The organism is Ruegeria sp. CDSA221 (assembly GCF_059611825.1).
Genome location: NZ_JBXWPK010000020.1, coordinates 1 through 54,835, shown reverse-complemented (window position 1 = coordinate 54,835; position 54,835 = coordinate 1). Strand labels below are relative to the sequence as shown.

At 55.2% G+C, this 54,835-nt stretch carries 49 protein-coding genes; 32 read left to right on the top strand and 17 right to left on the bottom strand.

The features are described 5' to 3' along the window. Both AC2FJ5_RS20265 and AC2FJ5_RS20260 read right to left on the bottom strand, forming a co-directional pair. On the bottom strand, window positions 1–2,062 hold a 2,062-nt coding region (locus AC2FJ5_RS20265; RefSeq protein ID WP_496794420.1), incomplete at its 3' end, for a TRAP transporter permease. 80 nt (window positions 2,063–2,142) lie between these two features. Continuing rightward, window positions 2,143–3,150 (bottom strand): TAXI family TRAP transporter solute-binding subunit, encoded by a 1,008-nt coding sequence (locus tag AC2FJ5_RS20260; RefSeq protein ID WP_496702867.1) that lies wholly within the window; start codon window positions 3,148–3,150, stop codon window positions 2,143–2,145. A gap of 129 nt (window positions 3,151–3,279) precedes the next feature. Between AC2FJ5_RS20260 and AC2FJ5_RS20255 the strand changes: the two genes are divergently transcribed. The 3 genes from AC2FJ5_RS20255 (at window position 3,280) to AC2FJ5_RS20245 (ending at window position 6,656) form a co-directional block, all read left to right on the top strand. Continuing rightward, complete coding sequence (locus tag AC2FJ5_RS20255; protein ID WP_496697300.1) at window positions 3,280–4,257, top strand: LysR family transcriptional regulator; 978 nt, start codon at window positions 3,280–3,282, stop codon at window positions 4,255–4,257. Between the two features lie 559 nt (window positions 4,258–4,816). Further along, entirely contained in the window at window positions 4,817–5,899 is a 1,083-nt protein-coding gene (rsgA, locus tag AC2FJ5_RS20250) for a ribosome small subunit-dependent GTPase A (protein ID WP_496794419.1), read from the top strand. Window positions 5,900–5,903: 4 nt separating this feature from the next. Beyond that, on the top strand, window positions 5,904–6,656 hold the full coding sequence (locus AC2FJ5_RS20245) for a VOC family protein (protein WP_496703632.1): 753 nt from the start codon (window positions 5,904–5,906) through the stop codon (window positions 6,654–6,656). A gap of 792 nt (window positions 6,657–7,448) precedes the next feature. Here the strand turns inward: AC2FJ5_RS20245 and AC2FJ5_RS20240 are convergent. Then, a complete protein-coding gene (locus tag AC2FJ5_RS20240) occupies window positions 7,449–7,955 on the bottom strand; it encodes a hypothetical protein (RefSeq protein WP_496794418.1) in 507 nt (168 codons plus the stop codon). After that, window positions 7,952–10,216 carry a hypothetical protein gene (locus AC2FJ5_RS20235; RefSeq protein WP_496794417.1) on the bottom strand — a complete coding sequence of 755 codons (2,265 nt, stop codon included), beginning with the start codon at window positions 10,214–10,216 and terminating at the stop codon, window positions 7,952–7,954. The genes AC2FJ5_RS20240 and AC2FJ5_RS20235 overlap by 4 nt, the downstream gene beginning before the upstream one ends. Before the next feature lie 21 nt (window positions 10,217–10,237). On the opposite strand from AC2FJ5_RS20235, the gene AC2FJ5_RS20230 reads away from it, so the two are divergent. Further along, window positions 10,238–10,765, top strand: coding sequence for a hypothetical protein (locus AC2FJ5_RS20230; RefSeq protein ID WP_496702858.1), 528 nt, complete (start codon window positions 10,238–10,240; stop codon window positions 10,763–10,765). 612 nt (window positions 10,766–11,377) lie between these two features. Beyond that, on the top strand, window positions 11,378–12,010 hold the full coding sequence (locus AC2FJ5_RS20225) for a tyrosine-type recombinase/integrase (protein ID WP_496794416.1): 633 nt from the start codon (window positions 11,378–11,380) through the stop codon (window positions 12,008–12,010). Between the two features lie 211 nt (window positions 12,011–12,221). On the opposite strand, the gene AC2FJ5_RS20220 is transcribed toward AC2FJ5_RS20225, so the two are convergent. Next, window positions 12,222–13,136: a LysR family transcriptional regulator gene (locus AC2FJ5_RS20220; RefSeq protein ID WP_496794415.1), complete on the bottom strand. Its 915-nt coding sequence runs from the start codon at window positions 13,134–13,136 to the stop codon at window positions 12,222–12,224. Window positions 13,137–13,325: 189 nt separating this feature from the next. Here AC2FJ5_RS20220 and AC2FJ5_RS20215 point away from each other — a divergent pair, with 189 nt between their 5' ends. From AC2FJ5_RS20215 to AC2FJ5_RS20190, 6 genes are all read left to right on the top strand, one after another. Then, window positions 13,326–13,946: a class I SAM-dependent DNA methyltransferase gene (locus tag AC2FJ5_RS20215; protein WP_496794414.1), complete on the top strand. Its 621-nt coding sequence runs from the start codon at window positions 13,326–13,328 to the stop codon at window positions 13,944–13,946. 34 nt (window positions 13,947–13,980) lie between these two features. Further along, window positions 13,981–14,637: a DUF2306 domain-containing protein gene (locus AC2FJ5_RS20210; RefSeq protein ID WP_496698890.1), complete on the top strand. Its 657-nt coding sequence runs from the start codon at window positions 13,981–13,983 to the stop codon at window positions 14,635–14,637. A gap of 62 nt (window positions 14,638–14,699) precedes the next feature. Beyond that, window positions 14,700–15,119, top strand: coding sequence for a DUF6326 family protein (locus AC2FJ5_RS20205; protein WP_496698888.1), 420 nt, complete (start codon window positions 14,700–14,702; stop codon window positions 15,117–15,119). A gap of 50 nt (window positions 15,120–15,169) precedes the next feature. Further along, window positions 15,170–15,664 (top strand): methyltransferase domain-containing protein, encoded by a 495-nt coding sequence (locus AC2FJ5_RS20200; protein WP_496794413.1) that lies wholly within the window; start codon window positions 15,170–15,172, stop codon window positions 15,662–15,664. A gap of 210 nt (window positions 15,665–15,874) precedes the next feature. Continuing rightward, window positions 15,875–16,246 (top strand): VOC family protein, encoded by a 372-nt coding sequence (locus AC2FJ5_RS20195; RefSeq protein ID WP_281973981.1) that lies wholly within the window; start codon window positions 15,875–15,877, stop codon window positions 16,244–16,246. Window positions 16,247–16,322: 76 nt separating this feature from the next. After that, window positions 16,323–16,796: a GNAT family N-acetyltransferase gene (locus tag AC2FJ5_RS20190; protein ID WP_010443838.1), complete on the top strand. Its 474-nt coding sequence runs from the start codon at window positions 16,323–16,325 to the stop codon at window positions 16,794–16,796. Window positions 16,797–17,673: 877 nt separating this feature from the next. On the opposite strand, the gene AC2FJ5_RS20185 is transcribed toward AC2FJ5_RS20190, so the two are convergent. Together AC2FJ5_RS20185 and AC2FJ5_RS20180 are read right to left on the bottom strand one after the other, a co-directional pair. Beyond that, window positions 17,674–18,912, bottom strand: coding sequence for an adenylate/guanylate cyclase domain-containing protein (locus AC2FJ5_RS20185; protein WP_282022217.1), 1,239 nt, complete (start codon window positions 18,910–18,912; stop codon window positions 17,674–17,676). A gap of 61 nt (window positions 18,913–18,973) precedes the next feature. After that, complete coding sequence (locus tag AC2FJ5_RS20180; RefSeq protein ID WP_496794412.1) at window positions 18,974–19,426, bottom strand: MarR family winged helix-turn-helix transcriptional regulator; 453 nt, start codon at window positions 19,424–19,426, stop codon at window positions 18,974–18,976. Window positions 19,427–19,484: 58 nt separating this feature from the next. On the opposite strand from AC2FJ5_RS20180, the gene hmgA reads away from it, so the two are divergent. From hmgA to AC2FJ5_RS20145, 7 genes are all read left to right on the top strand, one after another. Then, window positions 19,485–20,840, top strand: a complete 1,356-nt coding sequence (gene hmgA / locus AC2FJ5_RS20175) for a homogentisate 1,2-dioxygenase (RefSeq protein ID WP_496794411.1) — start codon at window positions 19,485–19,487, stop codon at window positions 20,838–20,840. Between the two features lie 65 nt (window positions 20,841–20,905). Next, window positions 20,906–22,162 carry a fumarylacetoacetase gene (gene fahA, locus AC2FJ5_RS20170; protein ID WP_496794410.1) on the top strand — a complete coding sequence of 419 codons (1,257 nt, stop codon included), beginning with the start codon at window positions 20,906–20,908 and terminating at the stop codon, window positions 22,160–22,162. Between the two features lie 10 nt (window positions 22,163–22,172). Beyond that, complete coding sequence (locus AC2FJ5_RS20165; RefSeq protein ID WP_496794409.1) at window positions 22,173–23,123, top strand: MBL fold metallo-hydrolase; 951 nt, start codon at window positions 22,173–22,175, stop codon at window positions 23,121–23,123. A 127-nt stretch (window positions 23,124–23,250) separates the two neighbouring features. Further along, complete coding sequence (locus AC2FJ5_RS20160; protein ID WP_496692093.1) at window positions 23,251–24,861, top strand: FAD-dependent oxidoreductase; 1,611 nt, start codon at window positions 23,251–23,253, stop codon at window positions 24,859–24,861. Window positions 24,862–24,866: 5 nt separating this feature from the next. Next, on the top strand, window positions 24,867–25,064 hold the full coding sequence (locus AC2FJ5_RS20155) for a DUF2783 domain-containing protein (protein WP_271951493.1): 198 nt from the start codon (window positions 24,867–24,869) through the stop codon (window positions 25,062–25,064). Window positions 25,065–25,083: 19 nt separating this feature from the next. Next, entirely contained in the window at window positions 25,084–25,722 is a 639-nt protein-coding gene (maiA, locus tag AC2FJ5_RS20150; RefSeq protein WP_496794408.1) for a maleylacetoacetate isomerase, read from the top strand. An 88-nt stretch (window positions 25,723–25,810) separates the two neighbouring features. Then, window positions 25,811–26,146, top strand: coding sequence for a DOPA 4,5-dioxygenase family protein (locus AC2FJ5_RS20145; protein WP_496794407.1), 336 nt, complete (start codon window positions 25,811–25,813; stop codon window positions 26,144–26,146). Here AC2FJ5_RS20145 and AC2FJ5_RS20140 read toward each other — a convergent pair. Next, entirely contained in the window at window positions 26,143–27,771 is a 1,629-nt protein-coding gene (locus AC2FJ5_RS20140) for an acyl-CoA synthetase (RefSeq protein ID WP_496794406.1), read from the bottom strand. The two genes, AC2FJ5_RS20145 and AC2FJ5_RS20140, sit on opposite strands and share 4 nt — an antisense overlap. Before the next feature lie 243 nt (window positions 27,772–28,014). On the opposite strand from AC2FJ5_RS20140, the gene AC2FJ5_RS20135 reads away from it, so the two are divergent. Continuing rightward, window positions 28,015–29,406, top strand: coding sequence for an aminotransferase family protein (locus tag AC2FJ5_RS20135; RefSeq protein ID WP_496794405.1), 1,392 nt, complete (start codon window positions 28,015–28,017; stop codon window positions 29,404–29,406). Between the two features lie 647 nt (window positions 29,407–30,053). Then, window positions 30,054–30,407, top strand: coding sequence for an IS66 family insertion sequence element accessory protein TnpB (tnpB, locus tag AC2FJ5_RS20130; RefSeq protein ID WP_496794404.1), 354 nt, complete (start codon window positions 30,054–30,056; stop codon window positions 30,405–30,407). A gap of 106 nt (window positions 30,408–30,513) precedes the next feature. On the opposite strand, the gene AC2FJ5_RS20125 is transcribed toward tnpB, so the two are convergent. The 7 genes from AC2FJ5_RS20125 to AC2FJ5_RS20095 all read right to left on the bottom strand — a co-directional run bounded on the left by AC2FJ5_RS20125 (window position 30,514) and on the right by AC2FJ5_RS20095 (window position 39,760). Beyond that, entirely contained in the window at window positions 30,514–32,091 is a 1,578-nt protein-coding gene (locus tag AC2FJ5_RS20125) for an arylsulfatase (RefSeq protein ID WP_496692090.1), read from the bottom strand. A gap of 71 nt (window positions 32,092–32,162) precedes the next feature. Next, complete coding sequence (locus AC2FJ5_RS20120; protein WP_496794403.1) at window positions 32,163–33,023, bottom strand: DUF302 domain-containing protein; 861 nt, start codon at window positions 33,021–33,023, stop codon at window positions 32,163–32,165. A gap of 14 nt (window positions 33,024–33,037) precedes the next feature. Continuing rightward, the gene (locus AC2FJ5_RS20115) at window positions 33,038–33,418 is read right to left on the bottom strand and encodes a DUF4345 domain-containing protein (protein WP_496692088.1); all 381 of its coding nucleotides are present in this window, start codon (window positions 33,416–33,418) and stop codon (window positions 33,038–33,040) included. 596 nt (window positions 33,419–34,014) lie between these two features. Continuing rightward, a complete protein-coding gene (locus AC2FJ5_RS20110; protein WP_496794402.1) occupies window positions 34,015–34,446 on the bottom strand; it encodes a glyoxalase superfamily protein in 432 nt (143 codons plus the stop codon). Further along, a complete protein-coding gene (locus AC2FJ5_RS20105; RefSeq protein ID WP_496707103.1) occupies window positions 34,443–35,834 on the bottom strand; it encodes an MATE family efflux transporter in 1,392 nt (463 codons plus the stop codon). Before AC2FJ5_RS20105 ends, AC2FJ5_RS20110 begins: the two co-directional genes overlap by 4 nt. 333 nt (window positions 35,835–36,167) lie before the next feature. Then, window positions 36,168–38,543 (bottom strand): thiamine pyrophosphate-binding protein, encoded by a 2,376-nt coding sequence (locus AC2FJ5_RS20100; RefSeq protein ID WP_496794401.1) that lies wholly within the window; start codon window positions 38,541–38,543, stop codon window positions 36,168–36,170. Between the two features lie 11 nt (window positions 38,544–38,554). Further along, the gene (locus AC2FJ5_RS20095) at window positions 38,555–39,760 is read right to left on the bottom strand and encodes a methionine gamma-lyase (protein WP_496794400.1); all 1,206 of its coding nucleotides are present in this window, start codon (window positions 39,758–39,760) and stop codon (window positions 38,555–38,557) included. Window positions 39,761–39,873: 113 nt separating this feature from the next. Between AC2FJ5_RS20095 and AC2FJ5_RS20090 the strand changes: the two genes are divergently transcribed. From AC2FJ5_RS20090 to AC2FJ5_RS20075, 4 genes are all read left to right on the top strand, one after another. After that, on the top strand, window positions 39,874–40,332 hold the full coding sequence (locus AC2FJ5_RS20090) for an Lrp/AsnC family transcriptional regulator (protein WP_281973936.1): 459 nt from the start codon (window positions 39,874–39,876) through the stop codon (window positions 40,330–40,332). Between the two features lie 168 nt (window positions 40,333–40,500). Beyond that, the gene (locus AC2FJ5_RS20085) at window positions 40,501–40,944 is read left to right on the top strand and encodes a MarR family winged helix-turn-helix transcriptional regulator (RefSeq protein WP_271952659.1); all 444 of its coding nucleotides are present in this window, start codon (window positions 40,501–40,503) and stop codon (window positions 40,942–40,944) included. Window positions 40,945–40,955: 11 nt separating this feature from the next. Then, on the top strand, window positions 40,956–41,333 hold the full coding sequence (locus tag AC2FJ5_RS20080) for a hypothetical protein (RefSeq protein ID WP_271952662.1): 378 nt from the start codon (window positions 40,956–40,958) through the stop codon (window positions 41,331–41,333). A gap of 30 nt (window positions 41,334–41,363) precedes the next feature. After that, window positions 41,364–41,678 (top strand): monooxygenase, encoded by a 315-nt coding sequence (locus AC2FJ5_RS20075; RefSeq protein ID WP_496794399.1) that lies wholly within the window; start codon window positions 41,364–41,366, stop codon window positions 41,676–41,678. A gap of 709 nt (window positions 41,679–42,387) precedes the next feature. On the opposite strand, the gene AC2FJ5_RS20070 is transcribed toward AC2FJ5_RS20075, so the two are convergent. Together AC2FJ5_RS20070 and AC2FJ5_RS20065 are read right to left on the bottom strand one after the other, a co-directional pair. Next, window positions 42,388–43,338, bottom strand: a complete 951-nt coding sequence (locus AC2FJ5_RS20070; protein WP_496794398.1) for a proline racemase family protein — start codon at window positions 43,336–43,338, stop codon at window positions 42,388–42,390. Window positions 43,339–43,784: 446 nt separating this feature from the next. After that, the gene (locus AC2FJ5_RS20065) at window positions 43,785–44,438 is read right to left on the bottom strand and encodes a TetR family transcriptional regulator C-terminal domain-containing protein (RefSeq protein ID WP_271952668.1); all 654 of its coding nucleotides are present in this window, start codon (window positions 44,436–44,438) and stop codon (window positions 43,785–43,787) included. Window positions 44,439–44,547: 109 nt separating this feature from the next. On the opposite strand from AC2FJ5_RS20065, the gene AC2FJ5_RS20060 reads away from it, so the two are divergent. The 8 genes from AC2FJ5_RS20060 to AC2FJ5_RS20025 all read left to right on the top strand — a co-directional run bounded on the left by AC2FJ5_RS20060 (window position 44,548) and on the right by AC2FJ5_RS20025 (window position 54,641). Beyond that, on the top strand, window positions 44,548–45,417 hold the full coding sequence (locus AC2FJ5_RS20060; protein WP_496794397.1) for an ABC transporter permease: 870 nt from the start codon (window positions 44,548–44,550) through the stop codon (window positions 45,415–45,417). Next, window positions 45,414–46,202: an ABC transporter permease gene (locus tag AC2FJ5_RS20055; protein ID WP_496690593.1), complete on the top strand. Its 789-nt coding sequence runs from the start codon at window positions 45,414–45,416 to the stop codon at window positions 46,200–46,202. Before AC2FJ5_RS20060 ends, AC2FJ5_RS20055 begins: the two co-directional genes overlap by 4 nt. Continuing rightward, window positions 46,199–47,296 (top strand): ABC transporter ATP-binding protein, encoded by a 1,098-nt coding sequence (locus AC2FJ5_RS20050; RefSeq protein WP_496692077.1) that lies wholly within the window; start codon window positions 46,199–46,201, stop codon window positions 47,294–47,296. The genes AC2FJ5_RS20055 and AC2FJ5_RS20050 overlap by 4 nt, the downstream gene beginning before the upstream one ends. A 17-nt stretch (window positions 47,297–47,313) precedes the next feature. Further along, window positions 47,314–48,375, top strand: coding sequence for an extracellular solute-binding protein (locus tag AC2FJ5_RS20045; protein WP_281973932.1), 1,062 nt, complete (start codon window positions 47,314–47,316; stop codon window positions 48,373–48,375). Between the two features lie 61 nt (window positions 48,376–48,436). Further along, window positions 48,437–50,497, top strand: a complete 2,061-nt coding sequence (locus AC2FJ5_RS20040; protein ID WP_496794421.1) for an oxidoreductase — start codon at window positions 48,437–48,439, stop codon at window positions 50,495–50,497. After that, window positions 50,497–51,729, top strand: a complete 1,233-nt coding sequence (locus AC2FJ5_RS20035; protein ID WP_496794396.1) for an aromatic ring-hydroxylating oxygenase subunit alpha — start codon at window positions 50,497–50,499, stop codon at window positions 51,727–51,729. Before AC2FJ5_RS20040 ends, AC2FJ5_RS20035 begins: the two co-directional genes overlap by 1 nt. Further along, complete coding sequence (locus AC2FJ5_RS20030) at window positions 51,722–53,284, top strand: trimethylamine methyltransferase family protein (RefSeq protein WP_271952679.1); 1,563 nt, start codon at window positions 51,722–51,724, stop codon at window positions 53,282–53,284. Before AC2FJ5_RS20035 ends, AC2FJ5_RS20030 begins: the two co-directional genes overlap by 8 nt. Continuing rightward, the gene (locus tag AC2FJ5_RS20025) at window positions 53,277–54,641 is read left to right on the top strand and encodes an aminotransferase (protein WP_496794395.1); all 1,365 of its coding nucleotides are present in this window, start codon (window positions 53,277–53,279) and stop codon (window positions 54,639–54,641) included. The genes AC2FJ5_RS20030 and AC2FJ5_RS20025 overlap by 8 nt, the downstream gene beginning before the upstream one ends. Window positions 54,642–54,835 lie beyond the last annotated feature (194 nt).

Sequence of the window (54,835 nt, the reverse complement as noted above, 5' to 3'; positions counted from 1 at the left end):
GACTCAACCAATACCCAACCACAGCCGCCGACAGGGCAATAACCCCGGCGATGCAACTGGTCGCGGTATAGGTGAACTCCCACAGGTTAAACCCGGTTGAGGACACGAATAGCAGCACCGGCGCATAAACAAAGGCCATAGGCGCTATCACTTTGCCCAATCCAAGGGTGAAGGCAGAAAGACCAGTTCGGAACGGGTTCGAGTTCGCAATGGCAGCCGCGGCATAGGCTGAAGTACAGACCGGTGGTGTAATTTCGGACACCACACCATAGTAGAGTACGAAAAGGTGGCTGGCGATGGGTGGAACACCCAGTTGCGCCAGCGCAGGCTGCGCCACTGACACCAGCATGATATACAGCGCAGTTGTAGGGATGCCCGCGCCCATCAGAATGCAAACGATGGCAATGAAAACCAGCGAGATGAACAATTGAAGATCTTCCATGGCAAAAAACTGGAAGCTGCCGAACGAGATCATGTTGTACAGATCCGATGCCAGGTTGCCTGCGCCCTGTGTAACCATGAAACCGATGCGGAACCCGATGCCAGTGGTGTTGATCACGCCTACCACGATACCGACCGCAGCAGCGGCGGCGCCCACGGCTAGCGAGTATTTCACACCCAATTCTACCGCCTGTAGCATCTCGGGCACTTCGATGCGTTTCTGAGGGTTCATAGTTGCGACCACCGTCAATCCGCACAGGATTGTTGTCATGGTCAGGTCAAAGCCGCCGTCTGAGAACTTCCACAGTACAAAGCTGAGGAACGCTGCCGCGTAGATCAATGTCGGCGGTTGCCTCAAGCGCGACATGCCCGCGATTACCGCAAGTGATATGCCGCAGAAGGCCGACATGAAGGGCGTGTAACCCGTGAACAGAACCACTAGCAGGCCGATCAGGGGCACTATGTTGGCCCAGCCTTCGGCCCAGACGGCTTTGAGCTGCGGCAGTTGCTCTTTGGTCAGACCTTTGAGATTCAGCTTGCGTGCCATCAGGTGCACGACAGCAAAGACGCCAACATAGTGCAGAAGCGCAGGAAAGATCGCTGCAATCACGATCGTGGTATATGGAACCTCGAGGAATTCGGCCATGATGAAGGCGGCTGCCCCCATGATTGGCGGCGTGATCTGTCCCCCAGCCGAAGATGCGGCCTCGACACCGCCCGCAAAGTGGCCGGGGTATCCTAGACGCTTCATGTTGGGAATTGTCAGCGCGCCGGTTGATACGGTGTTGGCCACCGAAGAACCTGAGATCGTGCCGAAGAAGGCCGAGGATACCACCGACACTTTTGCCGGACCGCCGGTATAGCGGCCCGCCAAAATAGTAGCATTGTCGATGAAAAGCTGCCCCAATCCCGTGCGTTGCGCGATCACGCCAAACAGCACGAAATGGAACACGATGGTCGAAACAACCCAAAGGGTGACGCCATAGATGCCTTCCTGCGGGAAATACATCGACGACACGAAGGTTTTAAAGTTCACGCCGGGATGTTGCAGCAATCCGGGGAAGTACGGCCCAAGCAGGGCGTATGAAATAAAGACGCAGATGATCAGCGGCAACACCCAACCCAAAGTGCGGCGCGCGATGTCCAGAACCAGCAGGATGATGATCACGCCCAATACCACATCAAATGTGTTGGGGTTACCCATGCGGAACGTCTGTTCCTCGATACCCAGTAACGGAATGCCGCGCCAGGCGACGCCAACATACAGCGCTGCAATGATCCCCAGCACCATGAAGACTAAGTCGTACAGTGGGATGTTGCCTATGCGAAACCGACTTATTTTAAGCGCATAAAGGCTTCTGGCCCCGATAATCGGGATTGTCGCGTAGACCAGAATGAACAGCAGGGCCAGATAAATGCCCATGTGCCAGTGATCGGCAGGCAGGCCAAACCCGGCTGTGAAAAATTCGTAGAATGCAAAGATCAGGGCGACGACGCGCAGAACAATTCCGGTTGTCGGAGTTACCTGCCGGACGGCGGCGCCTTCGTCGAATTGTTCTTCGATTGCAGCCAGTTCCTCGGCTGTCAGCTCGTGGTCATCAAGCTTTTGTGTCTCGGACATGATGGCCCCCTGATTGCGCGTATTTTGAGTACCCGGTGCTCAGATCTGAGCACCGGACAATTAAGTTTCGTGAGATAGAATTACTGAAGAAGCCCGGCTTCTTTGTAGAACTTCTCGGCACCCGGATGTAGCGGAACACCCAACGCCTCGACGCCGTCCAACGCCGTGTCCGGCGTGATCTGCTTGCCCTTGGCATGGCCGTTATCCAGCAGCTTGCGAGTGTTGTCATTCCAAAGAGCTTTGGTCATCTGATAGACCAGATCATCGGACAGGTCCGAGGATACAACCAGCATCGCGCTTACCGCGGGTGTCTTCGTATCCGCATCAATACCTTCATAGACGCCGCCAGGGATGGCCGAAGGGATATAGGCGGGAATGATCTCATTGATTTTGGCCAGATCCTCATCGCTGAACGAGTGCAGGTTCATGCCTTTGGTCGAAGATAGTTGCACCATCGCAGCAACCGGCCAGCCCGCAGCGTAGAAATAGGCGTCGAGCTGACCATCGGCCAGCCGCTCGGCGCTCTGGCTGTTGTTAAGCTCGGCTTCGTCCATGTTGTCACGATTGACACCCCAGGCATCGAGCATCTGCAAAACGGCTACCTGCGTGCCAGAACCAGCTTGCGCGATACCAACGCGTTTGCCTTCCAGATCGCTCAGATCGTTGATCGTCGACCCGGCCGGCAGAACAAGGTGCAGGTCTTCGGGGAACAGGTTGGCCACGATGCGCAGCTTGGGATGCGGTTTGCCTTCGAATTTGCCTTCGCCCATATACATCGAACGCGTGACGTCAGCTGCAGCAAGACCCGCCTCAAGCTCACCGTTTTCAACGGCAGCGTTGTTGAAGACCGATGCAGTGGTGGATTGCGCAATTGCGATCAGCCCCGGAACACCGCACTGGCCACCTTCTTCACACGGGCGTGAGCCCGGAGGCGCTGAGATACCATTGGCGATGGTGCCACCGATGGGAAAGTAGGTGCCGCCAGCACCACCGGTGCCGATACGGAAAAAGGTCGGATCCTGCGCCAGCGCAGGTGCGGCCAGCGCGCCCGCCAATGCTAGACCAGTCAAGCATTTTACAATTTTCATTGTCATCTCCCTTGTTGGAATTTCGGTTTCGGTTTTCCCAAACTTCGATCCTGCAAGCGTAGAGACAAATTGCATAAATACAAATTTGTTATATTTCACTAAACTAAATTTTTACTTATACTTAAATATATGAACCTGACCCAGCTAACTGTATTTCGTGAGGTGATGGAGACCGGCTCCATCTCTCAAACAGCCAAGAAACTGAATCGGACGCAGCCTGCAATCAGTCTTGCGTTGAAAAACCTTGAAAAATCTCTGGGCCTGATGCTGTTCGAACGTAAAGGACGGCGTTTGGTGCCGGTTCCCGAAGCGCATTATCTTTTGGCAGAAACGACAGGCATTCTTGACCGCCTCGCGTCGATCTCCAACACCATGGAAGGTCTCATCAAAGGGCATGCCGGAAGCTTGAATATTGCAACGATGCCTGGTCCATCTGCCTTTTTGTTCCCGCGTTTCATAAGCCAGTCAGTTGGCGAAAACCCCGAAATTCGCATAACACTTTCCACTCGCAGCTCACCTCAGATTATGGAGCTTGCGGGATCACAAAACATCGACTTCGGCTTTGCTGACTTCGAGCATTCAACCGGTAAAGAACCCCAATACTCCGCCGAGCTTATCCAGGCAGATTGCTTCTGTGCCCTTGATCGCGATCATCCGCTATCATCGCGCCAGAGCTTGGCCTTATCAGACCTGGATAGAACGCCAATGGGCGGCCTGCATCCTTCACACCCGTTTCAACGAAAAATCCGGCAGGAGTTTGAAAATGTTGCCGCTGAATACAACCCAACGGTAACTTGCCAGTACTTTCTGCCATTAATCCCCTTTGTGAGTTCAGGACAGTGTTGCAGCATCGTAGATCCGCTGACAGTTGCGACTGAGCGTGAACTTAACTTCTCGAATGGCAAAGTGGTTTTCTTACCCTTCACGAAACCGCTCAGATATGAGTATGCCATCCTCGAACCAAACCACCGACCACCGTCCCAATTGGCATTACAGACCAAAGCAGGATGGAAGGCAGAAGTGTTGAGGATGTTGGATGGTGTGAAGGCAAACCCCCTTTCCTTTTGGGTAGATGAAGCAGGGACAGAACATAATAGATCACAATAGACCTTACGATCTGAAAACCAATTTTTGTGTTTGGCTACTGTGTGACCAAAAGCCGGCATTCATGCATGTTGCAGCATTCATGACTTTGGGCTCACTACGGACCTCGGAGACAGCGCAGCATCCATGCGATAAACGACCTGGGCACGGTCAGTCCGGCCCAAACCGGACACCCAGCAGGCGTTCTTGATGCTGCAGTCGCAGCCCGCTTTGCGGTCATTCGCCGCATAAGCAACATCAGGGCAAGATCAAACTCACGCTCTGTGGACGGATCTGACATACCCCTATTCCCTTTGAACGACCGCTACAGATATCTGAAGAAGAGTTCCAAGTCAGCCGTCAACGGTTGCGTTTTGCGTCTATTCTTCCTATCTCCACGTCACCTGTAATGGAGATTTCATGTCCCGGTAAGGAAGGGAGGCAGCGCGCCTCCCGGAGCACATGCAACACCTGAAATATTGCCGTCGCTTTGTAGCTGACGGACAATCTTGATGTGCTCACTCGTTTCCTACCATCAGTGCCCAAATTTGATCTAGGCCAGAGACATGAAAGTGCACACCCTATGACAAGAGATTACTCGGACTTCCTTCCGCGTAGCGCGCGCGACGCCCAATCACACCCCAAACTCAGCCCTCTTCAGGCACTGGGATGGCAACCCTTCTTCGCCCAGCAAATCAGCGTGGGCGAGCTAACATCGACACCTCCCGTTCGCGTTGTCGAAGTGCATCGCAGTGGGCTGCACGCCCTTGGAGACAACATTGATGTTGTACTTCCTCCCAGAGCGGATGTGACCGTCGGGGACTGGCTGATGCTGGATCCTTCGCACCCGCGATCCAGTCGGGTTCTCGAGCGCACGAGCCTCATCAAGCGGCGTGCGCCCGGCACCGACAGGCAGGAACAGCTGATTGCGGCGAACATTGATACGGCCTTTATCGTCACGTCCTGCAATCAGGACTTCAAGGTGGCACGGTTGGAACGCTGTGCCGCTCTGGCGTTTGAGGCACGGATCACGCCTGTCATCGTCATCACAAAGACGGACCTTGTGCCGGACCCGAAAAGCTACATTGACGCGGCGCGCGCGGTGTCGGACATGATCGACGTGGTTGCGCTTGACGCCCGTGGAGACGCGCCCCGGACAGAGCTGACCCCATGGTGCAAGCCCGGCAAGACGGTGGCGTTCCTCGGCTCGTCCGGTGTTGGGAAATCGACGCTGGCCAATGCGTTGCTTGAGAGCCAATCCATCGAGACCCAGACCCTTCGCGAGGACGACGCGAAGGGTCGGCATACGACGACGCGGCGTGAGCTTCATGCGATGCCCAATGGCTGTCTGATCCTTGACACGCCCGGCATGCGGGAATTGCAGCTCACCGATGCGGCGGACGGGATCAATGATCTCTTTGCTGACATTCAGGAGTTGGCCGCGCGCTGTCGATTCAACGACTGTCAGCACGAAACCGAGCCGGGATGCGCTGTTCTGGAGGCTGTTGATGAGGGTATTCTCGATGCCCATCGGCTTGGCAGATGGCGCAAGCTCATGGCGGAGGACGCGTTCAACTCGGCGAGCCTTGCGGAACGCAGGTCGCGCGACAAGGCGTTCGGAAAAATGGTGCGCGGCGTCAAGAAAATCAAAGTTGTCAGGAGGTAAGACGATGACGCAGTCGAAAGCGGGTCAAATCGTATGGCACGACCTTTTCACATCGGTCAGGGCGTGTTCGATGGCATTTTACCAGCACGTCGCCAACTGGACGTATGAAGTCGAGCGGGCGACGGATTTTGCCTGGGGAGGCGGTGCGCAGGATTTCGTCCTCGCACTCTCCGGGGACGAAGCGGGTGCGGGGTTGGCCGAGACGCCTGCCGGGCAGGAAAATGGCTGGATCGCTTACATCGAGGTTCCCGACGTGGCCGCGGCGGTCAGGCGCGTCGCCACGCTCGGAGGCAAGATCATTCGGGAGCCATTCGAGGTACCGGGTGTCGGTCGCAATGCACTGCTGCGCGATCCGCTCGGTGCTCTGGTCGGGATTTCGCTGACCCGGCACAGCTTCCCTGTTCCGCGTCGGCAGTTCGGCCCAGACGTGTACGTCGGCAATGGGACTGACTTCCCGCTGGCGTTCTATGCAGACCTTTTTGGATGGCAGGTCTCTCCCGAGCAGGACACGGATTGTCTCGCACTCCTCAGGCCTGGGGGCGATCTTGTTGCACGCCAACATGCCGCGACCTGGCCAACCGGTTCAAATGCAGCTTGGGTCCCGTGCATCAAGGTTGCTTCAGTCTCCCATGCCTGCCGTGCTGCAGAAGCCAAAGGGGCGCGTCCGGCTTCTGTAGATTTGAATGAAACCGTTCAAGCCCATAACCCCATCCTGTGTGATCCAGACGGCGCGCCGTTTGCTTTTGGCATCGAATAGACGACCACTTTCTAACAGGTCGCCAATTCTTCACAGGAACTGCAGAGCGGATATTTGTTCGTTCTGCAGCATGCGTGACTCAGGGCTCAGAGCTTCCATCGGAGCAACCGCAGCATCTTGCTGACAGGCACGCCAGCTCAGATGAGGACGGCCCAAAGCCGACATCCGACCCAGTCTCTCGATGCTGCGGTCGCAGTCCGCATTGCCGACATTCGCCGTAAGAGCATAACCTGATGTGGGTCGAACTCACAGATCGCGGACTTTCCGGTCATTCGGTTTTCGAAAGTCGCTGAAGCAGCAACCCTTCGCGGGTGCAGCGTGGCTCTTGCGCCGGCGCAGCAGTTTTCCGTTTCCGGTTATTCGGAAGCGCGTGTGGAGCAGGATATCAAATCAACCACTCACTGCGCGCCTGCTGGAGAAGCAAGACTCGGACAGAGCGTTCATTTACTGCGGTCCAAAATTGATATGCTCGTCCGAAGTCAACGGACGAGCATATGGGAAATCACGCAAGAACTGCAACAGTTCCTTCGAGTGTGCGCTGTAGTTTGCAATAGGTCAAACCGGTGACTTAACACCGATAGTTTCCAAGTTTGGCTTTAGGCGTTTCTTTGCTTCGGTTATGAGTGTCGCTGAGGTCCCGAAATCCGAAAACGGAGTAAAGTGGCAGTTCTCCTTCAAGCGTCTACTCATTCCCGCCACCATTTTCTGCGATGTGCCCAAGCGCACTTCTGAACGCTTTTGGCCAATATTTTTTGAAAACCGCTCGTGTCGAGCGCCTAGGATTGCGTGTACTTATACTTGCAGCTCGTATTCTCCATCGACGGTCACTTCACCGTTTGCCGCAAAAGCGCAGGCTTCTTCGAGAGACGACGTCACCGTGCCGGATACCGAAAACTCTTGTTGAATCGCGATTTTCTTCATGAGGTATTGGCGTGCGCCGATTTTGATTTCGAGGTCCAGTCGTGCCACGGCAAGGTCAATCAGGGATTTGATATAGGTGCTGATCTTTTCCATGACCGCGTTCACGACGACATTCGCCCGTTCGCCAAGCGCTGAGGTCATTTCCGAAATCTTTTCCCGGGTCCGCTCGATAATCGGACCGGCGGCGTCCATACCTGATTGGACCGCGGACCGGATAGCGCCTTCGGCGAAGTCCCAGATCCGACGGATCCAGGTGTCTTCGTCGGTGTCCACAACCGTGTTGAGGACACCGACAGAGTATTTCATGCTATCACCAAAGTGGGTGGCACGCGATAGTGCCTCGTCGTGCAAGTCTTCTGTCAGCGTCAACGGTATCATGTTTTGTCCTCAAATCTGGGCGTCGCCGGGATGATGTCCCATAGGCCCGCACGTTCTTGAAATAAGCCAGTCACTCCTGTCACAATACGCATTTTCGCAGTCTCAAGCCATGTCGAAGCAGCTGGTGCGATGCCTGTCCGGAAAAACGCTTCGATTACCTCTTCGCGTTGATAAGTGACATCGCTGGTCATATCGTCAAAGCCGCCCTTTGCGACGGCGCGGGACCGGTTTTCATCGCAGAGCAACGCTTGCAACAAGTCTGCCGCGCAGTCTCGCTGCCGGTTCAACCGCGCAGTCTTTTGCGCGTCGTCATCCAGCAAGCCGGTGGCCTTTGCTGCCACACGGTCTGTCCATGTTATGAGTGGCACGGCTACCGGTTGATCGCCCAAAACCCACTCGTCCTGGTTTTGCACCCAAGCCAGGGTACGACGGGCGCCTTCATGTCCGCGTGCGACAACTTCGATCTCTGACTGTCGGGCAGGATGGTTCAAAACCCGTTCTCGCACCCAATCTTTCCGAACCGGATGCTCCGCCAGGCTGGATTGCAACAGCTGGTCGAGGAACTGGTTGGCGCCCGTGACAAAAAACCAATCCCCATATTGCAGCGTGAGAAAGTGCATGCCGGCCATTTCGGGACTGCCGTAGACCATGCCATTGATGTCCACGATGCGCCGCACTTTCAGCCGCGGCACGCCGGTTTCATCCCAATGGCGTCTGATCTCATCGAGGTCCCTGGCGGAGATTAACCTGGCGAAGGAATTGTAACTCGACCGGCCGGTTTCCACGTGAACCTCGGTTGTGCGCAAGCTAAGCCCGAGCATGATATCGCTGGTGTAAGGATCGACGTTGATGTGAAAGAGCGCATCCGTTTGGCCAATAGGCAAAAGAAATCCGCGGGACATGACAGCAAAGTCATCGATCACATCGCTTTCGGGATCAGAATGCAAGGCGTGCAGTGTTTTGACACCTTCTGTGGCGACGGCCACAACATGCTGGACATCGGGCGGGTCTTCGACCTGCTCGCGGCGCTCAGTCATAAGTGACATCTGAGCTTCTCGCCGCTGCCGTCGCCCCAGTTCAAGAAACAACTCCATATCACGGGCCGGCGTTGTATCGCTGGGTTGGATCCGCCCTTTCCGGTACCGGGTCGTTGGCTCACGCTTGTCGGGATCGGGCGGCTTGAAGAAATATGCGAGGTCCTCAGGCGGCAGGCCGGCGAGACCACAGACCCAGCGCTTCATCATGTGTTGCGCCGCAACGTGAAACTCCTCGGTCGGCAAGGACAAATCCGGGATGGCATCTTCATATGTCCCAAATCGAGCAGTGTGCTGCAGCAGATTGAACGCCATAGATCCGGATATCTCGGCGGAATGCGTTTGGCGCCAGGCGCTTACGACGGATCGCACGGCAATGTAGCCGGCAAAGTAGACTGCCTTCTCTGTCCGCAACACCGCTGCGAGGTGGGACTTGGCCTCTTGCTGCAGTGTTTCGGCAGTGGCCGCGTCAAAGTCCTCGACAAAAGCGCCATGGGATTGCGCCAGGGATTCCGAGGTGAATGTCTCGCCGGGATTGAAATCCACCAGATTTCGCAGGCATCGTGTCAGAATAGTATCGGTGTGCCGGTCGCGCTGCGGGTCAGCCGCCGTTTCGGCATAAACCGCAATACCTTCAAGCCAGGGCGTCCAGACATCCTGCAGGATCTGCGCTTTTGCCGCTAATTCGAGGCAGATTTCCGCCTGCCGCAGTGCCAGAGAGCTAGTCCCGCGCCGGGGCGCCAACCCCTTTTGCGCAACAAACGCCCCCATGAAATCGCCTTGTGTGATGTCTACGCCATCCAAGCCCCAAAGCCCCATTTCGGCGCGGTACAACGCGGTGCGCAAGGCTGTCAGCGCCCACCCTAAACCACCGTTCAAGGTGATCGCATGGGTCACTTCATGCGAGAGCTGCAATAGTTGCTTGCCAAAGGACCGGTCGCGCAAGAACGATCGATTGTGCGGAACACACCGGAAGATCGCCGGGTGCTGTATCGTGCGGGTGATCCAATCCGCCGAGACCGATGTCTTCAGCTCGTCAGCCGTCAGATCGAACCAGCGATCATCCACGAGCGAGAGGAAATTCAATTCGGCAGGCAGCCTGTCTTTCCATGTTTGGGTCGCTTCGTCCTCAAATCGCGACAGCGCGTAGATTTCGGTGACATCCGCATTCGGCGGCATCAACCCTACCCGTTCTTCTTCCGAATAGAACCGAAGCAGCGTGAGCAAGAGCGGCCGAAGGTCAGAAAAATGGTCGAACAAGCGCCACAATTGATCGAGGCAATTTCTCAGAAAAGGCTCTTCCACGCCTTCAAGACGACTGACGGCGATTTCGCTCAGTGCAAAGGCTTCGGCTCTCCGCATTGGGTTTTTGACCGCAGCATTTCTCACGGCATGCGCAAGGAAAAACGCGCAGGTGGCAATCTGGTGCATGCGTTGCGCCTTTTCCGCCAAGGCGAGCGCAAATCTGCCGACCGGCTCTCCGAAATCCGGTGCGTTTCGCAAGATATCCATGGCCATAGACGCGAGGTTGTAGGCAAGGTCAGCCTCGCCGAGATCCAACAGGACTCTGGCATGATGAAAGCAGGCGTTTCCAAGCGCCAGTTCTTCGGGTCTGTCCGAGAAATCGATCTCTGTTTCCGACAGGCGAACGGCGACCGACACGGCGCTGTCAAGCAGCGGCGTGAAGCGACAGACACTCTCCTGCGCGGCTATCCGGTAAACCGTGACGGCTCGTGCAGCATCGGAGGAAAAATGATCAATTTTTCCAATGAATAAACGCAGAAAATTGGCCCAGTACCCAGCTGTGGGCGGCGTCGAAGATTGAATGACTTCGATAAAGTACTTTTCAAAAAGAGTCGCGTACACCGGGCGATCGTCACTTAAGGCGGCTTCCATCGCGACCGTGTCTTCCGCCGAAATTGGTATCAAAGCTAAGGATCGGTCGATTTCCTTAATGAACAACTCCCTATAGCCTTGGATTGCCATTTGTGTCGCTTCCTGGTTTGCGCTACTCGGTACGTATCGTTACAGCCTTCCTTGGATTGAGCAAGTTGCTTCAAGGAGCGGCCAGAAATTCTCGAAAAAGATCTCTTCAGAGAATTGGAAACGCGCAAGGTATTCGAAGGGCCGCCCTTCCTCGACCTGCAAATTGCTGTCCAAGTCCTCGCTGCGCCAAGGTCGAATGGCGGCTATCTCTTTGGACTTGCATCGCTGCAATTCGAGCAGCTGCAGCGATTTTCATGTTGTGAGCGCGCGCAGCGAAAATCCAAGACTTCCGCTTTGGGCTCTATCGCGGACCTTGGAGGCAGCGCGGCATGCTGTGATAAAATTTTCCAGTCAACGTCGGGTTGTCGTTGTGGGCGGGCATGGCGGATCGGAGGATCAACCATGGAAACACCAAACTTACCTGCCATTCGTGCTCTTCGCCCAGCCTGGAACAAAGGACGCATCGTCGGCCAGAAGCGACCGCTGAAACCAAAACATGTCTGGGCAATCCGAGTTCGCCTCGAGCTTGCCGAAAATCATCGCGATCTTGCGCTCTTCAACATGGCAATCGACAGTAAGCTTCGCGGCTGCGATCTGGTGAAGATGAAGGTCGCCGATGTCATGTCATCGGGTCAGATTAAGGAACGGGCTTCGGTCCTTCAAAGCAAGACGCAGAAACCCGTGCGCTTTGAGATATCAGAGGGCACACGTGCCTCTGTTGAGAAGTGGATGGAAGATGAGCTGATGGTCGGTTCGGAGTACCTTTGGCCCGGCCGGTTTCATGAACGCCTGTACATCTCGACACGCCAATATGCACGGATTGTCCGCGATTGGGTCACGTCGATCGGCCTCGAAGCAAGCGCCTACGGCACCCATTCCATGAGGAGAACCAAGGTCACTCAGATCTACAAGAAGACCGGAAACCTACGCGCTGCTCAGCTTCTGCTTGGCCATACTAAGATGGACAGTACAGTCCGGTATCTCGGCGTCGAACTCGAGGATGCCCTAGCAATCGCCGAAGCGATAGAGATCTAAAGTCAACGGGCCGCTCTCGCGGGCGGCCCAAACCAGCCGTTCATCGCGAGATAAGTTGCCGCATTGCAGCTTCCCCAAAGCGGAAGTTGATCGATTGCGCAGCATTTCCAACATTAACGTACACTCATCGGACAAAACGAACTCGTGCAAGCGCAGCTTCAACTATTGCCACGCGACCTTACTTGCTCCGGGTTCGGCGCTTTTGCACCTGTTAATCGCCACCACTTCGGCGCTTCGCAACGTCTGACAGACCCCGGGCCAGCAGGTCGAATACGATCCGGATACGACGGCTGGTCTGTAACTCCCGATGGGTGACCAGCCAGATTGGAAACTCAAGCGAAGGGAAATCCGGCAAGACCTTCTCTATGCCAGATTCAGCCTCGCCCAACGTTTCGGGCTGCATAGAGACGCCGTAGCCCGCTTTCACCAATTCCCATGCGACGACACCGCTCTCGCTCGACATCACGAAGCTCTCTGCGCGAACGGGCACGCCCATGTTGTGCAGTGGGGCCATTAGCCTCTCTGGGTCGGCATTGCCGACGAAATCGAGTGCAGCCACATCGCGCGGAGTCCGTGGGCGGCTTGCACGATCGAGATAGTCGGTCGCGGCATAGAGAGTGGCGCGAAAGTCGCCCAAGTGCCGTGCGATCAGGTCCGGCTGATCTGGGCGGACGTGGCGTATCGCGATGTCTGCCTCGCGCTGCGTCAAATTCTGCATCTCACTCGACGCGAGAATGCGGACGCGGATGCCCGGCGCCATCTGTCTCAACGGCTTGAGCACGCCCGGCAGGATCGCTGCTGACAAGAGGTCCGTTCCCGTGACCGTGACCTCTCCGGTGACATCCTGAGATTTACCGTCGGCCACCATCGAGATGAGCGTCGCAGCCTCGCCCATCGTGCGCATGTGATCAATCAGTTCGCGCCCTGCTTCCGTCAAGGTAAGACCACGGACGCTGCGTTCTACCAACGTGACGCCAAGTGCCTCCTCCAACGCACCGATCTGCCGCCCTATCGTCGGCTGCGTTGTCTTCAGCACGCGCGCCGCGCCGCTGAACGAGCCTTCCTCCGCTGTCGCGAGGAAGGCTCGTACCTGGTTCCAATCGAAGGAAACGGCCTGCCAGTTCATTCATGAGCGTATAGCAGGTGGACGAATTTAAGCAATCGACCTTTTATGAGCGCATGGATGATACCGGATGCGAAACGAGATCGGCCCGGTCTCTGCAATCGAAAGCGACACAATGCATTCCGCAGTTTCTTACGACTGGCGCATCCGCGCCGCTTCAAACCTGAAGTGCAACGCGCAAAGGAAACCGACATGACTGCCCAAGCCTTCTGGGACCGGCATGCGCCCAAGTACGCCAAGAAACCTATTGCCGATGTCACCGCCTACGAAGAAAAGCTGGAATGCGTCACTGCGCTTCTTCGATCGACCGATCGCGTTCTTGAAATCGGCTGCGGCACAGGCGGCACAGCCAGGAAGATCGCGCCTGTCGTCGCTCATGTGACCGCAACCGACCTCTCTGCCGAGATGATCCGGATCGCCCGGTCACGATCAGGTTGCGATGCCGCGGGAACACCAGAATTTCTTCAGGCGGAGGCGGCGCAACACATTCCTGGCCAACCGTTCGACGCCATTTGCGCGTTCAGCTTGCTTCACCTGGTGGACGACATACCCACCGTACTGGATGCAGCATTCCACCAAATGAAACCCGGCGGTCACTTCATATCAAAGACGGTTTCTCTGAAGGACGCGCCGCGCTGGATGCGAGCCATGGTTCGCGTGCTCATGGCCGCGCGGATCGCGCCTAATGTGATCATCTTGAGTCGCGCTGAATTGACCCGACACCTGATCCGCGCCGGGTTCGAAATCGAGCAGACGCGGTACTTCGGAAAGAACCGACTGAGCCCCTTTATCGTCGCGCGCAAGCCCGCCTGAGGCAGACCGACGCCTTATTCTGAGAGACCGAAGCATGCACTTTATCAGCCGTCGCGAATGGGCGTTCCTTGCCCTCGTGTTCCTCTACTCTTTCATTCCGGCAGTCGTAGGACTGGTCCGGCTTCCGGAACTTCTCGGCGCTCGGGCGATCATCCCGCCGAACCCGCGTGCGGTGTTCGATCCCCTCCCGATCACATTGCATATCCTCGGCAGTTCAGTTTTCTGCCTTGTGGGGGCTGTGCAATTCCTCCCGAGCCTGAGGCGCTACCGCCCGGCCCTGCACAGGACCCTCGGGCGGATTGTGGCGGCAGCGGGATGCATCAGCGCACTAACCGGGCTCTGGATGACCGTGTCCTACGCATTTCCCGATGCCCTGCAGGGACCAGTACTTTACGGGGCAAGGGTCACGCTCGGCCTCGCGATGGTCACCCTCATCGCATGGGCCATCGTCGCGATTCGGTCGCGAAACGTCGCCGCGCACCGCGCCGCGATGCTGCGCGCCTATGCCATCGGCCAAGGGGCCTCAACGCAAACCGCGCTCTTTCTGGTCGCAATGGCCCTCTTTGACACCGAACTGCAGGGGTTTTCGCGAGACCTCCTGATGGTTGGGGCGTGGGCCATCAACCTTGCGATTGCGGAACTCCTAATCCGCCGCGCCTTTGCAACGCGCACATCCGGCGCGGTGATCTGAACCCGGTCGTGCTCCCGACCTGATACCGGCAAACTCCAGAAACACAGAAAGAAGACACCAAAATGAGACGGCTCGATCCCCGTATTCTTCTGTCGGCCCTGTGGCTGTTCATACTGCTCAACATCATCTTTCGCGATATTCACCAGTTTGTCCTCGCGTCCCATATCGAGATGCTGCTGACAGGCCATTACAACGGCATCGAGATCACCGAAGGGCTGATGCTTTTGGGCGGTTTCCTCGTCCAAGTGCCGATTGCGATGGTGCTCTATTCGCTCCTGCTAACCCGCAGGATTGGTCGCCCTGTCACCTTTCTTGCAGCGATCGTCACAACCGGTACGCTCCTTTCCTCGGCCCCCACCGACATGGATGACACCTTCCACCTCGTCATCGAGATCGTGGCTCTAATCGCAATTCTCTGGACCGCATGGACGTGGCCCGAGGACGAACACACCGCGCCGCAATCCGACGCAAGTTCTCCGTAAAAAACGTGCGCGCACCGCGGACACGATGAATGAATAATAGGACCAAATAGATGTTGGAAGAAACGCCTTTAGACGATGCGTTTGATATTTATGACAAGCTCGCACCTCGCTACGACAAACTTCATCATCGCTGGCTGCGTCATGCAGGCGGCGAGGCGCAGGCCGCCCTGGAAGGTCTGGTGCGTGCACTTGCGACGCCGAATTCGAGGCTTTTGGATGCTGGCTGCGGCACCGGCAACCTGGCACGTAGACTGATCGCCGAGGGCATGCCGCCGAATTTGATGACCCTTCTCGACCCGTCCGCAGCGATGCTTGCACGCTGTGCCGACATTCCTGTGCCGAAGATACAAGGACGGTTGGAGTCCCTGCCGTTTGAAGATGGCACGTTCGATCTTGTGACGTGTGCTTGGGCTTTGGAAACCGTCCCCGATCCCCACCTGGCTTTGAGTGAGCTTTGCAGGGTTGTTCGAGCCGGCGGCGCGCTTTGTCTCGCGTTTTGCGCGGATGAGCCTGCCCGTGGTCTTGCCGGCAGCCTCATGCGCTAGGCGCTTTTGTTTCGCGGGACCGGCCGATTTATGTCCCGCTCCCGATTGATGCAGGCAATCGAGCGTTTCGAAAATTTTGAAGTGCGGGCAATTCCGAGCCATGGTCCGGCCTCGACCTTACTTGCTAGGCGGTCTGGCGCAGCAACACAGGGGTCTTTGTAGCCGGGCCTAAAGTTGAAAATGACGACCACAGAATTACGGAGATCAAGCATGATTGGATATGTTACCCTCGGAACCAACAACTTCGAGGCCGCGCTGAAATTCTACGACGCCTTGTTTTCGAGCGTGGGCGCAAACCGTCTTTGGAAACACGGCGATATGGCCGCATGGGGCCGCTCAAGGGCCGAGCCTGCGTTATGCCTTGCTTGTCCATTCAATGGGGCACCGGCAAGCGTTGGAAACGGGGTGATGGTCGCTTTGAAAATGACCAACAGAAAAGCCGTCGATACGCTTCACGCCAAGTGCCTCGAACTTGGCGGAACAGATGAGGGACCCCCCGGCACACGCGGAGATCATGGTTTCTACGGAGGGTATTTCCGGGATCTGGATGGCAACAAACTGAATGCGTATGTCCCAGCGTGACAGCAGGCAAAGAGTTGGCTGTTGAAATATCGCGTCCAGCGGACAATGAGAGACGAGCACATCGAAAGACGCCGCAATGAGATCTGAAATAAAATTTGTCCGATTGTCGGAAATCGACCCAACCGAAATCTTAGCGCACATGTCCGACCCTCGTGTCGCCGAGCATATGCCGCTTCTGAGATTTACTTGGAATGCCGAGACAGTGGCGCGGTTTGTCGCCAAAAAGGAAGAGTGTTGGCACCGTGACGGACTTGGACATTGGGCATTCTTGTCCGATGACCGATATGTCGGCTGGGGTGGATTTCAAAAAGAAGGAGCCGAGTGGGATTTCGGACTGGTCTTGCGGCCCGACACGTTTGGCCTCGGGCCGCGCATCTCGCGAAAGGCGATCGACTTTGCAATTTCCGATGAACGCATCCCGTATGTGACCTTCCTTTTACCACCGTCACGCACGAACCTGCGGGCACTCGACAGACTTGGTGCTTGGCGGGTTGGCGAAGTCGACTATGACGGGGCGACCTTCCTCAAATTTCAACTTGCGACAGAGTGACAGCATTGTCCGATTTCTGGTACATCGGCAGCTCCAGAGTGTGTTGTAACTCGCAGCCCTAACTGGTCATTGCAGTGGTCCTATAGTTCAGCGATGTTAAGGCTTGTTCATCTCAAAGCCAGGCAAAAGCTGTGACGCAAAAATTAAAAACTAAAGAGCCGCGGGGTTCATACAGTTGGCTGTGTGCAACAAACTTTGCTATCTGGTTATCAATCGTAGCCGCTTCGGTTAGTCCAAGTTTCGCAGACCAAGCGTCAGAAAATGCTGGCAATCCGTGTGAAGATTCGTGGCAAGAAGTCGTCGAACAACTTCATTCGCAAGTGCAATCTGCTAGAGGGCACAAGCAAATTATCCTATTTGTCGGAGACGACGGTAGTGCTTTCAATTGTCTAAAAATGGATGTTCCAGAAGGAACCATAAAAGCAGTGACATTCGTAGAGGCCCAACTGGTGCAGCTCGAGAACAACGTTGATCAGAATTCGCGATTCCGAACGAGGTATTGTAGCTCGGGTCGCGGTTTTATCGGAAAATTTGACGTTACCAGACTACATCTGCCTTATAATTCGGACGAGCTTGCTTCTGATGCTTGTGTTGCGCGGCTCCAATCAACACTCAAAATGTTGGGTGGCCTGTGACATCCGCCAAAGATGTTATCCGCTTATGCCGGGCTAGAATGCAAACACAATTGGGCCTAATGGCAATGGCAGTTTTGTCCGCAACCTGTAAATCTGGGAAGTAAATCTCGCAGCGGCATGCTTGAATGGCCGGTTTTCACACCGCGCAGCGGCGCTGAGAATGATGCGGTCGCGGAGATTTTCGTGCTGCGAGCGCACGCAGCGAGAAAACCGAATTCACAGAATGGGCTCAAACCGGACGCTCAAACGCCTGATTGCGTTCCGGCAACATTATAAACCGTAAACAGCTCTTTCGGCTCGGCCACACCGCGCAGCATATAGCGCCCGACCGAGATCAGATCCTGATCGCAGGGCTGCGCCGCGCGGGCTACGTCATCCGAGATCAGTATCCGTTGCCCCAAGGACCGATGCATGCCAGCGATACGCGCGGCCTGATTCACCGCTGGGCCGATCACCGTGAAATCCAAACGTGTCTCAGAACCGATATTGCCATACAGAATTTCGCCCGCATGCAAGGCCAGTGTGAAGTTGGCCACCGGCAGTCCAGCGGATTCGCGCTGCGCATTCAGTTCGGCGATCCGGTCCTGCAACATGGGAACCGCCTGCAGGGCCGCCTGCACGTCCTCTTCAATCTCGCCGACATTGAACATAGCCATCAGTCCATCGCCCATGAACTTCAGAATATTGCCGCCATTATCGTGCACGACGCCAACGGCAACCGCCAGATAGTCGTTCAACATATCGATGATCTCGATTCCGGGCAGATTCTCGGAGAGGCTGGTAAAGCCCTCAAGGTCGAAATTCCATATCACGGCGTCGATCTGCTGTAGGGATCCGCGACGAATTTCACCCGACAAAACACGCCGTCCAGCATCCCGACCTAAGTAGACGCGCATCAGATCTTTGGATATCCGCGCGTTCGAGGCTGACTTTAGTGCCAGGCCCAAATGGGGCAGAGCCGTATTGATAAGGTCAAGATCCTGTTCCCGAAACCCATCCGGCGCGTTCGAAGCCCACGACAACAGGACTCCATCTACGGCTTTTTTTGAGGTCTGCGACCGCGGATCGAAATTCACACCTTTAGCGTAATACTCCGTCGCACCAGCCTCGCGTAATTCATTGATCAATGGATAGCGGCTGGGCTCGTTCTGATCGACCATGCGTTCATGGACGCCGTCAAGATCGTGATGTAATATCGCATATAGAGGACTGCTCATCCAGTCTTCTCTGGTCTCTTCTGAATACTCGAATTTCTGATAGTCACCGCCGGTGTCTTGATACCAGCTGTATCCGGTGCCGCCATATACCGGGTGCAGCGCCGATTGCGCCGCATGAAATCGCATCAGGGGCACACCAAGTTCAATCAGACGGGTACAATAGCCATCCAGCAATTCTTCTTTTTCGGCACCTTCAAGGCCCCGCGTCACCAGCCAGTTGATCAGATCATTTGATTTTGCCGCGTTTTGGTTCGGGGCTGTCATTTCACATTCCTGTGTCCGCTCTGGCTTCCATCTGGGAGCGAAAGGTTCGAATTACCAGAGGTCAATTCATATCAGCCAGCTTTCGCAACATTTTGCGCAACGAGGTAGCCTCGTTTTCTGTGAACATTGCGGCAAGCTGAGCATCATATTGCTGCGCAATACCGCGCAATTCGCGATAAACCGACCGTCCGGCCGTGGTCAATGCAAGATGTTCAACGCGGCGATCCGTCTGGCTGACGGTTCTGACAAGAAATCGGCGCTGCTCAAGCCTGCTGACCGCGCGGCTTATCTTTGTTTTGTGAATCCGGGCGCGTTGACCGATTTCTTTCGCGCTCAATTCTCCGTAATTGCCCAGATGAAACAACACTCTCCATTCCGTGCGCAGCATCCCATAGCGGTCTTTGTATACACGCTGAAATTCCAGTGCGCTTTCCTCGGCTGCCCGGTTCAGCAGATAGGGCAGGAAATCCAGCAGATCAAACCCGTCTCTTTCGGTACTTTCTGTCTTTGTCATGCTTGTTAGTTACAAAATCAACTATTATCTCACAAGCAGAAAACAGCAGGAGCCAAGGATGAACCATCCGACAGACCCGCATAAAATGATCCAGGCCAGTACGCCCGCTGGCACCCATCCGGGCTATATGCCCGGCTTTGGCAATGATTTCGAAACCGAGGCCCTACCCGGTGCGCTGCCGCAGGGCATGAACAGCCCGCAACGCTGCAACTATGGGCTATACGGCGAACAACTGAGCGGCACTGCCTTTACCGCCAACCCACCCGAGCGCACCTGGTGCTATCGTATCCGCCCTTCGGTGAAGCATTCGCATCGCTACGATAAGATCGACCTGCCCTATTGGAAATCGGCACCTTGTGTTGACCCAGATGTTACCAGCCTGGGCCAGTATCGCTGGGACCCCGTCGCTCATACCCAAGATGGGCTGACATGGCTGACAGGCATGCGCACGATGACCACAGCAGGGGATGTGAATACGCAGGTCGGGATGGCCAGCCACATCTATCTGGTCACCGAATCGATGGTGAATGACTATTTCTTCTCGGCCGATTCCGAATTGCTGGTGGTGCCTCAAGAAGGCCGCCTGCGCTTTGCGACCGAGTTGGGGATCATCGACCTTGAGCCCAAGGAAATCGCCATTCTGCCGCGCGGGTTGGTTTATCGGGTTGAGGTTCTTGAGGGCCCTGCCCGCGGCTTTGTCTGCGAGAATTACGGGCAAAAATTCGAACTGCCCGGACGCGGCCCGATCGGCGCCAACTGTATGGCTAACCCACGAGATTTCAAGGCACCTATCGCGACCTATGAAGACCGTGAGGTACCATCGAGCGTCACTGTCAAATGGTGCGGGCAGTTCCACACCACAAAGATTGGGCAAAGCCCGTTGGATGTAGTCGCCTGGCACGGCAATTATGCCCCGTACAAATACGACCTGCGCACATATTGCCCGGTGGGTGCGATCCTGTTTGACCACCCTGACCCGTCGATCTTCACCGTACTCACAGCGCCGTCCGGACAGCCGGGCACGGCCAATATCGACTTTGTCCTGTTCCGCGAACGCTGGATGGTGGCCGAAGATACATTCCGCCCCCCTTGGTATCACAAGAACATCATGTCCGAGCTGATGGGGAACATCTACGGCCAGTATGACGCCAAACCACAGGGCTTTGTTCCCGGCGGCATGAGTCTGCACAACATGATGTTGCCGCACGGACCTGACCAGGATGCCTTTGACAACGCGTCGAATTCGAACCTTGGACCGGATAAGTTGGATAATACGATGTCCTTCATGATCGAAACCCGGTTCCCGCAGCATCTGACATCATTTGCAGCGACCGAGGCCCCGCTGCAGGATGATTACATTGACTGCTGGACGTCGCTTGAGAAAAAGTTCGACGGTACACCGGGCAAGAAATAATACCGATTGAGGTCGCAGATTTTTCGACGAAAAATCTTGGCCCCTGACAGAGGTTTGGAGACAAAATGCCATTGAAGAAATCCTGGGTGAGCTCGGCCAATTCTGCCGATCACCCTTTTCCTTTGAACAACCTGCCTTATGGCGTGTTTTCGACAGGCGGCGAAGACCCGCATTGTGGTGTTGCAATCGGCGATATGATCCTTGATGTCACAGCTGCCGAGGCCGAGGGCCTGGTCGTTCTGGACGACGAACCGCTGTTCGACCTGCCTTTCTGGAACCCGCTGATGGAGCAAGGCCCCGCCGTTTGGGCCGCCCTGCGCAACCGTCTGATGGATCTGCTGGCCGAAGGCAGCGCGGCACAAGAGGACGTCGCGCCTTTGCTTGTGGCGCAGGCAGATGCCGAGCTGCACATGCCTTTTGCCGTCAGCGAATATACCGATTTCTACGCCGGTCGGCACCACGCCCAAAATGTCGGCACCATGTTCCGTGGACCAGAGAATGCATTGCCCCCTAACTGGCTGCATATTCCCATCGGGTATAATGGCCGGGCGTCTTCAGTCGTGGTGTCGGGAACAGATATCCGCCGCCCCTGGGGTCAGTTGAAATCCCCCGATCAGGACCTTCCGGCCTTCCTTCCCAGCCGTCGTTTCGACATCGAGCTTGAGATGGGCGCCATCGTGGGCACGCCCTCTGACGGACCAATTTCCGTACAAGAGGCAGACGACAATATCTTTGGCTATGTCCTTCTGAATGACTGGTCCGCCCGCGATATTCAGGCGTGGGAGTATCAGCCGCTTGGGCCGTTTCAGGCCAAGGCCACCGCCACGTCGATCAGCCCATGGATCGTGACCAAGGCGGCGCTGGAACCTTTCCGCTGTGACACGCCCGAGCGGGATTTTGAGTTGCTGGATCACCTCAAAGAGACCGGCCCGATGCTGTATGACATTGATCTGTCGATCACGATGGCTCCGGACGGCAACGCCGCAACCACAATCGCGCGAACAAACTATAGTCAGATGTACTATTCCGCCGCACAGCAGTTGGCCCATCACACGACGTCGGGCTGCCCGATGAACACAGGTGATCTGCTGGGGTCCGGCACGATCTCTGGCCCGACAAAGCCCGAGCGCGGTTCGTTGCTGGAGCTCAGCTGGGGCGGGAAAGAGCCGCTAACGCTGGAGACCGGCGAAAGCCGCAGCTTTATCGAGGATGGCGACACGCTGACCCTGACAGGGGCGGCCAAGGGGAAAGGGTACACGATCGGATTTGGCGAATGTGCCGGAACCGTGCTGCCCGCTCTCGAAAACCCATATTCGCGATAAGGAACCAGAAATGGCCAAGGCATTTGCGTCCCAAGGGGACATGTCGGAAAAGAAAATCTCGTTCACCGAGGTAGGAGACGGGCTTTATGCCTTTACCGCCGAAGGGGATCCGAATTCGGGCATCATCATCGGTGATGACAGTGTCATGATTGTCGAGGCACAGGCGACGCCCCGTTTGGCCAACAAGGTAATCGAATGCGTGCGCTCGGTCACCGACAAGCCGATCACGCATGTGGCGCTGACCCATTATCACGCCGTCCGTGTTCTGGGTGCCAGCGCCTTTGGGGCGCAGCAGATCATGATGTCAGACATGGCCCGCGCGATGGTGGTGGAACGGGGACAGGAAGATTGGGACAGTGAGTTCCAGCGTTTCCCGCGCCTGTTCGAAGGGCACGAAAGCATTCCCGGTCTGACCTGGCCCACGACCACGTTCAGCGACACCATGACGGTGTATCTGGGCAAACGTCGGATTGACCTGATGCATCTGGGCCGCGCACATACAGCAGGCGATATCGTGATCCATGTACCCGATCAGAATGTGATGTTTACCGGTGACATCGTCGAGTATCACTCGGCCTGTTACTGCGGCGATGGGCATTTCGGCGACTGGGGCGATACACTGGATGAGATCAAGTGGTTTGATGTCGACGCCATTGCGCCAGGCCGTGGCGATGCCCTGGTCGGCAAGGACATGGTCAATGCAGCCATCGAAAACACCCGCGATTTTGTCGACAGCACCTATCGTCCGGCAGCCAAGGTTGCGGCGCGCGGAGGAAGCCTGAAAGAAGCATGGGACGCGGTGCGCGCCGAATGCGACCCGAAATTCGCCGATTACGCGATCTATGAACACTGCCTGCCCTTCAACGTCGCCCGTGCCTATGACGAGGCGCGCGGGATCGACACCCCGCGCATCTGGACCGCCCAACGAGATCTGGAGATGTGGGAAGCCTTGCAGAGTTAAGGACATACGGTCGCATTTGATCCAGATCGTTTTTCGCAGGACGGATTGGTGAGACCCTGGGATCGGGACCACTGAGCCTGAACGGCTGGTGGAAAGGACCCTCAGCGCAGCGCAATGGGAGAGCCCCATGAACAAGATCTTCGAAATACCGCTTTACGCCTACGCGCGAAATCCCGATCAGGACGCCGTAGCCCCAATACGCCACAAAGTGATCGTCATCGGCGCCGGGCCAATCGGCTTGGCCACAGCTATTGATCTGGCACAACAGGGCGTTGAGGTTGTCGTTCTGGACGAAAATGACAAGGTCAGCTTTGGCAGCCGGGCCATCTGTTTTTCACAGCGCACGCTGGACATAGCCGACAGGCTTGGATGCGCAGAGCCCTTGGTCCGGAAAGGTGTTCTTTGGGATACCGGCAAGGTCTTTTTCGACACAAGACAGATCTATGAGTTCAATTTGCAGCCAGAACAAGGCTATGCCAATCCGGCATTTATCAATCTGCAGCAATATCACCTAGAACAGATCCTTGTGGACCGCTTGCGCGCACTCCAAGCTGAAGGCGCGCCAATCGATATTCGCGGCCGCAATAGGGTCGAGGCGATCGGCACCCATGAGGACCATGTCACGCTTGAGGTAGAGACCCCCGAAGGCCCCTACAACATAGAAGCCGACTGGTTGATCGCCTGTGACGGCGCACACTCTCCGGCCCGCAGGATGCTCGGGTTGGATTTCGACGGGCGCGTGTTCGAAGATAACTTCCTGATAGCTGATGTCGTGATGGAGGCTGACTTTCCTTCCGAACGCTGGTTCTGGTTTGATCCACCGTTCAACAGGGGGCAATCCGCCCTGCTGCACAAACAGCCCGACAATGTCTGGCGCATTGACCTGCAACTGGGTTGGGATATCGACAAGGAACGGGAAAAACGGCCCGAGAATGTGATCCCGCGCCTCAAGGAGATGCTGGGCGAAGATGTCGAATTCGATTTGGAATGGGTCTCGATCTATACCTTCCAGTGTCGCCGGATGGAGCGATTCCGGTATGGCCGGGTCCTGTTTGCCGGCGACAGCGCCCATCAGGTTAGCCCGTTTGGTGCGCGTGGGGCCAATTCGGGTGTGCAGGATTCGGACAACCTGTGTTGGAAGCTGAAGCTGGTTATCGACGGAAAAGCGCCCGATTATTTGCTGGATAGCTACAGCCATGAACGGGTGCAGGCCGCTGATGAGAATATTGCCTATTCCAGTCGCTCGACCGACTTTATCACGCCGAAATCCCAGATGTCCCGCCTGTTGCGCGACGCCGTTCTTGACCTGGGCGAGCACTACGAATTCGCGCGCCCTCTGGTGAATTCCGGCCGTCTGAGCACACCTTGTACCTATGCGGGCTCGTCGTTGAATTCCGCAGATGCGCTGAACGGGCCAGATATCACCCGTCCCGGCGCAGCGTGCCCGGATGCCCCCCTCGGCGCCGCGTTCCTGCTGCCGAAACTCGCGGGCAAGTTTACCCTTTTGACGATTGACGCCGACGCACCAGACACTCTTGAGGAAGACGGGGTTCAGGCAACCCGCTTGGCGTTGTCGGTTAAGGACGATCCGACCCTGGCGCTCAAGCGCCGCTATCTGGGGGATGCCACCAGCGCGGTTTATCTGATCCGTCCCGATCAACACGTGGCCGCCCGCCGTGATACGTACGAAGAAAACGCATTCCGGCAGGCGATCCGCAGGGCCACCGGTAAGGAGTAAGCGAGATGACCCAACTGATCCTCACCCCTAATCTGGACAATGCAGATGATTTCTATTTTGAACTGATCGCCGCCCATGACGGGCTGGATAAATCCGACAGCGACGCGCTGAATGCGCGGCTGGTACTGGTGCTAGCCAACCATATCGGAAATGCCGAGGTGTTGTCTGAAGCCCTGAAAGCCGCCAAGCTGAACGAGAATTGACGTAAACAGGAGGCCAGCGATGAGTGGCGTAGTTCTGTATGATTATTGGCGCTCGTCGGCCAGCTACCGGGTGCGGATCGCGTTAAACTTGGCGGGCATCAACTATCGTGCGGTGTCTGTCGATCTTGTCGCCGGAGATCACAAATCTGACGCTCATCTGAGGCGCAACCCGCAGGGGCTGGTTCCTGTGCTTGAGATTGACGGGCTGCAGCTGACGCAATCTTTGGCAATCATCGACTATCTGGACATGACTCGGGGTCTGGGGTTGCTTCCTGCGGAACCCGGTATTCGCGCACAAGCACTGGCGCTGGCACAAACCATCGCCATTGATCTTCACCCAGTCTGCAATTTGTCAGTCGCACGCCATGCAACCGCGCTCAGTGGGAATGCAGAAGGTATGCCTGGCAACTGGATGAACCATTTCATACGACCGGGTCTACTGGCGTTCGAAGCCCAGTTGGGCGGTTTCCAACAGACCCCATATTGCACTGGGCCGCAGCTAGGGCTGGCTGATCTGTGCCTGGTCCCACAGATGTACAATGCCCGCCGCTATCAGGTCGATCTGACCGACCTGCCCGGTATCCTGGGCGTAGAGGCCGCCTGCGCCAAACACCCAGCCTTTGCCGCAGCGCATCCCGATCAACACGCCCCCACCTGATCCTCTGCACAGGGCCTGTGTGCCGATGCGAATGGGAATTGCCTGACCCCTGCCTTACGTTCTTCAAAACAAATTGCAGGAGGCCCCAATGCCCGAAATCATCGGCTATCACGCCCATGTCTATTTCGATGCAGAAACGCAGGATACCGCCCGGCAGCTCTGTGAAGAAGCAGTGCGCCTGTTCCCAGTTACAATGGGGCGGATGCACGCCCGCAATGTAGGCCCACATCCAAGGTGGAGCTGCCAGTTGGGCTTTGCAGCCGACGCATTTGATCAGGTCATTCCCTGGCTGACGCTGAATCGGCAAGGGTTGACGATATTCACCCATCCCGAAACCGGCGAGCATCTGGCAGACCACCGCGACCGCGCCATTTGGATGGGTGAGATGCTGGATCTAGATCTGTCGATCTTCGACCAGCCTTAACCCAATGCCTTCGCCTGATCTCTCAGCTTGAACTTCTGAATCTTGCCGGTCGAGGTCTTTGGCAAAGGACCGAAGACCACCGTCTTAGGCACCTTGAAATGGGCCATGTTGTCCCGGCAGAACGCGATGATCTCTGCCTCTGTCGCTTGCCCATCTGGTTTGAGTTCAACAAAGGCGCATGGTGTTTCGCCCCATTTGTCATCGGGGCGGGCGACCACGGCGGCCTCCATCACGGCGGGGTGCTTGTACAAGATATCCTCAACCTCAACCGATGAGATATTCTCACCTCCTGAGATGATGATATCTTTGGACCGGTCCTTGAGTGCGACATATCCATCCGCATGCATCACCCCAAGATCGCCCGAGGCGAACCAGCCGCCCCGGAACGCCTTGTCCGTGGCATCGGAGTTTTTGAGATAACCTTTCATGACAACATTGCCCTGCATGAAAATCTCACCCAGCGTCTCGCCATCCGCAGGCACGGGTTCCAACGTATCCGGGTCGGCCACCATAAGGCCGGACAGGGCCGAATACCGCACACCCTGACGAACCTTCAAAGCGGCGCGTTCTTCGCCTTCTTTGCTGTTCCATTCATCCTTCCAGGCGCAGACCACGGACGGACCATAAGTCTCGGTCAGGCCATAGACATGGGTAACCTCGATCCCCATATCCTCCATCTTCTTAACCACAGCCGCCGGAGGTGGAGCGCCTGCGGTCATCACTTTGATCTCGTGATCGAAATCCTTAAGGTGATCGGGCGCGTTGGCCAACATGTTCAGAACAATCGGCGCACCGCAGAAATGCGTGACCTTCTCGTCCCGGAAGGCGGCATAAATCGGCTCATCCCGAACCGCCCGCAGGCAAACCGAGACCCCTGCATTTGCCGCCATGGCCCAAGGGAAACACCAGCCGTTGCAGTGGAACATCGGCAAGGTCCACAGATAGACTGAATGCCGGGGCATGCCCCAGTCCAGCAGATCAGATTGGGCATTCAGGGCCGCACCGCGGTGATGATACACAACCCCTTTTGGATTGCCTGTGGTGCCCGAGGTATAATTCAGCGTGATCGCATCCCATTCATCCGCTGGCAGGGACCATGCGAACTCGGGATCGCCTTCGGCCAAGAGCGTATCGTAAGTCAGACTGCCCTTTTTCTCGCCACCATCAAAGCTGGGATCCTCGATATCGATGACGAGAATATCGTGATCAACCTGTTCCAGCGCGTCTTGCACAACCGCAGAAAATTCCGGATCGACCAGCAGCACCTTGGATTCCGCATGGTTCAGGATGAAGGCAATGATCGGCGCGTCCAGCCGCGTGTTAATCGCGTTCAGCACGGCGCCGGCCATGGGAACGCCAAAATGGGCCTCGTACAGTTCGGGGATGTTTGCTGCGATGATCGAAACTGTATCTCCTCGCCCTATTCCACGCCTATCCAGAGCGCTCGCCAGTCGACGACAACGGGTATAGGTTTCGGCCCAGGAATACCGGCGGACGCCATAAACAACTGACGGGTAATCAGGGTAGACCTGCGCCGTCCGTTCGATAAAGCTTAGCGGTGACAGCGGCGTATAATTCGCCTGACATTGATCCAAGTGGCGTTCATATATGTTGGCCCCTGTCATCTGCGGATCCTCCCAAATCGCAAGTTGCGCGAATTGAACACAAACATAGTCCCATGACAAACCCGTAGAAATACGGGCTGAGGCGGCCAAATAACTGTGCTGTGCCCGACTGGCGATACCAACCTGCCCGATCTGGCCCTATCTTGTACTGGCCATTCACGCTGATCTGGGCCATCGAATATACAAGCCGAGGCGACACCGCCTCTGCAAGATGTGCACACGCTAATTTTGAAAGGACATGTCATGGACGGCACGTTCAACGAAAACGATCTTTCCCGCGTCGTCGAAGCCGACCGCGCCCATATTTGGCACCACCTGATCCAGCATAAACCCTTTGAAACCAACGACCCGCGCATCATTGTCGAAGGTAAGGGCATGCGTGTCTGGGATCAAAAAGGCAAAGAGCATCTGGACGCAGTGTCGGGCGGCGTATGGACTGTGAATGTCGGCTATGGCCGCGAATCGATCTGCAAGGCGGTCTATGACCAGTTGATGAAGCTGTGCTATTTCGCCAACTCGGCGGGCTCGATCCCTGGTGCTTTGTTCGCCGAAAAGCTGATCGAGAAAATGCCTGGCATGAGCCGCGTCTATTACACTAACTCGGGTAGCGAGGCGAATGAGAAGGCGTTCAAGATGGTTCGCCAGATCGCCCACAAGAAATACGGCGGCAAGAAGACCAAGATTTTGTACCGTGACCGCGACTATCACGGCTCGACCCTGGCAGCGATGTCGGCAGGTGGTCAGGACGAGCGCAACGCGCAGTACGGGCCTTTCGCCCCCGGTTTCATCCGCGTGCCGCATTGCATGGAATACCGCAAGCACGAGCTGGACGGCGCGCCCGAAGAGAATTTCGGCGAATGGGCCGCGGATCAGATCGAAGAGGTGATCCTGCGCGAAGGCCCCGATACGGTTGGCGCCCTGTGCCTTGAGCCCGTGACAGCCGGTGGCGGCGTGATCGAAGCGCCAGAGGGTTATTGGCAGCGTGTGCAGGAGATCTGCAAGAAGTACGACATCCTGCTGCATATTGACGAGGTCGTCTGTGGCGTTGGCCGCACCGGTACCTGGTTCGGGTATCAACAATATGGTGTGAAGCCGGATTTCGTGACCATGGCCAAGGGTGTCGCCTCGGGCTATGCCGCCATCGCCTGCATGGTGACCACCGAGGAAGTCTTTGACATGTTCAAAGAAGACGCCTCGGACCCGATGGGCTACTTCCGCGATATCTCGACATTTGGTGGCTGTACCGCCGGTCCAGCGGCCGCGATCGAGAACATGCGGATCATCGAGGATGAGAACCTGCTGGCCAACTGTGTCGCTATGGGTGACCGGATGACGGGCAACCTTCAGGCGCTGATGGAAAAGCACAAGGTCATCGGCGATGTACGCGGCAAAGGCTTGTTCCTGGGTGCTGAGCTGGTCGCAGACCGCGCGTCCCGTGAGCCAGTTGATGAGAAGCTTGCCCAAGCCGTTGTGGCCGACTGCATGGCGCAAGGCGTGATCATCGGCGTAACTAACCGCTCGGTCCCCGGTCGCAACAACACTCTGTGCTTCTCACCAGCGCTGATTGCCACCGCGGATGACATCGACCAAATCACCGATGCTGTCGATGGCGCACTGGGGCGTGTATTCGGCTGACACCGATAGCAGTCTCTTAGGATGAGACCATGAAAACCGGCGCTGCTTGCGCCGGTTTTTTTCTCAATACGGATGCCCAAACCCTTAATATGCGACCGGATGTTCCCGCTCAGTGCTGAATGTCGGCGGCCCGGATTGTAGAATCCGTTGATGTATTCGTTGAGCGTAAGCGTTGCAACTGACCCCTGAATTAGCCCCTGATCTGCCTCTTGTTTCCATGGCATATTGTCTAAAACGAGAGGCGGCAGCAACGAGGCAAGTTCCGCAATCATTCTAAGTCTATGGTTTCACCATTTAGGTGCATGCGGGAGGACGCCGTGTCTGGCCACCCGGCTTCAAGCGGTTTGTCAAAACCAAACTTGATCTCGGTGAACTGACTGTTGGTGACATCATGGAGGATTGCAACGTTTCGCAATCCCTCGTCTACAAATGGAGGTCAGGCGTGAAATCTTCACGGGTCAGAAGCGTCGCGCGGAACGAAGAACAAATTTTTTCGAAGGTTCTAGTTAACGAAAAGACGCATCCAGGCCGTGATCCAGAAACTGACAATCGCAATCTTCTGGCGCACCGGGAAAGCACCATGCCTTTCCTGCCAATTATCCGGTGAACTGTTTGGTCAAAATTGCACTCGCGATGGATAGCCATTCATGATTTCACCAGCTGGCAACTTTAAATTCTACGCCGCCACCAAGCCAGTCGATTTTCGTAAAGGTATGGGTGGTTTGGGGGCGATCGTTCTGAATGAATTCGATCTCGATCCATGCTGTGTTGCCATATTTGTTTTCCGTTCGACACGCACGGGCCGGCTGAAGCTCATAGTTTGGGACGGGGCGGGTCTTGTGCTGATCTATAAGCGGATCGGGGGTGAAGGTTTTGAATGGCCACGCGTCAGTGACGGGGTGATGACGATGACCAAATCGCAGTTTGAGGCCCTATTCGAAGGGCTTGATTCGAAGCGTGTGATAACGCGCTCTTCGGACTGCAATCAGTCCCTGATGTGAATAGCAGCGAACGGCGATACCAAGCCCAAAGCAGAATTTTGAGAGATAGTGGAAGGAGCACTCCGCCGTCACCACGGCGAAGTGCTGAATTGTGTGTGTCTAGTCGTTATTGAGACATCCCGCCTTCGCTGGAAACCTGTTTCTCAACTTGGCTTTGATTGGCTAGGTCAGAGCCACGCGGCGGGAACTCTTGGAATGTCTGAAGGTGTTGCTGCACCAGTCGCGCAGCAGGTCCAAACGCCCACATCTTCTGCCCCATCCATTTGGTATACATCCCGGATTCTTCGGCGGCCTTTTCATAAGGGTCGCGGCGCAGATTAAACAACATCGGCGCATTTAATTCTTCTTTTGGTCCGGCCCAGCCATGCTCTTGGATTACGAAATGGGCTTTCCAGTCCCTGTAGCGGACGGCCTGAAGGCTCGTGCCTTCGTAGTAGATGATTTCGTCGCGGTTGCTTTCGGCACCTCCCGTCAAATACGACAGTTGGTTGTATCCGTCCAAATGTGCTGTGTAGCCTTCATATCCAGACAAGAGCGCCTCGGGCAGGTTGTCAGGGCCACCTGCCGCTGCCACCAGCGTCGGCATCCAGTCCATACCGGACATAATGCCGTTTGCAACGCGTCCAGCAGGAACATTGCCGGGCCATTTGATAATCGCCGGAACGCGGAAACCACCTTCCCAGGTTGTTCCTTTTTCCCCGTGAAATGGTGTCGTGCCACCATCCGGCCAGGTCATCGTTTCAGGGCCATTGTCAGCAGTGAAAACCACAATTGTGTTGTCAGTGACACCCAGCTCGTCAAGCCGCGCCATCACTTTGCCCACATTGTCGTCAAGCTCTTGCATCACAACGTCCTGCAGCCCACGCCCATCGCCCAGCATGTCTTCGTATTTGGGGCTCAGGTGCGTCCAAACATGCGCTCTGGCCGGGGCCATCCATACAAAAAACGGTGTGTCCGCTTCGACAGCGCGATCAATAAAGTCGATCGTCTTTTCGGTCACCTCATCATCGAGCGTCTTTTGACGCTCGGGCGGCGCGGGTCCATCGTCCAGGATGCGCTGATTGCCGACCACGCCCCAACGCGGATCCACCGTTTCATCCAGTTCTTCGGTTGCAAAGGCATGTATGATGTTGCGCGGACCGAATTGGGCATTAAATTCGGGATCGTCTGGCCAGTCAGGGTCCGACGTATATTCCATCGCATTCAAATGGTAGAGCCAGCCCCAGTACTCGTCGAAACCTTTTGTTGTTGGCAAAAACTGGTTCTGGTCGCCCAAGTGGTTTTTCCCGAATTGACCGGTGGTATACCCCAAGGCCTTTAGCATGTTTGCAAGCGTGGGGTCTTCATTGCTCAGACCCACGGGATCACCGGGAAGACCAACAGTGTGCATCCCGACACGTACAGGAAACTGACCCGTCAAAAACGCAGCGCGACCTGCGGTACAGGTCGGTTCCGCGTAGTAGTCCGTCAGCCGCGTTCCCGCTTCGGCAAGCTGGTCCAGGTTCGGTGTTTTGATGCTTTTGACGCCTTGGTGGTAGCTTCCCAAGCTGGCCCAACCGACATCGTCAGCCATGATCACCAAAATATTTGGCTTGTCCTCTTGAGCAACTGCGCTTGCGGCGACAGCAACCGAAGCGACGACCGCTCCGACGAAAGTGCGCGCGATTGATAAGCGTTTCTGCATGAATCATCCTTTCTTGCATCGTATCGGGGTCGTCTGGTCGTCCTCATAGCCCCAAATTTATAAGCGCGTAATTACTGTACAGCAGCGGAAAATGTCGCGCTTAAACGTTTGTTGAGCATCGCGTGTGGCTCGATTGAGCTACCATAGTAGAGCTGTGCAAAGGCGGCGATGTCGTTGAACAGAACCACAGCGTTGCCATCTGTGCCTTCATAGACAAGCAGTTTCTGGCAAAAGGCATCAAGACCGATCGCCGGGTAATCCGCCATTGCGACTCCACCGGGCGCGGGCCCCCCGAACAGCAGCAGCTTTGCGGCGGGAAGGGCAACGTCAAACGCGGCAGCTTCTTTCATAAAATCGATCTCGCCGAACCAAATTGTGTCTGTTTGCGCGGTCACTGCTTTTTCGAGGCGCACAACCGTTTCGGCAACGTCATACGCCGACGCAATTTCAATAATGCCAAAATCACGCTCGACAGCATCGGTGGGAATCGGGCTCGGGTCTGCGCCATCAACCGCGCGCAGTACCGCTTGCAGGCGCTCATCAAAGGCAGCAAGGGCCGCTGACCCCTCAAGTCCGTGACGTTTGGCGATGAACGCAGAGGACGTGTAAGATAAGGACGGCTTAGCCTCGTCGCCGTATGACAACACCCTGAAGGGCAGATCCAACCCCGCACGAATGTTCTCGCTCAGGATGGCAGCGTTCACGCCGGGATCAGAGAAAAGCAAAACTCTCGACGGTGGCATCTCCACGCCTTCGCCAGCCGCCAAACGGGCATGATCTATCTCGATCACCCTTGCCATTTTGGCATCTGTCACCGCCTCTGCCACTGCTTCGAACAAAACATCGGTGTCGGCTTGCAGTGTATCATCTGCATCGGCGGAGATCGGAGTTAATGCCAGCGCAGCGGCCAACAGAGTGTTTCGGATACCCAAGTTGACCCTCCTGATCAAACCGCGCCTTGTTGACGCAAACGAAGCAGAGCCAAAGCTGCGAAAAGGATTTCTGCCAAAAAGTAGAACACCAGCAAGAAATTTGGCAAGCCATCGACCAAAAAGCTCAGCAGTCGGCCAGCGGCGAGCCCGGCCATGAAGAGGAACAGGCTCCAAAGGGCGGCGTTTGTAAGGGCGGGCTTGAATGCCCCGGCAATCCAAAACATCAACATCGCCAGATACAGCCCCATAATTGCCCGGAAGATGTGGGTGAGCTCTGTCGTGTCGACTGGAAATCCCAGCAACATCGGCACACTCGCCGACGGCATCGCGCCATAAGACAGTGCGATCGGGAACAACCCAACGGATGCGAGCAACAAAACAAAACGGCCAGACAAGGAATCTCCCTTTTGGCTGCCTCTACAAGAGCCAGATAGAATATACTTTCAATTCCGCGTTAGGCAACTCAGAACCATGGTCAATTTCCTTACCGCCGGAAACTTACGCGGGACGTTAGGATAGTACCGCAGGCACGACCTGCATATCAGGCTTTGTCCCCAACTCAGTCACGCATGTACCACGAGACGAATTACCGCTTCGTACCGCGACTTGATCCTTAATCCGCCCGTTGATGTTGCTTGCGCAGCGAATGGCCGGTCTGGTGAAGCTGCATTGCGGCGCCGTCGAGGAAGATGGATGTCTCCTTTGGGCCATCTGCTACGATGCTAGTTCTGCGAATCTGGCAGATGCCGCACCGCATCTGAGGTCGGCACTGAGCCCAACCTGTACCTTCAGTATTTTTGCTGCGCGCGTTCGCAGCACGAAAATCGCCGTAAGAGGTCAGGTTCCGCCGTCGCAGGGCAGCGGCAAAATCTGCCTTTCGTCGATTGCGCAGAATTTTTAATACGACATTTTCACAGGTTGTAAGACAAGACGGCCATCGGCTTCAATCTCGCCAACAGCCGCTGACAAATTTAAGAACCGGATTTCCCTGTCAGCATAAATTGATTTGAAGGTGCGCCTGCCCGTCGCTTGTCCGTTCAACAGAATGTCCTTTGGGACCAATTACACCACGAATGCGCAAGCGGAAATTTGAGAAGCCTTCGGATGTGACAACGTCTACGGCTTCATCCAAGTGCACCTCTAACCGGAACCATCCTGGTTTCATGATCGAAATAGAGATCACATGCCCCGTGAACGGTTGCGATAGATACGTTCCGCTGACCTTGTCCCCGATGGCCCATCCCTTGGTTGGTCCGTTTCCGATGGCTGCAAACATCGTGTTCCAATCGCGGAACCCGTGTTGGTGGGCGACCAACTCGAGGGACTTGGCATGGCCAATCGATGCACCTTCCTCGGTCAATTTTGTGCGCAAACGCTTAGCTTGATCCTTAGCTTGCGTAGCTGACGGAAATTGCGTGTTCATGACGCCACTCCTTTTTTGGTGTGGAAAATGCCCCATTTTAGCTCTGGGTCTTGGGCGGAGAGCCAAAGCACTACAACAGTAAGACCCAACATCATCACTTCGGCCAGCGGACCCGCATACCAGATGCCAACTTCGCCAAACCAGAAGGGCAACAGAAACGTCAACGGGATCGCAAATGCATAAGGTTTTGTCAGCCCTAGAAGGGCTGCCTTTCCTGCAGATCCAATCGCCTGAAAATAGGTCGCAATCATCATCAACGGGCCCAACAGGAAAAAGACACATGTCATTACCGGCAAGATGCGCGCAACCTCTGCAATGACCGACGTGTCGTCTACAAACGCACTGGCGATCCGGCTAGGCATGCTAATCACAACGACCTGCACGATTGCGCAATAAACAAACGCGACCCAAAGTGCCATGCGCAGGCTTGCATCTGACCTTTGCCAAAGTTCAGCACCATAGTTGTTGCCCGTGATCGTCTGCATTGCAAACGACAAGCCCAGAAGTGGCAGGAACGCAAAGGTGATGACCCGCGTGATGATCCCGTAAGCAGTAATTGTGTCGGCGTAACCCGGGCGACCAATCCATTGGAGGGCTGAGATAATCGCGGCCGACCCGAGAGCTAGTCCAATGAAATTGAGGCTTTGTGGTGCACCCAGTGCGAGGATCCGCCCCCATTTTCCGCATACGGAATGGGACAGCAAGGTCGCAGGACGCAGCGATGTTTCCCCAAACAATCGGTACGCAAAAATGATAGCAAACGCGAGCGCCTGTGCCGCCGCAGTTCCATAGGCTGACCCAGCTACGCCCATGTCCAGAACGGCGATGAGTACGTAGTTGAACCCCATGTTTGCAATCGAAACCAGCAGGCTCATCGCGGCCATAAAGCCCACGCGCCCTTCGTTGCGCAGCGCATCAGAATTTACCGACAACACGAACAAAAGCGGTGAGAAGAACACCGTAATCCGCAGGTAGACCAACCCCATCTGCGCCAAAGTCTCTGACCCACCAGCGGCCAGCAATGCAACTGGCTGGCCCAATAGAAGGAACAACACTATCAGAACTGCGCCCAACCCAATTGCCAGCCCATGTGCGCCAGCAAACGTGGCACGCGCGCCGTTCATGTCACCCGCGCCAAGGGATCGCGCCAGAAGGCTCGACATGCCGTTCGCCACAAGCGTGGAAAGCGCCACAATCAGCATGTAGATCGGGAACATCAACGTGACCGCAGCCAGCGCATCAGGGCCTACATAAATGCCCAGAAACAGCGCATCTGCAACAGACAGAAGCCCATTCATCCCCATCACGAAAATGATCGGGAGTGCGGTCCTAAAGTAGATGGTGCCAAGCGGCCCATCGGTGAATGTATTAGTGGGGCTATCGGTCATATCTCTCTTGCCTGATCGCTCAATTTGAGATGGGACCCGCATTACCATCCGCGCGATATGCGGAAAGAGGTAGATAGAGAATTACGTCGCAGAACTTAACCAAGACAAAAGTCAGCGGGAGGCAGGCGTCCACAGCCTGTACGTTGGCTAATCTGAAATTTTTCTGTCGTCAAGCGGTTAGTCTGCATCCGATTTTGCGGAAGCTGACTTACGCCGCGTTGCAGAAAAATTGGTAAAATGGGCTCTTACCACCAGTTGAAGTGCTCCGCAGAGAGTGGCGACAGGAGAGCCCATAGTTAGAGACGCAGCAACGTGAACCAATGTCTGCTGCTGCTATGCTATAGCCACAATCGGAGGGATTTTACGACCATGGGACAATTCGCCAGCTGATTGGATCAACGTGTTGGCGTCAATGCGGAAATGACGGTACAAATCCGCAATAGACCCGGTTTGGCCGAAATGCTCCACACCGTGCGGAATCGTTTTGTGGCCATGAACGGCACCCAACCAGGACAAAGTTGCCGGGTGTCCGTCGATCACTGTGATCAATGCGCAGTCGCGCGGCACATCTGCCAGCAGCGTTTCGATATGTGCCTCAGCGCCCCGAATGCCATTTGTGCGCGCCCGTTGCGCTGCAGTCCAGCCGGCGTTCAACCGGTCGGCAGAGGTCACTGCCAGAACGCCAACATCCCGCCGCCCCTGGGCGATATGGCCCGCTGCCCTGATGGCCTCCTGGGCAACCGCGCCCTGATAAGCAATGACAACTTCGCAGTTCGGTCCCGGTTTGCGTAGCCAATAGGCACCGTCGATGGCCCCCTGACGGAAATTGTCATCCACGCGTTTACCGGGCTGCTCAATCGGGTTGGTCGTCAGACGTAAATAGACCGAACCGCCGGTCTCGTCGCGCAACCACGTGCGTTCATCGGGATCTCCCTCGCCATCTTTTTGCATATAGGCAAAGGCCCATTCCATGATGACCGCCAATTCATCCGCAAAGGCGGGCTCAAATGCGGCCAACCCGTCTTGCGACATGCCAATCAGCGGCGAAGCGATTGATTGATGCGCCCCGCCTTCCGGCGCCAAAGTGACGCCAGAGGGCGTGCCCACGATCATGAAACGGGCATCCTGATAACAGGCGTAATTCAACGCATCCAAGCCACGGGACACAAAAGGATCATAGACCGTTCCAATGGGAATAAGCCTTTTGCCAAAAACCGAGTGCGAAAGCCCTGCCGCCGCCAGAAGCAAAAACAGGTTCATTTCAGCAATGCCAAGTTCGATATGCTGACCATCTGGTGTAAACTCCCACTTCGCGGTGGAGGGGATATTTTCAGCCTTGAAAGTGTCGGATTGATGGGTGCGCGCAAACAGTTTCCTGCGATTGACCCAAGGGCCAAGATTGGTTGTGCCGGTCACATCCGGAGAGGTCGTCACGATCCGCTCGGCCAGCGCGCTGTTGCCTTTGGACAGGTCATCCAGAATCTTGCCGAATGCCATTTGAGTCGAGATTTCACGACCCGGATCCAACTCAACTGAGGGGACGTCGATAACGTCATCTGAGTATCGGCGCGGCCCGCTGGCGAAGAAGGGCGTCTTTGCCAGCATTTTCTCAAACGCTGCCGGGTCTGCGATGGTGGCAAAGCGCTCCCATTCATCACCCTCAGTAACACCCATGAATTTCTTCCATTCTGCCATCTGAGTCTTGTTCATCAACCCACCATGGTTGTCCTTGTGACCAGCAATCGGCGTCCCCCAGCCCTTGATCGTATAGGCAAGGAAACAGACCGGGCGGTCGTGATCTATTGCGGCGAAGGTATCTGCCATGGTGGTGACGCAGTTCCCACCCAGATTTTCCATCAGAGCGGCCAGTTCGTCATCGCTGCGCGCATCAAGCAACGCGCTTACGTCGCCTTGATCGCCGAGGGTTTCCATCAGTCGCTCGCGCCACACCGCGCCCCCCATGAAGGTCAGTGCCGAGTAGAGCTGGTTGGGGCACTGATCAATCCATTGACGCAGCTTCTCTCCGCCCGGCTCTTTAAACGCAGCGCGTTGCAAAGCGCCGTATTTAACCCGCACAACATCCCATCCGAAGGCGTCAAAGATTTTCTCAATCCGTTGGAACAGTACTTCACGCGCGACACCGTCCAATGACTGGCGGTTATAATCAATGATCCACCAGCAATTACGCAGATCGTTCTTCCATCCCTCTTGCAGGGCCTCATAGATATTGCCTTCGTCCAGCTCAGCATCGCCAACCAATGCGATCATGCGTCCAAGCTTTTGCGTATCGCCCCAGGATTTGGCCTGTACATAATCCTGCACAAGTGACGCAAACGAGGTGATAGCAACGCCAAGGCCCACCGACCCGGTCGAAAAATCCACGTCATCGATATCTTTCGTGCGGGAAGGATAGCTTTGCGCGCCACCAAATCCGCGAAAGTTCTCCAACTTCTCACGGGTCTGGTTGCCCATCAGATACTGAATCGCGTGAAAGACCGGCGAGGCATGCGGTTTGACTGCTACGCGATCTTCCGGGCGCAGGGTCTGAAAATATAACGCGGTCATGATCGATACCATCGACGCCGAAGACGCCTGATGCCCGCCAACCTTGATCCCGTCAGCTTTGGGCCGAATGTGGTTCGCATGGTGGATCATCCAGTGGGACAGCCACAGCAAACGTTGTTCAATTGTTTTGAGATCAATGGACATGGTCAATTTCCTTAAGCTGCGCTGCGGACAGGGGGTCTTGGCAAGGCTTGTTCGAGATCGTGGATCACGTCGTCGATCCCCTCCAGGCCAATGGACAATCGCACCAGCCCATCGCTGATGCCGTGTGCGGCGCGTTCTTCAGGCGTATAGGTCGAATGGGTCATGCTGGCCGGGTGCTGCACCAGTGTTTCAGCATCTCCCAATGATACGGCGCGGGTGATCATTTGCAGTCTGTTCATCATCGCGCGCCCTGCTTCCAGACCGCCATCCAGTTCAAATGCAATCATGCCGCCGAATTTGGACATCTGCCGCTGCGCGACATCATGCTGTTCGAAACTGCTCAGTCCCGGATACCAGACCTTTCGCACACCGGCGGATTGCTCCAGATATTCGGCGATGGTCGCAGCGCTGCTGCAATGCCGATCCATGCGCAATTCCAGTGTCTTGAGGCCGCGCAGTATGAGCATCGCGTTAAACGGGGCCATGACCGCGCCGGTCATATCCTTCATCCCATAGAGGCGGATTTCAGTCACCAGCTCGGCCGATCCGGCCAGCAACCCTGCAACAACATCTCCGTGACCGCCTAGATATTTCGTCGCCGAGTGCAGAACGATATCTGCGCCATGTTTGATTGGCTGGGTCAGATAGGGCGTGGCATAGGTATTATCCACCACCACGTAGGCGCCGTTGGCATGGGCAATGGCTGATACAGACTGGATATCTACAAGGCGCATATTCGGATTGGCGGGTGTTTCAAAATAGACCACCTTGGTTTTTCCGCTGATCGCCTCTATCAGGTTTTCCGGCTCCGTCAGATCCACATGGGTCACTGTCACACCGAATTTTGCCAGCCCGTGCCGCATGAAGGAAAATGTGCAGCCATAGAGCGTCTTGTCGAGAATGACCTCATCCCCCGGGGCAAGAAGAGTCCACATCGTTGCAGTGATCGCCCCCATCCCCGAGGCCAGGGCCAATCCTGCCTCTGCCCCCTCAAGCACCGCGATGCGTTGCTCCAGCAAATCGCAAGTCGGGTTCGAGATGCGCGAATAAACATGCCCTGCCTGCTCGCCCGCGAACATCGCACCGCCTGCTTCCGCGGTTTCGAAAGCGAATGTCGAGGTCAGATGCAGCGGAGGCGTCAACGCTCCTTCGTTTTCCATCGGGTTATAGCCATGGTGAATGGCAAGAGTGGAGAAGCTGTCGGGGCGGTTGCGCATTGGGTGACTCCTTGGTTTTCAAGAAGCAGAGTATGACGACACGAGTGGCAAAATATTCCAAAAATGTCTTATACTACCTCGTTTGTAGCAGTATATGCTAAACTATGAAAAAAATAGACCGTAAAGACCAACAGATCATTCGAGCGTTGCAGCGCAATGGTCGAATGACGAATCAAGACTTGGCAGCAGAGGTGAACTTGTCACCTTCGCCCTGTCTGAGGCGGCTGAAGCTGCTCGAGCAAAATGGAATCATCACCGGCTATAGCGCCAACATAGACGCCGAGGCCTACGGGTTGCCGGTAACGGTATTCGTTCACGTCAAACTGGAAAGCCATACTGAAGCGACAGTAAAGAAATTCGAAGCAGCCATTGCGCGGATTGACCAGGTACTGGAGTGTTTCGTTATGACCGGCTCATCGGATTACCTGCTTCGTGTGGTCGTGGCTGATCTGTCAGATTACGAAAAATTCGTTCGCAGAAAGTTGCATCCTCTTGGAGGTATTGCCTCCATGGACAGCAGCTTTGTCTACGGAGTTGTCAAGAAGACAAATGTATTTCCAGTGACAGAGTAACGTTGCTTGTTGAACTGAGATGAAATGATTGCGGACATTAGCGCAGATGCAGCGAAAGCTCGCTTTATGCGTCATTCCAACAAATGCTGCACATCGAACGAATGAGTGGATTAGGTCATTCTATGGGGAGTACTTGAATTTATCCCTAACTAGGGATAAATGCGCAACATGAGACATAAAAATCAAGCCCGAGAAAACCAAACCCTGGTGCTGGCCCTGCTACGCAGTCAGCAATTATTCATGCGCGCTATGGTGTCTGCGTTTCGTTCGGCGGGCCTTACAGCGCCACAATGGGACGCGCTGGAAACACTTAGCAACAAGGGTCCGCTGTCAATCAACGATCTGATGCGGCTGACACTGTCTACATCCGGCAACCTGGATGTGGTTGTCAAAAACCTGGTTCAAGCCGGATGGGTGGAAAAGAGTGTCGATGAAACCGACAGACGGGCGCGTGTTCTGTTATTGACCGCAGCCGGGCGCCAAAAAGTGGCCGAATTCCTGCCACTCCACAATCAAGCTCTGGAACAGATTTTTGGTGATCTCAGCGTGCAGGACAAACGCCAGACGATCAAGACACTCAACCAACTCCGAAAAAAACTGCCTCAACCTTAGAAAGTCGTAACATGCCTAACAAAACACTCCTGACCGTGCATGGCGTGATTTACATGTTGTTCGCGCTCGCGCTGTTCTTTGCCCCGGCCATCCTCTGGCCAAACTACGGCCTGCAATTAAACGACCAATACGCTGTGTTCCTGTCACAGCATAACTCGATATTTCTGGGCGGCATCGGGATCATCAGCTTCCTGTTTCGGGACGTAGAACATGGCAGTGAAGCTGCAATCGCCCTTCTCACAGGATTGATGTGGACCAATCTACTTGGCGTCATCATCACGCTTTACGCCTGCCTGACAGGAGTTTTCACCGGGTTTGGCTGGTCTGACCCCATCTTCTTCGCCTTGCTTGCGGTCCTATGCTTCTACCAACTCGGGAAAAACCGCTGAACTTTCCCAAACTCACAAAGGAAACTAAACATGAGTACACTGAAAGTCTGGGATCTGCATATGACCTATGAAGGTCCGATCACAGAAGAATTTCTCGCCGGCACCGAGCAACTTGCAAAGAGTATCGCGGAGGAGCCGGGAATAATCTGGAAGATTTGGACTGTCGAAAATGGAACCAATCACTATGGGTCCACATACCTGTTTCGGAACCGCGAATATCTGGAAAGCTATAAAAGTATGCATCTGAAGCGCCTGGAAGCGATAGGGATCACAGTGACCGCCGACCATGTTTTCGACATTATGGAGGAGGTCAGTCGCATCAACAGAGCCCCACTTGAAGGCTGACGAGCAATAACGGACATTGGCACGCTCAACGTTGATGTCCGGTTCGGTCCGCTATCCGGAATTGCAAAGTTTGGTCTTGATTGTCCGCTTTGGGCTGGGTCTGTCATTTGTAGCGTTTGGTATCACCGCTTCTTCACTAAGATACTCGTGATTTTGCTTGAGCTGGCGTCAACACGACCACCTTGCTTTATGACAGATCAGACACATTGATAAGGTAGACGAAAACCATGGCAGAACGATTTGAGCGTCACCGTCAAGCTTGGACACAAGAGGAAATTCAAAAATTGCACCTACTGGTGTCAAAGGGGATGGGCTTGAAGGCCATTGCCAAAGCTCTCACGCGCTCTGAGGAATCGACCAAGAGCAGAGCGAAGCTTGACAAAATAAAGATCAAGAAAGCACGCTGATTTTGGTGCCTTTAGTGTACTCCTGTCGTTCTTTACTGCCACGACCAATGTCCGATTTGGGCTGATTGAGCTAAAAAAACCAGATTTTAGTGAAGATGGGCGAAAAACTTGCCCGCAGAAGGCCTTTCCGAATATTCGTCGGGGGTCGGCCCAATACTCTCGTCGGCAATGTCCGAAGCTTTCAGTGGCCCTACCAGGCACTGGGTTGCAATTAAGGCGCCACAACGGGTTCTGGCAGAATGGAATTCAGTTGCTCGGTTTGTTAGGGTTCTGCACCCAAACACCCAATTTAAAAAGCTGCCTTACGGATTAGCGTAGTGAAAAGAAGGAAAGCTATGCCTTGCAACGATCCTAACTTCTGCTGATACAGTGGCGAATTGACCGACAACTTGGCATTCAAAAATCCCGCCCGGTGCTTCGATTGTCACGGACCTGCCGGGAGATAGTGACCCGTTGCCCTCGCACGCCACCACAACAGACAATGCGCCTGTCCCCCCAGCCGAATTTGCCAGTTCTCCCTTTTCAGAGGACCAGACAGTTTTAATATGGTTCTTCCCTGATTTCGAACTGAACATGACCAAGTATTTACCGTAGCTGCCGCCAATGCCAAAATTAGACATCGGGTATTGTTTACTAGCCGCCCCGCTTAACTCAATTGCAGCGTTGGTCAATTTTTGGCGCTCACTAAGCGAAATACCTAGATAGTCTGCATCGACAACCAAATACGGCAACCCGGCATCGACTAGAGAAACTGGAATGTTTCCATTTAGAGGAAGATTCAATATTTGATTATTAATCAATAGCTTGGGCTTGACAGTAAACCACTTGGCATGTGTCATAACGCTACCTGTTCGGGTTACTTGTACTTCCATGACACCATTTGCTGTTTCCAAAGCAACAACTTGTTGATCTTTGGCTAATGCTTGACGCTTCGCGCTCGCAATTATGGTGGCTGCAGCCATGAGTGCGGTTCCGGCATATGGTGCGTATGCAAACTGAGAGGCTAGAAAAAGTGCCCCATCGGTACCTTGCTCAAAGGGTGGATAGAGTAGGCAAGAGTTGATGAGGTGGTTTCCATTTGGTGGGAGGTTCAAAAAACCCCGAAACTGTTCATGATCCGAACGAAGCTCCAGCAAGGCGCCAGCCGCGTTCCTAGAAACTAGTTTAGGAAGACCAGAAACTGCCACTCGAAGAATATCTCCAGCGAGATCTACATCTATCGCACCCGTTTGTCCCTGGTGTTTATTAGGCATTGTTCGGCGTCCTGGATATCGTGTGCTACCTTGTAGCTTCTGGCTGCAAACATCCATGCTTGCTTTCAGCTGATGGTGTATTGGACTGAGTCTGTGTGAAAACTCTGGATGATGTATGCTTTTCGGCAAAGGCTGGAGGCATGTATGTCGAGATTTATCGCAGGCGCCGAGCGAAGTCAGTCGATGCTTTTCCCGACCAGCTTGAAGATTGGACCAACGGGTGCGTAGCCACACCACGACGTCAATAATGCTGCAAAACCCCACTTTGTTGCGCATCTCGGACTACAAAGCTTAATTGTGAAAGTCCGCTAATAGCGCACAGCGGACGTCGAGATTTTTCAATAGCTAGGTGGATGCTACTTGGACGCTAGAGGCCTCACCAATACCAGTAGTTGCTTTCCAGGAAGAGGCATTGTTTCCATCTCAAACCTGAGCGTCGTGAAGGCTCACAACTTGAATTTTCCTGGAAAAAGTCCGCCTAAAAATCTTCGAATAAGTTCAGCAGAGCGTCGTCGCGAAAAAACCTGCATATCGGTAAGGTAATTTACCCACATTCCTTCCAGTAAGGCCAACGTTCCGCTGGTGGCATCATTCACCAAGTTCGGATCATGTCCGTTTTGTTGGGCTATCTCCGTGAACGCACGCCGCAATGTCTCGACAAGTTTGGGATCCTGAGTGCTGCTGTATCGGGCAATACCTGGGTGTGAGCTCGCGATGCCTCGGAATGCATGCCAGATTTTCGTACTTCGTGGATTGAGCAAAGCTTCGGATAGATCCGCCTCGATCACAGCCATCACTCGCTCTTCGGGCGATGCATCCGAGCCCAGTTCGGTCATTCTGTCCATCTCGGCATAATACTCGGTACTGAAATGCTGGGCCGCTGCGGTCAGCAAATTGTCCTTCCCCCCGAAATGCAAATGGATCATTCCGCGCGACAGACCTGAGCGCTCGCAAATGCGACTGACCGAGGTATCGGTGACTCCAATATCAGCAATAGTATCCAGTGTCGCCTTGATCAGAAGCTGCCTGTTGGCTTCTGGATCGCGCTTCGAGCTACGTTTTCTTCCTTTAGGCTCTGTCACTCTATTCAATGATTCCATCAGCTTAGGGTCTTCTCATATGGGTGGCTCACAGGAAGATTGACACGAAAGGCCTTTCTGGCGCAACATTAAATGGACGATCGTCCATTAGAGACTCGTAAGTACCGAGATGGGAGATAGGGTGATTTTTCGTAGCGAAGCGTCCCGGGGTTATACCCTCAGCGCACCAGCCACGGCATACGTGGGGTTTCTGGTGGCGGCGCCTTTGGTGATCCTGATCGCCTATTCGTTCTGGACCCAAACCTACGTAACGCTCGACAAGACACCGACGCTGAAAAACTATAGCGACGCGTTTGCTGATCCGCTGGTCCGTCACCTGATGTTGCGGTCGATCTGGATCGCCGGAGCAGTTACGGTAGTCACTGCCGCACTGGCCTATCCCATCGCGTACTTCATCGCGATGAAGGCCCGGAAAAAGACCATCTGGCTTCTGCTCATCACCATTCCGTTCTGGTCCAGCTACCTCCTGCGCGTATTTGCCTGGAAACTCATCCTTGGGTTCAACGGGGTGATGAATTCTGCACTGCTGATGCTTGGTCTGATCGACGAACCGCTCGACTTCTTACTCTACAATGAATTCGCTGTCGTACTGACGCTTGCCCATGCCTGGGCACCTTTTGCGATCCTGCCGATCTATGTCTCGTTGCAGAAGATCGATCCAAGCCTGTTGGAGGCCGCCACCGACCTCGGCAACAGTCCTTTGCAACGCTTCATGCGGGTGACGCTGCCGTTGACCATCCCAGGGATCATTGCAGCTTGCCTGATCATCTTCATTCCGACTGTCGGTGACTACGTGACCCCAGCGCTGGTCGGCGGATCGGACGGGAAGATGATTGCCAATCTTATTCAGGTGCAGTTCGGGGCCGCCAACAACTGGCCTCTCGGTGCCACACTTTCGCTGATCGCGATGCTGTCGGTCGGGTTCGTCGCCATCGTGTTTGTCATTACCGCCACCCAGCTTGGGAGGAGGATCAGATGAAGCGTCCCTCGACCCTGACAGCCTATGCTTTTCTGTATTTGGTTTTTCTGTACCTGCCGGTTCTTTTCCTACCTTTGTTCTCGTTCAACAGCGGTACAATCGTTGCCTTTCCGATCAAGGGCTGGACGCTGGACTGGTATCGGAAGCTGGGCGAACAGGATACGTTGATCCAGGCCCTTTGGAATTCGCTTGGTGTTGGCACGGTCGTCGCACTTCTATCAACCGCCATGGGGCTGTTCGCTGCGCGCGCCTTTGTTCGATACCGTTTTCGGGGTCAGCGTGCTGCTGAAGGTTTGGTGATGCTGCCTTTGGTCATACCTGGCATTATCGTGGCCTCGTCAATGCTGGTCCTGTTTCTGTTTCTCGGTCTCAAGCCGTCTTTGCTGACCGTTGTTCTGGGCCATACGTTTCTTGCGCTGCCATTTTCCGTCTCGATCTTGAAGTCCGCGTTCGATGACTTCGACGCGTCGCTGGAAGAAGCATCTTACGATCTGGGCGTCGGCGTGTTCGAAACCTTTCGTCGCGTGACGCTGCCGGTCGTTTCCCCCGGTATCGTAGCCAGCATGCTGGTCACTTTTACGGTCAGCTTCGATGAGTTCGTCCTGGCCTTTTTCCTGTCAGGCAACCAGCCAACCCTGCCGGTCTATATCTGGAGCCAGATCCGTTTCCCCGCCAAGCTTCCAAACGTTTTGGCCTTGGGCTCTATCCTGCTGCTCACCTCGGTTCTGCTTTTGGTACTGGCCGAGTATTTCCGCCGCCGCTCATCCGCATCAGAGGTCCGATGACAGACAGAAACATCATAGAACTCAGGGGCGTCGAAAAGCGCTATGGCACATTCCTGGCGGCCAGCGGGATCGATCTCGATCTCAAAGAGGGCGAGTTTTTTTCACTCCTCGGCCCCTCGGGATGTGGCAAAACCACGGTATTGCGGATGATCGCGGGCTTCCAGGAACCGACCGAGGGTACCGTGCTGATCGACGGTCAGGATATGGAAGGTGTGCCTGCCAACAACCGTCCAACGAATATGGTATTTCAGAGCTACGCCATCTTCCCGCACCTGAACGTCGGGAACAACGTGGCCTATGGCTTGCGGGGCAAGGCGCCCAAGGCCGAGATCGAACAGCGCGTAGCCGAGGCCCTGGAAATGGTCGAGCTGGGCGGTCTTCAGGATCGCGGCGCAAGTGAATTGTCGGGTGGGCAGCGGCAAAGGGTGGCGCTTGCCCGCGCGCTTATCATGCGACCCAAGGTGTTGTTGCTGGACGAGCCCTTGTCAGCACTCGACAAGAAGCTGCGCGAACAGATGCAATTTGAAATGCGCAACCTGCAGCAATCCCTTGGCATTACCTTTGTGATGGTCACACACGACCAATATGAGGCGATGACCATGTCCGATCGTATTGGCGTGATGTTCAATGGACGACTCAAGCAGGTGGATACACCAACCACGCTTTACGCCCGTCCTTGTGATCAGCAAGTGGCCAGTTTCATCGGTGAGATGAACATACTGCCTGCCCAATTATCAGGCGAAACAGGCAATATGTTGTCGATCGATGCAGCCGCCTTCGGGCGGATTGAGATTGAGAGAAATCCCAACGTTGCGACCAGTTCTAAAGACATGAACATCGGTATTCGCCCGGAACAATTGGAAATCGCTGCTGAAAAGCCAGAAGACTATCCATCAACGGTTCAAGGCACTGTCAGCAACGTCGCCTTCTATGGCGAGAACATTCACTATCACATTCAGGTTGCGGGAGCCGAAAAGCCAATCTCGGTCTCGGTTCCCAACTACTTTCACACGGTCGATTTCAAACGCGGCGACGCAGTTTGGCTGGGGCTTCAGGGGGCAAGCGTGATCGATCTAGGTACAGACACAAAGTAAAATAGTGGGAGGATAAAATGAGAGTTCAGGGAATTGCGGCCTTCGCATGTGCGACGGCGATAAGTACGGGAAGTGCCATAGCAGGTGGCGCTGATCTAACGGTTTTTGACTGGTCGGGATATGAAGACCCCGGGTTCTTTGCCAGCTACATGGAAAAATACGGGGATGAGGCGCCAAGCTATTCCTATTTCGGAAGTCAGGAGGAAGCCTTTACGAAACTGAGTTCGGGTTTCACGGCTGATCTGGCGCATCCTTGTTCCGACGCGGTCCGGAAATGGGTCGCAGCCGATCTGATCCAGCCGCTCGATGAAAGCAAGCTGACCAATTGGGCCGATGTTTTACCTGAGATTAAGGAAGTCGACGCCATCGTCCTGGACGGCCAGCTTTACATGTTGCCGTTCGAGTGGGGGAACACGGGTCTTATCTATCGTACCGACAAAATCTCGGGGGATGATATCTCGCTGCAATTGCTGGCTGACCCGGCCTATGCAGGTAAGATCGCGATCCCGGATGCGGCGTCGTCTGCATATGCCCTGGCTGCGCTGGCCACTGGAAACGCTGATGATTACACAAATCTGAGCGATGAGCAGTTCAAAGAAGCATCGGATTTCCTGCGCTCAATCCACCCAAACATGCGCTTTTACTGGTCCGATGCGGGTCAGTTTGATCAGGCCATGACCAGCGGTGAGATCGAAATGGGTTGGGCCTGGAACCAGTCCGAACTGAACCTGATCTGGAACGAAGTGCCTGCCGCCATGATGCGTGACGTCGACAAAGGTATCGCGACTTGGGCGTGTGGCTACGTGCATCTGAAGTCTTCCACGACACCGGTCGATCAGGTCTATGATCTGTTGAACGCGCTCACTGATCCTGCAAGCGGCCAATACATCATCGACAACTGGGGTTACCCACATTCCAACGCAAAAGCCTTCGAAGTTGCCGATCAAGCCAATATCGAAGCCTATGGTTTTGCCGATCCGAAAAGCTTCTTCGAAAGCAGTTTGTTCTTTGACGCGGTGAACCCCGAGTTGGAGGCAAAAATGCTGGCAGAATTTGAACGGATCAAAGCCGGATTCTAACACAACCATATTTCCGGGGCCTTCGGGCTCCGGAACCCAAATATAGGAAAAACGCGTGATTATGTCGGACGCGAACCCATACGCTCTGCTCTTCGAACCGGTTCAGATCGGGCCTGTCACAGCCAGAAACCGCTTTTATCAGGTGCCGCATTGCACCGGACTGGGACACCTCAGGCCACGGGCGGATGCTGCCGTCCGCGGAATGAAGGCTGAAGGTGGTTGGGCAGTGGTTTCCAATCAGGAGACCGAGATACACCCGACCTCGGACTTGTCCCCCTATGCCGAGGGGCGATTGTGGGATGGACGCGATGTACCTGCGTTGCGGCTGATGACAGATGCAGTACATGCACATGGTGCGCTGGCAGCCATCCAGCTGGTGCACAATGGCAACCATGCGCAGAACCTGCTGACCCGGGCTCCGGTTCTTGCACCTTCCGAGATGTCTGTCGATACGACGCATCCCAAGCAGGCGCAGGCCATGGATAAAGCTGATATTCGCGAGTTCCGCCGCTGGCACCGCGAGGCCGCCCTGCGCGCGAAAGATGCCGGATTTGACATCATTTACGTCTATGCCGGACACAACATGACTTTGGCGCAACATTTCATGCTGCCGCATATGAACCAGCGTAGTGATGAATATGGCGGGTCGCTTGAAAACCGTGTGCGCCTGACACGCGAACTGCTGGAAGACACCCACGAAACTGTAGGTGACAGCTGCGCTGTGGCGCTCCGTTTTGCCATTGATGAGATGGTGGGCGCTGACGGCATGCAGGCTTCAGAAGAAGGCCGTGCCGTGGTCGAGCTTTTGGCCGATCTTCCTGACCTATGGGATGTGAACGTAGCCGACTGGTCCAATGACAGTGCCACAACTCGCTTTCAACCAGAAGATGGCTATCAGAACGCGTTTCTGTCGCACGTCAAACAGGTAACACGGAAACCCGTGGTTGGTGTTGGTCGCCTGACGTCCCCCGATATGATGCTGTCGATGGTCAAAAAGGGAATTGTCGACCTTATCGGAGCGGCGCGACCTTCCATTGCGGACCCGTTCATACCGAATAAGATTGAAGAAGGCAGGATCGACGAAATTCGCGAATGCATCGGCTGCAACATCTGCGTGTCTTCGGACAATCTGGGTATTCCGATCCGCTGCACCCAAAACCCGACCATGGGCGAGGAATGGCGTCGCGGCTGGCACCCCGAGATCATTGCAACGAAAAAAAGCGAGGCGGAAGCACTGGTTATCGGTGGCGGACCCGCGGGTCTTGAGTGTGCCATGCAAATCGCACGGCGCGGCTATCAGGTGACCTTGGCCGAAGCCTCAGCTGAATTTGGTGGACGTGTTGCAAAGGAAAGCAGGCTTCCCGGCCTAGCGGCCTGGTCGCGCGTCGTCGATTATCGCCTGAATGATCTGAAACAGCGCGGCAACGTTCAGTTGTTCACCGACAGCAGACTTGACGGCGATCAGGTGGCAGAGCTTGGCGTCGAACACGTCTTTGTCGCCACCGGCAGCCGTTGGCGTACGGATGGCATGGGGCGAAACACCCAGCGCCGTATGCCTCATATCGAGCAAAGCGCCAGAGTGCTGACACCTGATGATATCATGAACGGCATATTGCCTCCGAATGGCCCGGTGATGATCTATGATGATGACCATATCTATTTGGCAGGTGTGATTGCAGAAAAACTGGCAGCTGCCGGATATCCGGTGGTCTTTGTCACGCCGGAGAGTTTGGTCTCTGCTTACGCCGTATATACTTTGGAGCAGCCTCGCATTCAGGCCCGCCTGATCGAGCTTGGTATCGACATTCGCTGCAATCAGGTGCTGACGGCGGTCGAAGGTGACATCGCGCGCATCGGGTGTGCCTTTACCGGTCGCGTAACGGATATTCCGTGTGCCTCGACAATTCTGGTCACCGAGCGCCAGCGAGAGACAGCGCTTTACGACAGCTTGCGCGGGGTTGGGTTGAAGACCCTCGAACTTATAGGCGATGCCGCGTCTCCGGGACTGATCGTCGACGCTGTCTTCGCAGGCCACCGCGCGGCCCGCGATTTTGAACGCCCAAAGGCAGAAGCAGACAAGGATTGGTTTCGCCGCGAGATAGTCGATTTGGAGGAAACGTGATGAACAGCCGACCGTTTGAGTTAGATGCTTTGATAGCCTCGCACCAGCACGGCCACGCTCTGCCGCGCGGATTCTATACCTCGCAAGACATCTATGACTATGACATCGCCCAGGTCTGGAACCGTAACTGGCTTTGGGCAGGGCATGTCAGCCAAATCCCAAACCCCGGAGACTATTTCCTGTTCGACTATGGCCCGGAGAGCATCATTATTGTTCGCGACCGCGAAGGCGAAGTTCGCGCTCATTTGAACGTCTGTCGCCATCGTGGATCTCGCGTCTGCACTGAACACTCCGGCAACTCCCGTGTTCTTGTTTGCCCGTATCACGCCTGGACATATGAGCTATCGGGAAAACTTCGTGCAGGCCACAACATGGGGGAACACTTTGACCCATCCAAATTCGGGCTCTTTCCCGTTCAGGTGAGTGTCTTCAAAGGCCTGATTTTTGTCTGTGCCGATGCAAACACGCCATCGCTTGATCCTGTCCTCAGCCAACTTTCGCCACTCGTCGAACCCTATGGTTTAGACGACTTGAAAATTGCGCATACGGCGTCATTTCCGGTTCCAGCGAATTGGAAACTGGCGGTTGAGAACTATCTTGAATGCTACCACTGCGGACCAGCACACAAAGAATACTCTCGCTCTCATAGCCTGAAATCGCCACAAGACATGGCTGGCTTGGTCGAGCCGCTGAATGCAAGGGCTTTAGAAGTCGGGCTGACACCTGATGAATTGGCGCTTGTTGGCGAGGCTGCGCCCACCCCATTCACCAGCGGGTACTATCGACGCTACCCGCTTTACCAAGGTTACAAAACCGGTAGCAAATCGGGTGAGGCGCTTGCGCCATTACTTGGAACGCTGAAAGGCTTCGACGGTGGCGCAACTGACTTTGATATTGGCCCATTGAATTGGTTCCTGATCTATTCGGATCACATGGTGGGTTACCGCTTTGTTCCACGTGGTCTGCAGGAAACCGACATTCAGGTGGTCTGGCTGGTTCGCGCTGACGCAGAAGAAGGCCAGGACTACGATAAGGAAGACCTGACCTGGCTTTGGCATGTCACATCTTTGGATGACGAACGCATCATTCGCCACAACCAGTCCGGTGTGAATTCTCAATACTTCCAACCGGGGCCCTTGGGCGAAATGGAAACCTCGATCCAGGATTTTTACGATTTCTATTTTGCCATGATCCGCTCGGAACCAGAACAAAGGATGGCCGGTAATGGCTGAGGTAAAATCGCGCCGTCGCGGTGGTGGTGGGCGCGCCGCGCGCATAAAGGTTCAACAGGCGACCACGGGCAATGAGGCCGTGCGTGGGGGTTTAAGTGGCGGCCGCTATAAGCCGCTTACCCCAACAGATATGGAGAACATCCATCAAGCGGCTCTGACCGTTCTGGAAAAAACCGGCATTACCGATCATTTCCCAGAATTACTTGATCTGGTGCTGCCCAAGGGTGCGGTGATGAATGATCTAAATCGGCTGTGCTTCCCCCGCGCACTGATGGAAGACATCCTGGCTGGTGCTGCTAAGGAGTTTTACGTCTATGCCCGCGGAGAGCGTGAAGGCAAAGACGACATGCATTGCTCGGCGGAGAGCGTCTATTTCGCCAACTCCGGCACCGCCGTGACCACCTTCGATTCCGAAACTAAATCTTATCGCCCGTCGATCCTGCGCGATGTCTATGATTTCACCCGTCTGGTGGACCGTTTGGACAACATCCATATGCTGGGCGACACAGTTTTGGCCACCGATGTGACTGATGATTTCGCTCATGACATGAACACCATTTATGCCATGCTCGCAGGCAGCCAAAAACCTGCCTGTCTGACCTTTCGCGACCGCAGCCATATTCCGCATGCCATCCGCATGTTTGATTTTGCTCAAGGTGGCGAAGGTGCTTTCATGAAAAAGCCAAGCGTCATATTTGGCGGCTGCCCCATGGTTTCCCCCTTGCGGGTCGGCAAGGAAAACATGGAAATCCTGATTGATACCGCCAAGCTAGGCCTGACGGTCGATCTGGCGGTGCCTCCTCAAGCCGGGGCCACAGCCCCCGCTACACTTGCGGGAACGCTGGTGCAAACCGTGGCCGAAACGCTGGCCTGCGTTGCCATCGTAAACCTCATCACACCAGGTTGTCCGGTCTGCTTTGCCGCCTGGCCCTTCATCACTGACCTGCGCAGCGGGTCGTTCACCGGCGGCAGTGGCGAACAGGCTCTGATCGGGGCCGCAGCCATTCAGATGGGTAACTTTTATGGCCTTCCAACCTCTGTCGGCGCAGGCATGACCGATGCCAAGATACCCGACGCGCAATACGGGTTGGAAAAGGCACTAACCTTCACGCTTGCCGCTCATGCCGGTGCCAATCGTTTGTGCGAGTTCGGGGGTATGATCGGTAGCCTGATGGGATGCAGTTTTGAAAGCATGGTCATCGATGACGAAGCGGGCGGTATGATCCTGCGATCGTTGCGCGGGATTGAAGTCACGGATGAAACCATGGCGGTGGATGTGATCCATCAGTGTGCCATCGACCCTGGTCATTTTCTCGGCAACCCGCACACACTGAGCTATATGAACAGCGAATTCGTCTACCCACGGCTCATGGATCGTGAGCGCACGGACACATGGGAAAACGAAGGCAAAACTGATCTTCTGGACCGCGCCCGTGACAAGGCCAATTCCATTCTTGATAGCCATTTCCCCAACTACTTCGGCGCCTCAGACGCTCAGGTTCGCGAAGAATTCCCAATTGTGATGAGCACAGAAAGCATGGCCCGCCGTGGATAACTCTAACGTCAAGCAATGGGATAACGATCACTTCCTGCACCCGTGGGAAGGGATGGCAACATTGGGCGAAAACGACCGCACTTTTATCGAAGGTGCCAGCGGCATCCATGTGGTGAACGAAAAAGGCGAACGCTTGATCGACGGACCGGGAGGCATGTGGTGCACTCAGATCGGTTATGGGCGCGCGGAGATGGCCGAGGCCATGGCTGAGCAAGCTCGGAACCTTGCCTATTTCTCGCCCTTTAACAATTCCAACTCGACTACTGCGCAGTTCGCGCGCGAAATCGCTAAACGTGCGCCGGGCGATTTGAACAATGTCTTTTTTACCACCGGCGGTTCCACTGCGGTTGATACGGCCATCCGGTTTGTCCATTTCCGCAACAACCTCTTGGGACGCCCCGAGAAAAAGAAAATCATTTCACGGCAAAAAGCTTATCATGGAAGCACTTATCTGGCGGCCAGCATCAGTGGAAAAGAGCGTGACAGACTTTGGCTCGACAAGGCGGATGACCTCGCACATTTCTTGCCAGACGTGAATCCGCTTTATCGTGCGCCTGGTCAAAGCGAAGAGAGCTTTCTGAAAGAGAAAGTTTCGGACCTGGAAAACGCCATTGTGGCGCTTGGCCCCGAAAATGTTGCTGCTTTTATCGCCGAACCGGTTCTTGCCTCTGGTGGCGTGATAGTGCCGCCGAAAGGGTATCACGAAAGTTGCCTAAACATCTGCAAGAAGTATGATGTTCTATACATTTCCGACGAAGTAGTGACGGCTTTCGGGCGATTGGGCCATTGGTTTGCGTCAGAAACAGTCTTTGGCATTCAGCCAGACATAGTCACCTGCGCCAAAGGAATGACATCTGGGTATGCGCCGATGGGTGCCGCGATTATCTCGGACAGGCTGATCGCCGATGTTGCGGGGAAAGATGCAACCTTTTCTAATGGTTATACCTATTCTGGTCACCCGGTCAGCGCGGCCGCTGGTCTGAAAAGTATGGAAATTATTGAACGGGAAAAGCTTCTCGAACACGTTCGAAGGGTCACTCCGATTTTTCAGGATCAGCTACAGCAGTTGGGTCAGATTGACATCGTTACCGATGTGCGCGGCATGGGGTTGATGGGATGCGTTCAATGCTCAGTCGATGGTGATCCCCAGAGCGATCTGGGGTGCGACTACGAGATTGGTAGCCAGATCGATATCGAATGCCAGAAACGTGGGTTATTGGTTCGACCTGTGATCAACATGTGTGTTCTTTCACCGCCCCTAATCATTAGCGAAAGTGAAATTGAGCAAATGTTTGCTGTCTTGCGAAAAGGGCTTGAAGCGACAAGTGCGTGGCTCAGCGGGATTAGAGGCCAATGAATTGCTTGCGCTATTGTTGCGAAAGCCCGGAGGCCGCCATTTCAGCGTATTGTCGTATGCTCCACGATCTCCGCCAAAACCGTTCGGCCTTGGCGGTTTTGAAGAAGGTTTTGACAGCGCCGGTATCCTACGGGTTGGCATTATCTATTACGGATCCGTCACAGTGTTTTTCTCGTACTGCTTGCTTCCACGGT

Excerpts from the sequence above, each read along its gene's own strand:
- AC2FJ5_RS20260 (WP_496702867.1), bottom strand. The coding sequence starts at position 3,150 with ATGAAAATTGTAAAATGCTTGACTGGTCTAGCATTGGCGGGCGCGCTG.
- AC2FJ5_RS20255 (WP_496697300.1), top strand. The coding sequence starts at position 3,280 with ATGAACCTGACCCAGCTAACTGTATTTCGTGAGGTGATGGAGACCGGC.
- rsgA (WP_496794419.1), top strand. The coding sequence starts at position 4,817 with ATGACAAGAGATTACTCGGACTTCCTTCCGCGTAGCGCGCGCGACGCC.
- AC2FJ5_RS20245 (WP_496703632.1), top strand. The coding sequence starts at position 5,904 with ATGACGCAGTCGAAAGCGGGTCAAATCGTATGGCACGACCTTTTCACA.
- AC2FJ5_RS20240 (WP_496794418.1), bottom strand. The coding sequence starts at position 7,955 with ATGATACCGTTGACGCTGACAGAAGACTTGCACGACGAGGCACTATCG.
- AC2FJ5_RS20230 (WP_496702858.1), top strand. The coding sequence starts at position 10,238 with ATGGTCGAACAAGCGCCACAATTGATCGAGGCAATTTCTCAGAAAAGG.
- AC2FJ5_RS20225 (WP_496794416.1), top strand. The coding sequence starts at position 11,378 with ATGGAAACACCAAACTTACCTGCCATTCGTGCTCTTCGCCCAGCCTGG.
- AC2FJ5_RS20220 (WP_496794415.1), bottom strand. The coding sequence starts at position 13,136 with ATGAACTGGCAGGCCGTTTCCTTCGATTGGAACCAGGTACGAGCCTTC.
- AC2FJ5_RS20215 (WP_496794414.1), top strand. The coding sequence starts at position 13,326 with ATGACTGCCCAAGCCTTCTGGGACCGGCATGCGCCCAAGTACGCCAAG.
- AC2FJ5_RS20210 (WP_496698890.1), top strand. The coding sequence starts at position 13,981 with ATGCACTTTATCAGCCGTCGCGAATGGGCGTTCCTTGCCCTCGTGTTC.
- AC2FJ5_RS20205 (WP_496698888.1), top strand. The coding sequence starts at position 14,700 with ATGAGACGGCTCGATCCCCGTATTCTTCTGTCGGCCCTGTGGCTGTTC.
- AC2FJ5_RS20200 (WP_496794413.1), top strand. The coding sequence starts at position 15,170 with ATGTTGGAAGAAACGCCTTTAGACGATGCGTTTGATATTTATGACAAG.
- AC2FJ5_RS20195 (WP_281973981.1), top strand. The coding sequence starts at position 15,875 with ATGATTGGATATGTTACCCTCGGAACCAACAACTTCGAGGCCGCGCTG.
- AC2FJ5_RS20190 (WP_010443838.1), top strand. The coding sequence starts at position 16,323 with ATGAGATCTGAAATAAAATTTGTCCGATTGTCGGAAATCGACCCAACC.
- AC2FJ5_RS20185 (WP_282022217.1), bottom strand. The coding sequence starts at position 18,912 with ATGACAGCCCCGAACCAAAACGCGGCAAAATCAAATGATCTGATCAAC.
- AC2FJ5_RS20180 (WP_496794412.1), bottom strand. The coding sequence starts at position 19,426 with ATGACAAAGACAGAAAGTACCGAAAGAGACGGGTTTGATCTGCTGGAT.
- hmgA (WP_496794411.1), top strand. The coding sequence starts at position 19,485 with ATGAACCATCCGACAGACCCGCATAAAATGATCCAGGCCAGTACGCCC.
- fahA (WP_496794410.1), top strand. The coding sequence starts at position 20,906 with ATGCCATTGAAGAAATCCTGGGTGAGCTCGGCCAATTCTGCCGATCAC.
- AC2FJ5_RS20165 (WP_496794409.1), top strand. The coding sequence starts at position 22,173 with ATGGCCAAGGCATTTGCGTCCCAAGGGGACATGTCGGAAAAGAAAATC.
- AC2FJ5_RS20160 (WP_496692093.1), top strand. The coding sequence starts at position 23,251 with ATGAACAAGATCTTCGAAATACCGCTTTACGCCTACGCGCGAAATCCC.
- AC2FJ5_RS20155 (WP_271951493.1), top strand. The coding sequence starts at position 24,867 with ATGACCCAACTGATCCTCACCCCTAATCTGGACAATGCAGATGATTTC.
- maiA (WP_496794408.1), top strand. The coding sequence starts at position 25,084 with ATGAGTGGCGTAGTTCTGTATGATTATTGGCGCTCGTCGGCCAGCTAC.
- AC2FJ5_RS20145 (WP_496794407.1), top strand. The coding sequence starts at position 25,811 with ATGCCCGAAATCATCGGCTATCACGCCCATGTCTATTTCGATGCAGAA.
- AC2FJ5_RS20140 (WP_496794406.1), bottom strand. The coding sequence starts at position 27,771 with ATGACAGGGGCCAACATATATGAACGCCACTTGGATCAATGTCAGGCG.
- AC2FJ5_RS20135 (WP_496794405.1), top strand. The coding sequence starts at position 28,015 with ATGGACGGCACGTTCAACGAAAACGATCTTTCCCGCGTCGTCGAAGCC.
- tnpB (WP_496794404.1), top strand. The coding sequence starts at position 30,054 with ATGATTTCACCAGCTGGCAACTTTAAATTCTACGCCGCCACCAAGCCA.
- AC2FJ5_RS20125 (WP_496692090.1), bottom strand. The coding sequence starts at position 32,091 with ATGCAGAAACGCTTATCAATCGCGCGCACTTTCGTCGGAGCGGTCGTC.
- AC2FJ5_RS20110 (WP_496794402.1), bottom strand. The coding sequence starts at position 34,446 with ATGAACACGCAATTTCCGTCAGCTACGCAAGCTAAGGATCAAGCTAAG.
- AC2FJ5_RS20105 (WP_496707103.1), bottom strand. The coding sequence starts at position 35,834 with ATGACCGATAGCCCCACTAATACATTCACCGATGGGCCGCTTGGCACC.
- AC2FJ5_RS20100 (WP_496794401.1), bottom strand. The coding sequence starts at position 38,543 with ATGTCCATTGATCTCAAAACAATTGAACAACGTTTGCTGTGGCTGTCC.
- AC2FJ5_RS20095 (WP_496794400.1), bottom strand. The coding sequence starts at position 39,760 with ATGCGCAACCGCCCCGACAGCTTCTCCACTCTTGCCATTCACCATGGC.
- AC2FJ5_RS20085 (WP_271952659.1), top strand. The coding sequence starts at position 40,501 with ATGAGACATAAAAATCAAGCCCGAGAAAACCAAACCCTGGTGCTGGCC.
- AC2FJ5_RS20080 (WP_271952662.1), top strand. The coding sequence starts at position 40,956 with ATGCCTAACAAAACACTCCTGACCGTGCATGGCGTGATTTACATGTTG.
- AC2FJ5_RS20075 (WP_496794399.1), top strand. The coding sequence starts at position 41,364 with ATGAGTACACTGAAAGTCTGGGATCTGCATATGACCTATGAAGGTCCG.
- AC2FJ5_RS20070 (WP_496794398.1), bottom strand. The coding sequence starts at position 43,338 with ATGCCTAATAAACACCAGGGACAAACGGGTGCGATAGATGTAGATCTC.
- AC2FJ5_RS20065 (WP_271952668.1), bottom strand. The coding sequence starts at position 44,438 with ATGGAATCATTGAATAGAGTGACAGAGCCTAAAGGAAGAAAACGTAGC.
- AC2FJ5_RS20060 (WP_496794397.1), top strand. The coding sequence starts at position 44,548 with ATGGGAGATAGGGTGATTTTTCGTAGCGAAGCGTCCCGGGGTTATACC.
- AC2FJ5_RS20055 (WP_496690593.1), top strand. The coding sequence starts at position 45,414 with ATGAAGCGTCCCTCGACCCTGACAGCCTATGCTTTTCTGTATTTGGTT.
- AC2FJ5_RS20050 (WP_496692077.1), top strand. The coding sequence starts at position 46,199 with ATGACAGACAGAAACATCATAGAACTCAGGGGCGTCGAAAAGCGCTAT.
- AC2FJ5_RS20045 (WP_281973932.1), top strand. The coding sequence starts at position 47,314 with ATGAGAGTTCAGGGAATTGCGGCCTTCGCATGTGCGACGGCGATAAGT.
- AC2FJ5_RS20040 (WP_496794421.1), top strand. The coding sequence starts at position 48,437 with ATGTCGGACGCGAACCCATACGCTCTGCTCTTCGAACCGGTTCAGATC.
- AC2FJ5_RS20035 (WP_496794396.1), top strand. The coding sequence starts at position 50,497 with ATGAACAGCCGACCGTTTGAGTTAGATGCTTTGATAGCCTCGCACCAG.
- AC2FJ5_RS20030 (WP_271952679.1), top strand. The coding sequence starts at position 51,722 with ATGGCTGAGGTAAAATCGCGCCGTCGCGGTGGTGGTGGGCGCGCCGCG.